At 58.4% G+C, this 54683-nt stretch carries 65 protein-coding genes (1 of these 65 cut by a window edge); 48 read left to right on the plus strand and 17 right to left on the minus strand.

The window, feature by feature from the left end; genetic code table 11:
- The 7 genes from ABDX87_RS19740 to ispD form a co-directional block, all read left to right on the plus strand.
- Window positions 1-132, plus strand: the 3' end of a protein-coding gene (locus tag ABDX87_RS19740) for an acetyl-CoA carboxylase carboxyltransferase subunit alpha (protein WP_346829389.1). Its footprint begins 816 nt before the window's first position; only the last 132 of its 948 coding nucleotides appear in the window; its start codon lies off the left edge, out of view; the stop codon is at window positions 130-132.
- Window positions 133-198: 66 nt separating this feature from the next.
- Complete coding sequence (gene tilS, locus ABDX87_RS19745; RefSeq protein ID WP_346829390.1) at window positions 199-1536, plus strand: tRNA lysidine(34) synthetase TilS; 1338 nt, start codon at window positions 199-201, stop codon at window positions 1534-1536.
- A gap of 268 nt (window positions 1537-1804) precedes the next feature.
- Window positions 1805-3436, plus strand: a complete 1632-nt coding sequence (locus ABDX87_RS19750; RefSeq protein WP_346829391.1) for a CTP synthase — start codon at window positions 1805-1807, stop codon at window positions 3434-3436.
- A 16-nt stretch (window positions 3437-3452) separates the two neighbouring features.
- Window positions 3453-4298, plus strand: a complete 846-nt coding sequence (gene kdsA / locus ABDX87_RS19755) for a 3-deoxy-8-phosphooctulonate synthase (protein ID WP_346829392.1) — start codon at window positions 3453-3455, stop codon at window positions 4296-4298.
- Window positions 4299-4470: 172 nt separating this feature from the next.
- Window positions 4471-5757, plus strand: a complete 1287-nt coding sequence (gene eno / locus ABDX87_RS19760) for a phosphopyruvate hydratase (RefSeq protein WP_346829393.1) — start codon at window positions 4471-4473, stop codon at window positions 5755-5757.
- Window positions 5758-5914: 157 nt separating this feature from the next.
- Window positions 5915-6193, plus strand: coding sequence for a cell division protein FtsB (ftsB, locus tag ABDX87_RS19765; protein WP_074752716.1), 279 nt, complete (start codon window positions 5915-5917; stop codon window positions 6191-6193).
- 10 nt (window positions 6194-6203) lie between these two features.
- Window positions 6204-6914 carry a 2-C-methyl-D-erythritol 4-phosphate cytidylyltransferase gene (gene ispD / locus ABDX87_RS19770; protein ID WP_346829394.1) on the plus strand — a complete coding sequence of 237 codons (711 nt, stop codon included), beginning with the start codon at window positions 6204-6206 and terminating at the stop codon, window positions 6912-6914.
- Between the two features lie 203 nt (window positions 6915-7117).
- Here ispD and ABDX87_RS19775 read toward each other — a convergent pair whose 3' ends face one another.
- A complete protein-coding gene (locus tag ABDX87_RS19775; RefSeq protein WP_346829395.1) occupies window positions 7118-8011 on the minus strand; it encodes a LysR substrate-binding domain-containing protein in 894 nt (297 codons plus the stop codon).
- Window positions 8012-8114: 103 nt separating this feature from the next.
- Between ABDX87_RS19775 and ABDX87_RS19780 the strand changes: the two genes are divergently transcribed.
- The 8 genes from ABDX87_RS19780 to rpoS all read left to right on the plus strand — a co-directional run bounded on the left by ABDX87_RS19780 (window position 8115) and on the right by rpoS (window position 15439).
- On the plus strand, window positions 8115-9227 hold the full coding sequence (locus tag ABDX87_RS19780; RefSeq protein ID WP_074752713.1) for an S-(hydroxymethyl)glutathione dehydrogenase/class III alcohol dehydrogenase: 1113 nt from the start codon (window positions 8115-8117) through the stop codon (window positions 9225-9227).
- Window positions 9228-9320: 93 nt separating this feature from the next.
- A complete protein-coding gene (fghA, locus tag ABDX87_RS19785) occupies window positions 9321-10166 on the plus strand; it encodes an S-formylglutathione hydrolase (protein WP_346829396.1) in 846 nt (281 codons plus the stop codon).
- A gap of 109 nt (window positions 10167-10275) precedes the next feature.
- Window positions 10276-10749, plus strand: coding sequence for a 2-C-methyl-D-erythritol 2,4-cyclodiphosphate synthase (gene ispF, locus ABDX87_RS19790; RefSeq protein ID WP_346829397.1), 474 nt, complete (start codon window positions 10276-10278; stop codon window positions 10747-10749).
- Window positions 10746-11804 carry a tRNA pseudouridine(13) synthase TruD gene (gene truD, locus ABDX87_RS19795; RefSeq protein WP_346829398.1) on the plus strand — a complete coding sequence of 353 codons (1059 nt, stop codon included), beginning with the start codon at window positions 10746-10748 and terminating at the stop codon, window positions 11802-11804. The genes ispF and truD overlap by 4 nt, the downstream gene beginning before the upstream one ends.
- Complete coding sequence (gene surE, locus ABDX87_RS19800; RefSeq protein WP_346829399.1) at window positions 11792-12541, plus strand: 5'/3'-nucleotidase SurE; 750 nt, start codon at window positions 11792-11794, stop codon at window positions 12539-12541. The genes truD and surE overlap by 13 nt, the downstream gene beginning before the upstream one ends.
- A 41-nt stretch (window positions 12542-12582) precedes the next feature.
- Window positions 12583-13218, plus strand: a complete 636-nt coding sequence (locus ABDX87_RS19805) for a protein-L-isoaspartate(D-aspartate) O-methyltransferase (RefSeq protein ID WP_177182139.1) — start codon at window positions 12583-12585, stop codon at window positions 13216-13218.
- A 191-nt stretch (window positions 13219-13409) separates the two neighbouring features.
- Entirely contained in the window at window positions 13410-14330 is a 921-nt protein-coding gene (locus ABDX87_RS19810) for a peptidoglycan DD-metalloendopeptidase family protein (protein WP_346829400.1), read from the plus strand.
- 104 nt (window positions 14331-14434) lie between these two features.
- Window positions 14435-15439 carry an RNA polymerase sigma factor RpoS gene (gene rpoS, locus ABDX87_RS19815; protein WP_346829401.1) on the plus strand — a complete coding sequence of 335 codons (1005 nt, stop codon included), beginning with the start codon at window positions 14435-14437 and terminating at the stop codon, window positions 15437-15439.
- Between the two features lie 584 nt (window positions 15440-16023).
- On the opposite strand, the gene fdxA is transcribed toward rpoS, so the two are convergent.
- Together fdxA and mutS are read right to left on the minus strand one after the other, a co-directional pair.
- Window positions 16024-16347, minus strand: coding sequence for a ferredoxin FdxA (gene fdxA, locus ABDX87_RS19820; protein WP_346829402.1), 324 nt, complete (start codon window positions 16345-16347; stop codon window positions 16024-16026).
- 228 nt (window positions 16348-16575) lie between these two features.
- Window positions 16576-19143: a DNA mismatch repair protein MutS gene (gene mutS, locus ABDX87_RS19825; protein WP_346833572.1), complete on the minus strand. Its 2568-nt coding sequence runs from the start codon at window positions 19141-19143 to the stop codon at window positions 16576-16578.
- Between the two features lie 371 nt (window positions 19144-19514).
- Here mutS and ABDX87_RS19830 point away from each other — a divergent pair, with 371 nt between their 5' ends.
- Window positions 19515-20297 (plus strand): tetratricopeptide repeat protein, encoded by a 783-nt coding sequence (locus tag ABDX87_RS19830; RefSeq protein WP_346829403.1) that lies wholly within the window; start codon window positions 19515-19517, stop codon window positions 20295-20297.
- 16 nt (window positions 20298-20313) lie between these two features.
- Complete coding sequence (locus tag ABDX87_RS19835) at window positions 20314-20724, plus strand: hypothetical protein (RefSeq protein ID WP_346829404.1); 411 nt, start codon at window positions 20314-20316, stop codon at window positions 20722-20724.
- A 40-nt stretch (window positions 20725-20764) separates the two neighbouring features.
- On the opposite strand, the gene ABDX87_RS19840 is transcribed toward ABDX87_RS19835, so the two are convergent.
- The 12 genes from ABDX87_RS19840 to ABDX87_RS19895 form a co-directional block, all read right to left on the minus strand.
- The gene (locus tag ABDX87_RS19840; RefSeq protein WP_346829405.1) at window positions 20765-22012 is read right to left on the minus strand and encodes a site-specific integrase; all 1248 of its coding nucleotides are present in this window, start codon (window positions 22010-22012) and stop codon (window positions 20765-20767) included.
- On the minus strand, window positions 21979-22176 hold the full coding sequence (locus ABDX87_RS19845) for an excisionase (RefSeq protein WP_346829406.1): 198 nt from the start codon (window positions 22174-22176) through the stop codon (window positions 21979-21981). The genes ABDX87_RS19840 and ABDX87_RS19845 overlap by 34 nt, the downstream gene beginning before the upstream one ends.
- Window positions 22173-23096 carry a DNA cytosine methyltransferase gene (locus ABDX87_RS19850; RefSeq protein WP_346829407.1) on the minus strand — a complete coding sequence of 308 codons (924 nt, stop codon included), beginning with the start codon at window positions 23094-23096 and terminating at the stop codon, window positions 22173-22175. Before ABDX87_RS19850 ends, ABDX87_RS19845 begins: the two co-directional genes overlap by 4 nt.
- Window positions 23093-24325: a phosphohydrolase gene (locus ABDX87_RS19855; RefSeq protein ID WP_346829408.1), complete on the minus strand. Its 1233-nt coding sequence runs from the start codon at window positions 24323-24325 to the stop codon at window positions 23093-23095. Before ABDX87_RS19855 ends, ABDX87_RS19850 begins: the two co-directional genes overlap by 4 nt.
- The gene (locus ABDX87_RS19860) at window positions 24322-24696 is read right to left on the minus strand and encodes a hypothetical protein (RefSeq protein WP_346829409.1); all 375 of its coding nucleotides are present in this window, start codon (window positions 24694-24696) and stop codon (window positions 24322-24324) included. The genes ABDX87_RS19855 and ABDX87_RS19860 overlap by 4 nt, the downstream gene beginning before the upstream one ends.
- A gap of 89 nt (window positions 24697-24785) precedes the next feature.
- On the minus strand, window positions 24786-24917 hold the full coding sequence (locus ABDX87_RS19865; protein WP_346833717.1) for a hypothetical protein: 132 nt from the start codon (window positions 24915-24917) through the stop codon (window positions 24786-24788).
- Window positions 24918-24950: 33 nt separating this feature from the next.
- The gene (locus tag ABDX87_RS19870) at window positions 24951-25190 is read right to left on the minus strand and encodes a pyocin activator PrtN family protein (protein WP_346829410.1); all 240 of its coding nucleotides are present in this window, start codon (window positions 25188-25190) and stop codon (window positions 24951-24953) included.
- Window positions 25187-25561 carry a hypothetical protein gene (locus ABDX87_RS19875; protein WP_346829411.1) on the minus strand — a complete coding sequence of 125 codons (375 nt, stop codon included), beginning with the start codon at window positions 25559-25561 and terminating at the stop codon, window positions 25187-25189. Before ABDX87_RS19875 ends, ABDX87_RS19870 begins: the two co-directional genes overlap by 4 nt.
- Window positions 25558-25839, minus strand: a complete 282-nt coding sequence (locus ABDX87_RS19880) for a phage antirepressor KilAC domain-containing protein (protein WP_346829412.1) — start codon at window positions 25837-25839, stop codon at window positions 25558-25560. The genes ABDX87_RS19875 and ABDX87_RS19880 overlap by 4 nt, the downstream gene beginning before the upstream one ends.
- 9 nt (window positions 25840-25848) lie before the next feature.
- Window positions 25849-26421 carry a deoxynucleotide monophosphate kinase gene (locus tag ABDX87_RS19885; protein ID WP_346829413.1) on the minus strand — a complete coding sequence of 191 codons (573 nt, stop codon included), beginning with the start codon at window positions 26419-26421 and terminating at the stop codon, window positions 25849-25851.
- A 272-nt stretch (window positions 26422-26693) separates the two neighbouring features.
- Complete coding sequence (locus tag ABDX87_RS19890) at window positions 26694-26945, minus strand: DUF1654 domain-containing protein (protein ID WP_346829414.1); 252 nt, start codon at window positions 26943-26945, stop codon at window positions 26694-26696.
- A gap of 139 nt (window positions 26946-27084) precedes the next feature.
- Complete coding sequence (locus ABDX87_RS19895; protein WP_346829415.1) at window positions 27085-27795, minus strand: LexA family transcriptional regulator; 711 nt, start codon at window positions 27793-27795, stop codon at window positions 27085-27087.
- Window positions 27796-27894: 99 nt separating this feature from the next.
- Between ABDX87_RS19895 and ABDX87_RS19900 the strand changes: the two genes are divergently transcribed.
- The 25 genes from ABDX87_RS19900 (at window position 27895) to ABDX87_RS20020 (ending at window position 50347) form a co-directional block, all read left to right on the plus strand.
- Window positions 27895-28122: a transcriptional regulator gene (locus ABDX87_RS19900; RefSeq protein WP_346829416.1), complete on the plus strand. Its 228-nt coding sequence runs from the start codon at window positions 27895-27897 to the stop codon at window positions 28120-28122.
- A gap of 226 nt (window positions 28123-28348) precedes the next feature.
- On the plus strand, window positions 28349-28837 hold the full coding sequence (locus ABDX87_RS19905; RefSeq protein ID WP_346829417.1) for a phage regulatory CII family protein: 489 nt from the start codon (window positions 28349-28351) through the stop codon (window positions 28835-28837).
- Entirely contained in the window at window positions 28830-29033 is a 204-nt protein-coding gene (locus ABDX87_RS19910) for a TraR/DksA C4-type zinc finger protein (protein WP_346829418.1), read from the plus strand. Before ABDX87_RS19905 ends, ABDX87_RS19910 begins: the two co-directional genes overlap by 8 nt.
- Window positions 29030-31708: a DUF5906 domain-containing protein gene (locus ABDX87_RS19915; RefSeq protein WP_346829419.1), complete on the plus strand. Its 2679-nt coding sequence runs from the start codon at window positions 29030-29032 to the stop codon at window positions 31706-31708. Before ABDX87_RS19910 ends, ABDX87_RS19915 begins: the two co-directional genes overlap by 4 nt.
- A 328-nt stretch (window positions 31709-32036) precedes the next feature.
- On the plus strand, window positions 32037-32510 hold the full coding sequence (locus tag ABDX87_RS19920) for a hypothetical protein (RefSeq protein WP_346829420.1): 474 nt from the start codon (window positions 32037-32039) through the stop codon (window positions 32508-32510).
- A 262-nt stretch (window positions 32511-32772) separates the two neighbouring features.
- Window positions 32773-33138: a putative holin gene (locus ABDX87_RS19925; protein WP_346829421.1), complete on the plus strand. Its 366-nt coding sequence runs from the start codon at window positions 32773-32775 to the stop codon at window positions 33136-33138.
- On the plus strand, window positions 33131-33421 hold the full coding sequence (locus tag ABDX87_RS19930; protein ID WP_346829422.1) for a phage holin family protein: 291 nt from the start codon (window positions 33131-33133) through the stop codon (window positions 33419-33421). The genes ABDX87_RS19925 and ABDX87_RS19930 overlap by 8 nt, the downstream gene beginning before the upstream one ends.
- 364 nt (window positions 33422-33785) lie before the next feature.
- Complete coding sequence (locus ABDX87_RS19935; protein ID WP_346829423.1) at window positions 33786-33986, plus strand: hypothetical protein; 201 nt, start codon at window positions 33786-33788, stop codon at window positions 33984-33986.
- Window positions 33987-34065: 79 nt separating this feature from the next.
- Window positions 34066-34647 (plus strand): phage terminase small subunit P27 family, encoded by a 582-nt coding sequence (locus tag ABDX87_RS19940; RefSeq protein WP_346829424.1) that lies wholly within the window; start codon window positions 34066-34068, stop codon window positions 34645-34647.
- Window positions 34610-36442, plus strand: a complete 1833-nt coding sequence (locus tag ABDX87_RS19945) for a terminase large subunit (protein ID WP_346829425.1) — start codon at window positions 34610-34612, stop codon at window positions 36440-36442. Before ABDX87_RS19940 ends, ABDX87_RS19945 begins: the two co-directional genes overlap by 38 nt.
- A complete protein-coding gene (locus ABDX87_RS19950; RefSeq protein ID WP_346829426.1) occupies window positions 36439-36624 on the plus strand; it encodes a hypothetical protein in 186 nt (61 codons plus the stop codon). Before ABDX87_RS19945 ends, ABDX87_RS19950 begins: the two co-directional genes overlap by 4 nt.
- Window positions 36624-37898, plus strand: a complete 1275-nt coding sequence (locus ABDX87_RS19955; RefSeq protein ID WP_346829428.1) for a phage portal protein — start codon at window positions 36624-36626, stop codon at window positions 37896-37898. The genes ABDX87_RS19950 and ABDX87_RS19955 overlap by 1 nt, the downstream gene beginning before the upstream one ends.
- On the plus strand, window positions 37895-38845 hold the full coding sequence (locus ABDX87_RS19960; protein ID WP_346829429.1) for a S49 family peptidase: 951 nt from the start codon (window positions 37895-37897) through the stop codon (window positions 38843-38845). The genes ABDX87_RS19955 and ABDX87_RS19960 overlap by 4 nt, the downstream gene beginning before the upstream one ends.
- A gap of 62 nt (window positions 38846-38907) precedes the next feature.
- The gene (locus ABDX87_RS19965) at window positions 38908-40221 is read left to right on the plus strand and encodes a phage major capsid protein (protein ID WP_346829430.1); all 1314 of its coding nucleotides are present in this window, start codon (window positions 38908-38910) and stop codon (window positions 40219-40221) included.
- Window positions 40222-40283: 62 nt separating this feature from the next.
- Window positions 40284-40712: a hypothetical protein gene (locus tag ABDX87_RS19970; protein ID WP_346829431.1), complete on the plus strand. Its 429-nt coding sequence runs from the start codon at window positions 40284-40286 to the stop codon at window positions 40710-40712.
- Between the two features lie 2 nt (window positions 40713-40714).
- Window positions 40715-41266, plus strand: coding sequence for a hypothetical protein (locus tag ABDX87_RS19975; RefSeq protein ID WP_346829432.1), 552 nt, complete (start codon window positions 40715-40717; stop codon window positions 41264-41266).
- A gap of 1 nt (window position 41267) precedes the next feature.
- A complete protein-coding gene (locus ABDX87_RS19980) occupies window positions 41268-41588 on the plus strand; it encodes a phage head closure protein (RefSeq protein ID WP_346829433.1) in 321 nt (106 codons plus the stop codon).
- Window positions 41589-41603: 15 nt separating this feature from the next.
- Window positions 41604-41771 (plus strand): hypothetical protein, encoded by a 168-nt coding sequence (locus ABDX87_RS19985; RefSeq protein WP_346829434.1) that lies wholly within the window; start codon window positions 41604-41606, stop codon window positions 41769-41771.
- A 2-nt stretch (window positions 41772-41773) separates the two neighbouring features.
- Complete coding sequence (locus ABDX87_RS19990) at window positions 41774-42274, plus strand: HK97-gp10 family putative phage morphogenesis protein (protein ID WP_346829435.1); 501 nt, start codon at window positions 41774-41776, stop codon at window positions 42272-42274.
- Window positions 42267-42650 carry a DUF3168 domain-containing protein gene (locus ABDX87_RS19995; RefSeq protein WP_346829436.1) on the plus strand — a complete coding sequence of 128 codons (384 nt, stop codon included), beginning with the start codon at window positions 42267-42269 and terminating at the stop codon, window positions 42648-42650. The genes ABDX87_RS19990 and ABDX87_RS19995 overlap by 8 nt, the downstream gene beginning before the upstream one ends.
- A 53-nt stretch (window positions 42651-42703) precedes the next feature.
- A complete protein-coding gene (locus ABDX87_RS20000; RefSeq protein ID WP_346829437.1) occupies window positions 42704-43174 on the plus strand; it encodes a phage tail tube protein in 471 nt (156 codons plus the stop codon).
- 66 nt (window positions 43175-43240) lie between these two features.
- A complete protein-coding gene (locus ABDX87_RS20005; RefSeq protein ID WP_346829438.1) occupies window positions 43241-43591 on the plus strand; it encodes a hypothetical protein in 351 nt (116 codons plus the stop codon).
- Between the two features lie 23 nt (window positions 43592-43614).
- Window positions 43615-43842, plus strand: a complete 228-nt coding sequence (locus ABDX87_RS20010) for a hypothetical protein (RefSeq protein ID WP_346829439.1) — start codon at window positions 43615-43617, stop codon at window positions 43840-43842.
- 53 nt (window positions 43843-43895) lie between these two features.
- The gene (locus ABDX87_RS20015) at window positions 43896-49442 is read left to right on the plus strand and encodes a DUF4214 domain-containing protein (RefSeq protein WP_346829440.1); all 5547 of its coding nucleotides are present in this window, start codon (window positions 43896-43898) and stop codon (window positions 49440-49442) included.
- The gene (locus tag ABDX87_RS20020; RefSeq protein ID WP_346829441.1) at window positions 49439-50347 is read left to right on the plus strand and encodes a hypothetical protein; all 909 of its coding nucleotides are present in this window, start codon (window positions 49439-49441) and stop codon (window positions 50345-50347) included. Before ABDX87_RS20015 ends, ABDX87_RS20020 begins: the two co-directional genes overlap by 4 nt.
- A gap of 106 nt (window positions 50348-50453) precedes the next feature.
- Here the strand turns inward: ABDX87_RS20020 and ABDX87_RS20025 are convergent, their stop codons facing one another.
- Entirely contained in the window at window positions 50454-50744 is a 291-nt protein-coding gene (locus ABDX87_RS20025) for a hypothetical protein (protein ID WP_346829442.1), read from the minus strand.
- Window positions 50745-50790: 46 nt separating this feature from the next.
- Here ABDX87_RS20025 and ABDX87_RS20030 point away from each other — a divergent pair, with 46 nt between their 5' ends.
- The 4 genes from ABDX87_RS20030 to ABDX87_RS20045 are packed head-to-tail and all read left to right on the plus strand — an operon-like array spanning window position 50791 to window position 53065.
- Window positions 50791-51528 carry a hypothetical protein gene (locus tag ABDX87_RS20030; protein ID WP_346829443.1) on the plus strand — a complete coding sequence of 246 codons (738 nt, stop codon included), beginning with the start codon at window positions 50791-50793 and terminating at the stop codon, window positions 51526-51528.
- Window positions 51525-52178, plus strand: coding sequence for a hypothetical protein (locus ABDX87_RS20035; RefSeq protein WP_346829444.1), 654 nt, complete (start codon window positions 51525-51527; stop codon window positions 52176-52178). The genes ABDX87_RS20030 and ABDX87_RS20035 overlap by 4 nt, the downstream gene beginning before the upstream one ends.
- Before the next feature lie 9 nt (window positions 52179-52187).
- On the plus strand, window positions 52188-52700 hold the full coding sequence (locus ABDX87_RS20040; protein WP_346829445.1) for a hypothetical protein: 513 nt from the start codon (window positions 52188-52190) through the stop codon (window positions 52698-52700).
- Window positions 52697-53065, plus strand: coding sequence for a DUF1353 domain-containing protein (locus tag ABDX87_RS20045; RefSeq protein ID WP_346829446.1), 369 nt, complete (start codon window positions 52697-52699; stop codon window positions 53063-53065). Before ABDX87_RS20040 ends, ABDX87_RS20045 begins: the two co-directional genes overlap by 4 nt.
- Window positions 53066-53074: 9 nt before the next feature.
- Here the strand turns inward: ABDX87_RS20045 and ABDX87_RS20050 are convergent, their stop codons facing one another.
- Window positions 53075-53623, minus strand: coding sequence for a hypothetical protein (locus tag ABDX87_RS20050; RefSeq protein WP_346829447.1), 549 nt, complete (start codon window positions 53621-53623; stop codon window positions 53075-53077).
- A gap of 108 nt (window positions 53624-53731) precedes the next feature.
- Between ABDX87_RS20050 and ABDX87_RS20055 the strand changes: the two genes are divergently transcribed.
- Window positions 53732-54157 carry a cell wall hydrolase gene (locus tag ABDX87_RS20055; protein WP_346829448.1) on the plus strand — a complete coding sequence of 142 codons (426 nt, stop codon included), beginning with the start codon at window positions 53732-53734 and terminating at the stop codon, window positions 54155-54157.
- Window positions 54154-54681, plus strand: coding sequence for a DUF2514 domain-containing protein (locus tag ABDX87_RS20060; protein ID WP_346829449.1), 528 nt, complete (start codon window positions 54154-54156; stop codon window positions 54679-54681). Before ABDX87_RS20055 ends, ABDX87_RS20060 begins: the two co-directional genes overlap by 4 nt.
- Window positions 54682-54683 lie beyond the last annotated feature (2 nt).

The raw sequence follows: 54683 nt of genomic DNA on the forward strand, positions 1-54683 counted from the left end.
CACCGTGATCCAGCGGCCGCTGCCGCATCGATCCGCGCAGAATTGAGCAGCCAGTTGGCGATGCTCAAGAAGTTCAACAACGACGAACTGCTGGCTCGCCGTTACGAGCGCTTGATGAGCTACGGCGTTTAATCGAAGCGGGCCTCTCATCAAGGCCTGCATCGAGATCCGGCCAGCGTAACGCAGGGTTAAACCAGCATGACCAGGCCGGACACCATCAGGAAAGAGTTATCCAAACGACTGCTGTCACGCCTTTCCACCTGGCGTGACGCAGCCGGTTGGCGCATTGCCTTCTCGGGTGGGCTCGATTCCACCGTTCTGTTGCACCTGCTGGCCGACCTGGCCCGGTACCATCGTCTTCCTCCTCTGAGCGCCATTCATGTTCATCACGGCTTGCAACCCGTTGCCGCGTCGTGGCCGGGGCATTGCCGCCAGATGTGTCAGATTCTGGGGGTGCCGTTTGAGGTCATCGAGGTTCAGGTGCGTCCGGGCGCAAGCCTTGAGCAGGCGGCGCGCGACGCCCGTTATGCCGCGTTCGATGAGGTGCTTCTCCCCGGTGAGGTGCTGCTGGCTGCACAGCACCGTGATGATCAAGCCGAAACCCTGATGTTCCGACTGCTGCGGGGCGCGGGCGTCAAAGGACTGGCCGCCATGCCTGCCCAACGGGTATTGGGCAGGGGCCATCTGTTTCGGCCGCTGCTGGATGAGCCGCGTGCGCTTCTTGAAGGCTATGCCAGGGAGCAAGGGCTGAGTTGGATCGAAGACCCCAGCAACAAAGACACTCGGTTTTCACGCAACTACTTGCGCAACGATGTGCTGCCGATGCTGACGGCACGCTGGCCGCAGGCGATCGCAAGCATCAATCGCAGTGCTGCGCATCTGGCGGAAGCCCAAGGACTGCTGGATGAATTGGCGTTGCAGGACCTGGCGCAAGCAGACACACCGTGCCCGTGGCCGTGGCTGGATGTGCCTTCACTGGAGCTGGCGCCGCTGGAGACACTGTCCGGCGCACGGCAACGCAATGCGCTACGTCACTGGCTCGGGCCGCTGACCCGTTTGCCGGACAGCGATCACTGGGCCGGCTGGGACTCGTTGCGCGATGCCGGGCCGGACGGTCGTCCGATCTGGCGGCTTGCGGATGGGCAGTTGCACCGCGCCGAAGGGCGCATCTGGTGGTTGTCGGGCATTTGGCTCAAGGATGTTGCAGGTTCGCAGCATTGGTCCACGGCGTCTCAGCCCTTGCACCTGCCGGGGAACGGCATGCTGGAAATTCTCGGTGAAATCCCTCGGGGCGGCTTGCATGTCCACTACCGGCAAGGCGGCGAAATCGTCGATGTGCCCGATCGGGGACGAAGGGATCTCAAGCGGCTGCTCAACGAAAAGGGCGTTCCGGTCTTTCTGCGCGGCCGATTGCCGCTGTTGTACCGCGGCGAGCAGCTGCTGGCCGTTGCCAACCTGCCGGGACTGGAGGCCGACCCCCGTGGTGACTGGCGATTGCATTGGCAACCACCGACGAATGACCACAGTTTGAGATGAGAGCCCGTTTCCGGTAGACTACGCTCCCTTCTTGATACAGCTTCTGTCGATCCTTTCGGAACGACGCAAGTTGCCGATTACCAGCCAGTCTTTACTGGGCGATTCTCAAAATGTGGCGAGCAATGGACAGGTCCGATTTCGACCAGTCGTTTTCAGCGCGGCAATTTCAGAACTGCATCGTGAGATTTGCAGGTCATCGGGGGCTTCGGCCTTCCTTCGCTTTCCCCGGCGGCTCTGACCGCTTTAACGCAGACTTCTAGGGTTTTTCATGACGCGCTACATCTTCGTCACGGGCGGTGTTGTTTCTTCATTGGGGAAAGGCATTGCCTCGGCTTCATTGGCGGCCATCCTGGAGGCGAGGGGACTTAAGGTCACCATGCTCAAGCTGGACCCCTACATCAACGTCGACCCCGGCACCATGAGCCCGTTCCAGCACGGTGAGGTGTTCGTCACGCACGACGGCGCCGAGACCGACCTGGACCTGGGTCACTACGAGCGTTTCATTCGCACCACCATGACCCAGAACAACAACTTCACCACCGGACGTGTGTACGAACACGTCCTGCGCAAAGAGCGCCGTGGTGATTATCTGGGCGCCACCATTCAGGTGATTCCGCACATCACCGACGAAATCAAGCGTCGCATCATCAAGGGTGCCGGCGATGCCGACGTTGCCCTGGTGGAAATCGGCGGCACGGTGGGTGACATCGAGTCGCAACCGTTCCTGGAAGCCATCCGCCAGCTGCGTTTCGAAGTGGGCGCCAAGCGCGCCATGCTGATGCACCTCACGCTGGTGCCGTACATCGCAACGGCCGGTGAAACCAAGACCAAGCCGACTCAGCACTCGGTCAAGGAACTGCGCTCCATCGGCCTGCAGCCTGACGTGCTGATCTGCCGTTCCGATCACGCGATCGACGTATCGTCGCGCCGCAAGATCGCTCAGTTCACCAACGTGGAAGAGCGCGCGGTCATTGCGCTGGAAGACGCAGACACCATCTACAAGATCCCGGGCATCCTGCACTCCCAGGGGCTGGATGATTTCGTCGTGGAGCGCTTCGGTCTGCAATGCGCAGGCGCCGATCTGTCCGAGTGGGACAAGGTCGTGGACGCCAAGCTCAACCCTGAGCATGAAGTCACCATCGCCATGGTCGGTAAATACATGGAGTTGCTGGACGCCTACAAGTCGCTGATCGAAGCGATGAGTCACGCTGGCATCACCAACCGCACCAAGGTCAACCTGCGTTATATCGACTCCGAAGACATCGAGAATCAGGGCACCGGCCTGCTGGAAGGCGTGGACGCGATTCTGGTACCTGGCGGCTTCGGTCTGCGTGGCGTGGAAGGCAAGATCACGGCCGTCCAGTTCGCCCGCGAAAACAAGGTGCCTTACCTGGGTATCTGCCTGGGCATGCAGGTGGCTGTCATCGAGTTCGCACGTAACGTGCTGGGCTGGAAAGACGCCAACTCCACCGAATTCGACCGCACCAGCCCGCACCCTGTGGTCGGTCTGATCACCGAGTGGGAAGACGCGACCGGCGCCGTTGAAACCCGTACCGAAACGTCCGATCTGGGCGGCACCATGCGTCTGGGTGCTCAGGAGTGCCAGCTGGAACCGGGTTCTCTGGTGCACGACTGCTACGCCAACGATGTGATCGTCGAGCGTCACCGTCATCGTTACGAAGTGAACAACAAGCTGCTGCCGCAGTTGATCGAAGCCGGTCTGAAGGTGTCGGGTCGTTCCGGTGACGGCGCACTGGTCGAAGTGGTCGAGTCCCAGGACCATCCGTGGTTCGTGGCCTGCCAGTTCCACCCTGAGTTCACCTCGACGCCGCGCGACGGTCACCCGCTGTTCAGCGGCTTCGTCAAGGCTGCGCTTGCCCAACACCAGAAGAACAGCTGATAGGGAATCCCATTACATGGCACAGAAAATCATCCGCGTCGGTTCCATCGACATTGCCAACGACAAGCCGATGGTCTTGTTCGGTGGCATGAATGTCCTGGAATCACGGGACATGGCCATGCAGGTCTGTGAAGAATACGTACGGGTGACCGAGAAACTCGGCATTCCTTACGTGTTCAAGGCCAGCTTCGACAAAGCCAACCGTTCTTCCGTGACCTCCTATCGCGGCCCGGGCCTGGAAGCGGGCATGCGCATCTTCGAAGAGATCAAGCGCACCTTCAACGTGCCTGTGATCACTGACGTGCACGAGCCGCATCAGGCTGCTGCCGTTGCCGAAATCTGCGACATCATCCAGCTGCCGGCTTTCCTGTCACGTCAGACCGATCTGGTCGTTGCGATGGCGAAAACCGGTGCCGTGATCAACATCAAGAAAGCCCAGTTCCTCGCGCCCCAGGAAATGAAACACATCCTGAACAAGTGCGAAGAAGCCGGTAACGACCAATTGATCCTCTGCGAACGTGGTTCAAGCTTCGGCTACAACAACCTCGTGGTGGACATGCTCGGTTTCGGCATCATGAAAGCGTTCGAATACCCGGTGTTCTTCGACGTGACCCATGCGCTGCAGATGCCTGGCGGCCGTTCCGACTCTGCGGGCGGTCGTCGTGCCCAGGTAACCGACCTGGCCAAGGCCGGCATCAGCCAGGGCCTGGCGGGCCTGTTCCTTGAGGCGCATCCGGATCCGGATAACGCCAAATGCGACGGTCCTTGCGCGCTGCGCCTGAACAAGCTGGAACCGTTCCTGACCCAGCTCAAGGCGCTCGACGATCTGGTCAAGGCTTTCCCGACGATCGAAACGGCTTAAAAACCTGCTTCACCGGCATCGAGCCCTCCGGTAGAGTGCCGTTCGTTCCATTCCCGACCAATGGGTCGGGAATTTTGTCGTTTCAGGGCCTGCCCGTTGTCCTAGAGCCCTGAGACGCCGAATCGTTTTTCCCAGCTGCGTCGTTTTCGTCAATCTTGGAGTGTTAACAACAATGGCAAAAATCGTCGACATCAAAGGTCGTGAAGTTCTCGACTCCCGTGGCAATCCCACCGTGGAAGCAGATGTGCTCCTCGACAACGGCATCATCGGCAGTGCAAGCGCGCCGTCCGGTGCTTCCACCGGCTCGCGTGAAGCACTTGAGCTGCGTGATGGCGACAAGAGCCGTTACATGGGCAAGGGCGTTCTGAAAGCTGTGGCCAATATCAATGGCCCGATCCGCGATCTGCTGCTGGGCAAGGACCCGGTTGACCAGAAAGCGCTGGATCACGCGATGATCAAGCTCGATGGCACCGAAAACAAAGCAAGCCTGGGTGCGAACGCCATCCTCGCCGTGTCCCTGGCCGCTGCCAAGGCTGCTGCACAGGACCAAGACCTGCCGTTGTACGCGCACATCGCCAACCTGAACGGCACGCCAGGTGTTTACTCGATGCCGGTCCCGATGATGAACATCATCAACGGTGGCGAGCACGCCGATAACAACATCGACATCCAGGAATTCATGATTCAGCCAGTCGGCGCCAAGACCTTCTCCGAAGGCCTGCGCTGGGGCACCGAGATTTTCCATCACCTGAAAGCGGTTCTGAAGGCTCGTGGCCTGAACACTGCCGTGGGTGACGAGGGCGGTTTCGCACCGAACCTGAACTCCAACGCCGACGCGCTCGACGCGATCGCTGAAGCAGTGGCCAACGCCGGTTACAAGCTGGGCACCGACGTGACCCTGGCGCTAGACTGCGCGGCCAGCGAGTTCTACAAGAACGGCAAATACACCCTGAGCGAAGAAGGCGAGTATGACTCCGCCGGTTTCGCCGACTACCTGGCTGATCTGGTCAGCAAGCACCCGATCATCTCCATCGAAGACGGCCTCGACGAGTCCGACTGGGATGGCTGGAAAGTCCTGACCGACAAGATCGGCGACAAGATCCAGCTGGTGGGCGACGACCTGTTCGTGACCAACACCAAGATCCTGAAAGAAGGCATCGAGAAGAAAATCGGTAACTCGATCCTGATCAAGTTCAACCAGATCGGCACCCTGACCGAAACCCTTGAAGCCATCCAGATGGCCAAGGCGGCTGGCTACACCGCAGTGATTTCCCACCGTTCCGGTGAAACCGAGGATTCGACCATTGCTGACCTGGCAGTGGGCACGGCCGCCGGTCAGATCAAGACCGGTTCTCTGAGCCGTTCCGACCGTATCGCCAAGTACAACCAATTGCTGCGTATTGAAGAGCAATTGGGTGCCAAAGCGGTTTACCGTGGTCGCGGTGAGTTTCGCGGCTGATTGCAAGATGGTAAAAAGGCAGCAGGCGCGGTAGGGCATTTCGTTAAATGCGATTGATCCTGACGCCCTGATCCATGAGCCCGGTGACCACCGGGCTCTTGGTCATTTGAAATGGTCGGTTTTGCTGTCTTTCTCCACCGGGTAACAGATATTCACAATGCGCAGTCCTAACTGGTTGTTCCTCGTTCTGCTCTTGCTGCTCGCTGGCTTGCAATACCGCCTATGGGTGGGCAATGGCAGCCTTGCGCAGGTGGCCAGTCTGACCCAGCAAATCGCCGATCAACACGCCGAAAACGACGCCTTGCTCGAGCGTAACCGGGTCCTTGACGCGGAGGTGCTGGAGCTGAAGAAAGGTCTGGAAACCGTCGAAGAGCGAGCCCGTCATGAGCTGGGCATGGTCAAGGACGGCGAGACCCTTTATCAGTTGGCACAGTGACGTTGGCGTAATGACTCAATCCCTTCCTGCCTTCTGGGCAGTGATTCCCGCAGCGGGTGTAGGTGCCCGTATGGCGGCAGACCGTCCCAAGCAATACCTGCAACTGGGCGGACTCACCATTCTTGAACACAGCCTGCTTTGTTTTCTCGATCATCCCCGACTCAAGGGATTGGTGATCAGTCTGGCTGTGGACGATCCTTATTGGCCGACCTTGCCCTGTGCCCTGGATTCGCGAATCCAGCAGGTCGCGGGCGGCAAGGAACGTGCTGATTCGGTCCTCAACGCGTTGCTTCATTTGCATGCCAACGGCGCGGACGACAATGACTGGGTGCTGGTGCACGATGCCGCGCGGCCGAATCTTGCGCGCTCGGACCTGGACAACCTGCTCAGTGAGCTGAAGGACGATCCCGTTGGCGGCTTGCTGGCAGTGCCTGCCAAAGACACCCTGAAACGCGCGGACGCCAATGGCCGGGTCACGGAAACCGTGGATCGCAGTCTGATCTGGCAAGCCTACACGCCACAGATGTTTCGTCTTGGCGCGCTGCACCGGGCGCTGGCGGACAGTCTGGTGTCCAATGTCTCGATCACCGACGAAGCGTCGGCCATCGAATGGGCGGGGCAGTCGCCACGCTTGATCGAGGGGCGGGCGGATAACATCAAGGTCACACGGCCGGAAGACCTTGAGTGGCTGCGGCAGCGGCGTGGCGAGTTCGTACGCTGATCAGACCTGCTGCTACGGGTTGTACGCGCAGACTCCTGTAGGAGCGTGGCTTGTCCCGCGATTGGCTGCGAAGCAGTCGTGAAACCAGGCGCATTGGCCGTACCAGATACACCGCGCGTACAGGGTTTACGACGACTTCGGTCGGGCGCCACCCCGGCGCGATCGCGGGACAAGCCACGCTCCTACAGGGTACGCGTAGCGCTTCATCGGTATTCCGGCCGCAACGCCAACCCCGCTTTCAGATAATCCACCAGCTTCCTGACCTTGGGCGACAAGTGCCTTTGCTGCGGGTACAGCGCCCACACCGCGGTATTCGGCGGCTGCTGGGCATCGAGCAGCGATACCAAAGCCCCGCTTTTAAGGTGCTCAAGCACGTAATAGTCCGGCAACTGACACAAGCCCACGCCGAGTAGCGCCGCATCCAGCACCGCCTGTCCGCTGTTACAGCGCCAGTTTCCGTGGACGCGTTGCGAAAATTCCTTGCCGTTCTGTTGCAGCAACCAGCTGTCGGAGCTGCCGATCAGACAGTTATGGCGGCTCAACTCCGACACGCTGTGCGGTCGGCCATAGCGTTCCAGGTAAGAAGGCGATGCGCACAGGTACATGCGGCGGGGTGCCAGGCGCGCGGCGACCAGTCTGGATTCCTGCAAGCGACCTAGGCGGATCGCCAGATCCATGCCTTCATGCACCAGATCCAGCGTGTTGTTGGTCAATTCGATGTCGACCCGCAGTTGTGGGTATTCATCCATGAAGCGCGACACCAGTGGCGCAATGAACCGCTCCCCATAGGCGACCGCGCAGGTCATGCGCAGCAGGCCCTTGGGCTCACTGGTCAGATCACCCACGGCCCTTAACGCCTCTTCACGCCCATCCTGCAAACGCTGGCAATGATGCAAGAACGTTTGACCGGCTTCGGTCAGGGCGACCTTGCGCGTGCTTCGGTAGAGCAAGCGTGTCTGCAAACGTTCTTCCAAACGCGCGATCTGCCGACTGATGTGCGACGAAGAGACGCCCAGCCGCTCGGCGGCGGCGGTGAATTGACCGCACTCCGCCACAGCGACGAACTCATCCAGACCTTCCCAGCGATTGGCGTACATCGATTATCCCTGCACAGCATTAATGTTTTGCTTTTGCATGGATTATTAATCAAACGACACTGCTTTACACTCCGGACTCGTTTTTACTTCGCTGGAGATCATGATGATCAAGTCACGTGCTGCCGTTGCTTTCGCGCCCAACCAACCGCTGCAAATCGTCGAAGTGGACGTTGAGGCGCCGAAAGCGGGTGAAGTGCTCATCCGCACCGTTGCTTCAGGGGTCTGCCACACCGATGCCTACACCCTGTCCGGTGCCGACTCCGAAGGTGTATTCCCCTGCATTCTCGGTCATGAAGGTGGTGGTATCGTCGAAGCCATCGGCGAAGGCGTGACCTCGCTCGCGGTCGGCGACCACGTGATCCCGCTGTACACCGCCGAATGTCGCGAATGCAAATTCTGCAAATCCGGCAAGACCAACCTCTGCCAGAAAGTCCGCGCCACTCAGGGCAAAGGCCTGATGCCAGACGGCACCACCCGCTTCAGCTATAACGGCGAGCCGGTCTATCACTACATGGGCTGCTCGACGTTCTCCGAGTACACCGTGGTCCCGGAAATTTCTCTGGCCAAGATCCCCAAAGAAGCGCCACTGGAGAAGGTCTGCCTGCTGGGCTGCGGTGTGACCACCGGCATCGGTGCGGTGTTGAACACGGCCAAGGTGGAAGAGGGCGCCACGGTCGCGATCTTCGGCCTGGGCGGCATCGGTCTGGCGGCGATCATCGGCGCGAAGATGGCCAAGGCTTCACGCATCATCGCAATTGACATCAACCCCGCCAAATTCGATGTCGCCCGTGAATTGGGCGCGACCGACTTCATCAACCCGAAGGAGCACACCAAGCCTATTCAGGACGTCATTGTCGAATTGACCGATGGCGGTGTCGATTACAGCTTCGAATGCATCGGCAACGTGCAGCTGATGCGCGCAGCTTTGGAGTGCTGCCACAAGGGCTGGGGCGAGTCGGTCATCATCGGCGTTGCGCCATCGGGTCAGGAAATCGCCACCCGTCCGTTCCAGCTGGTGACCGGTCGCGTCTGGCGCGGGTCGGCGTTCGGCGGCGTAAAAGGCCGTACCGAGCTGCCAAGCTATGTCGAGAAGTCGCAGACGGGTGAAATCCCGCTGGACACCTTCATCACCCACACCATGGGCCTGGACAAGATCAACGAAGCGTTCGACTTGATGCATGAAGGCAAGAGCATCCGTTCGGTCATTCACTTCTAAAAGCAGCCCCAAGCTGCAAGCCGTCAGCTGCAAGCAAGAGCGCCGCGTTCTCTTGCAGCTTGAGGCTTGGAGCTTACAGCTGGGAGTTCGACTTTGAGCCTGGAAAATCTTTCATGCCAGAAAAGCTTCGGCGGCTGGCATAAGCGCTACAAACATCACTCCGACGTACTGGGTTGCGACATGGTGTTCGCCGTTTATCTGCCGCCTCAGGCAGAGCAGGGCGGCAAGCTTCCCGTGGTTTACTGGCTCTCGGGCCTGACCTGTACCGACGAAAACTTCATGCAGAAGGCCGGCGCGCAACGCATTGCGGCCGAGCTGGGGCTGATCATCGTTGCGCCGGACACCAGTCCGCGTGGCGCCGATGTGCCGGGCGATCCGGACAACGCCTATGACTTCGGTCTTGGCGCAGGCTTCTACCTCAATGCCACGCAGCAACCGTGGGCGCGCCACTACCGCATGTACGATTACGTGGTCAGCGAGCTTCCGGCGCTGATCGAAGCGCATTTCCCCGCGTCGGACAAGCGCAGCGTCAGCGGCCATTCGATGGGTGGGCATGGCGCGCTGGTCTGTGCATTGCGCAACCCTGGGCGCTACCAGTCGGTGTCTGCGTTTTCGCCGATCAGCAACCCTATGGATTGCCCGTGGGGCCAGAAAGCGTTCTCGCGTTATCTGGGCGAAGACCGCTCGCGCTGGCGCGAGTGGGATGCCAGCGTGCTGATCGCTGAAGCGCAGGAGCGTTTGCCGTTGCTGGTGGATCAGGGGGATCGTGACGACTTCCTCGCCAATCAACTCAAGCCCCAATCACTGGTTCAAGCGGCGAAAGCCGTGGGTCATCCGCTGGAGTTGCGCATGCAGCCCGGTTACGACCACAGCTATTACTTCATCGCCAGCTTCATCGAAGATCACCTGCGCTATCACGCAGCGGCATTGGCGGGCTGACGCCATGGCATTCAATCGCAATCCGGCAACGTGCAATTGAGTGCCATCAGGCCCTAATGTCCGACAAAGTAGGTAGAATCACGCCCTGACTTTTTCAGGGCGTTTTTTTATGCGTATTGGCCACGGCTACGATGTGCACCGTTTCGCTGAGGGCGACTTCATTACCTTGGGTGGGGTGCGTATCGCGCACAAGTTTGGGCTGCTCGCTCATTCCGATGGCGATGTCCTGCTGCACGCCTTGAGCGACGCCTTGCTGGGCGCGGCGGCGCTCGGTGACATCGGCAAGCATTTTCCTGACACCGACCCGCAATTCAAGGGCGCGGACAGTCGCGTCTTGCTGCGCCATGTTCTGAAACAGGTGCAGGCCAAAGGCTGGAAGGTTGGCAACGTCGACGCCACCATCGTAGCCCAGGCCCCTAAAATGGCGCCCCACATCGACACCATGCGCGCGTTGATTGCCGAAGACCTGCAAGTCGACCTCGATCAGGTCAACGTCAAAGCCACCACCACCGAGAAGCTGGGGTTTACCGGCCGTGAAGAAGGCATCGCGGTTCATGCCGTCGCGCTGTTGATTGCCGCATGACCGAGTTCGAACTTCTGGGCCCCAGAGCCTATGGCGATGCGTTGGGCACCGCAGTGCTTAAAGCGACGGCCGAAGATTTCCAGGTGGATGAGGTGCTGGACATTCCGCTGTCTGGTGACGGCGAGCATCTGTGGTTGTGGGTTGAAAAACGTGGTTTGAACACCGAAGAAGCGGCGCGACGTCTGGCCAAGGCGGCTGGCGTTCCGTTGCGCACGGTCAGTTATGCCGGTTTGAAGGACCGTCAGGCGCTGACTCGGCAGTGGTTCAGCATTCAACTGCCGGGCAAGGCCGATCCGCAGATGGCGGCGGCCGAGAACGATAGCCTCAAGATTCTCGACAGCAAGCGGCACAAGCGCAAACTGCAGCGCGGCGCCCATGCTGCCAACGGCTTTACGTTGCGTCTGACGCAGTTGCAGGCTGAGAAGGCTGAACTGGATGCGCGCCTTGAAGCGATCAAGCTCGGCGGGATTCCCAATTATTTCGGCGCTCAGCGGTTCGGTCATGAGGGCGGGAACGTCGGTGAGGCGCGGCATTACGCTGAGCGTCAGGCCCTGCCGGAACAGCGTAATGTGCGGTCGCGCCTGCTTTCCACGGCGCGCAGCTACCTGTTCAATCGAGTGCTGGCCGAGCGCGTTGCCAATGGCACCTGGAACAAGGCGCAAGTAGGCGATTTGCTGGCATTTACCGACAGTCGCAGCTTTTTCCCGGCGGGAGAGGCCGAGTGCACGGACCCGCGTCTGGCGATTCTCGATCTGCACCCGACCGGGCCGCAGTGGGGCGAGGGCGATTCGCCTGCGGGCGGTGCCACGGCAGCGCTCGAAAACACGGTCGCCCAAAGCGAGTCGTCGCTCTGTAACTGGTTGATAAAAGCGGGAATGGAACACGAACGTCGCATCCTGCGACTGCCCATCGGGCGGTTGACGTGGCATTATCCCGAGCCTGACATTCTGCAACTGGAATTCGTCCTGCCGGCCGGATGCTTCGCCACCGCACTGGTGCGCGAACTCGTCGATCTGGCGCCCGCGGGACAGACGGACAGCTCATGCGTATTCTGATTTCAAATGATGATGGGGTCTCGGCACCCGGACTGGCTGCGCTCTACGGAGCGCTGGCGGGATATGCCGAGTGCGCGGTCATCGCTCCTGATCAAGACAAGAGTGGCGCCAGCAGTTCCTTGACGCTTGACCGGCCCTTGCACCCCCATCTGCTCGACAACGGCTTTATCAGCCTCAACGGCACGCCCACCGATTGCGTCCACCTGGGGCTGAACGGCCTGCTGGAGCAAGAGCCCGATATGGTGGTGTCCGGTATCAATCTGGGCGCCAATCTGGGCGATGACGTGCTGTATTCAGGCACCGTCGCAGCGGCACTGGAGGGACGGTTCCTGCAACGCCCGTCGTTTGCTTTTTCATTTTTGTCCCGCCAGGTCGATAACCTGGCAACGGCCGCGCATTTCGCCCGGCTCCTGGTCGAGGCGCACGAGCAACTCGATCTTCCACCGCGTACCGTATTGAATGTGAATATCCCGAATCTGCCGCTGGAACACGTACGCGGTATCCAGCTGACCCGCCTTGGACACCGGACGCGCGCTGCGGCGCCGGTTCGCGTGGTCGATCCGCGTGGCAAGGCCGGCTACTGGATTGCCGCTGCCGGCGATGCCGAAGACGGTGGACCGGGCACGGATTTCCACGCCGTGATGCAGGGGTATGTGTCGATTACGCCGTTACAGCTGGATCGGACCTATCAGGACGGTTTCAACAGCCTGAACGCATGGCTGGAGGGAATGGCCTGATGTCGCGTGAGCAAGATGATCTGTTACGTCGTGGCGTGGGGATGACCTCCCAGCGCACGCGTGAGCGGTTGATTCAGCGGTTGTACGAGGAAGGCATCAGCAATACGCAAGTGCTGGATGTCATTCGCAAGACGCCTCGGCACCTGTTTGTCGACGAGGCACTGGCCCATCGTGCATACGAAGACACCGCGTTGCCGATCGGCAACAACCAGACCATTTCCCAGCCTTACATGGTGGCTCGCATGAGCGAGCTGTTGTTGGCGGCCGGCCCGCTGGACAAAGTGCTGGAGATCGGCACCGGGTCGGGTTATCAGACGGCCGTGCTGGCGCAACTGGTGGAGCGGGTGTTCTCCGTCGAGCGGATCAAGGTGCTCCAGGATCGGGCCAAGGAACGCCTGGTGGAGCTCAACCTGCGCAACATGGTTTTTCGCTGGGGAGACGGCTGGGAGGGTTGGCCCGCGCTGGCCCCTTACAACGGCATCATTGTCACGGCGGTCGCGACTGACGTGCCGCAGGCGCTGCTTGATCAGTTGGCCCCAGGTGGGCGTCTGGTGATTCCGGTCGGCTCGGGTGAAGTGCAGCAGTTGATGCTGATCATTCGGGAGGAGCACGGCTTCTCGCGCCACGTGCTCGGCGCAGTGCGGTTCGTGCCTTTGCTCAATGGACCGCTGGCGTAACCACTGTTTTGCAGCTGCAATGAATTCCGTGAGGCGCCGCCTGTCTACAGGCTGGCGATTTGCGATGAGGGTATTACCCGCCCGCTGAATGTCGTTATGAACACTTTTGTAACCAGTTTTTTCATGGCTGTCCGTCATCATCTCGACACAATGGGCAGCTTTAATTCAGTCACCAGTAAAGGGAGTGGCGGGTGAGTCTCACAGTCATTCGGCAGCGTACGTCTTCAACAAGCTTTCCACGTCTGGTGATTGGCATTGCCCTGAGTGTCCTTCTGGTTGGCTGCTCCAGCGCACCTTCGGGCGGCGTGCGCGTTGTTGATCGCAACAACGGCAAGCCGGCAGCACCGACCCGTCAACCGGTTACCACCGGCCAGTACGTCGTTAAACGTGGCGACACTCTTTTCTCGATCGCATTCCGTTACGGCTGGGACTGGAAGGCGCTGGCTGCCCGTAACAATATCCCGGAGCCCTACACGATCCACGTCGGTCAGGCGATTCGCTTCGACGGGCGTTCAAATTCAACATCCACTGCCGTCGCGGATGCACCTGTGGTTGTCCCTCAAGCGGCGACCGGTGGCGCTACGAGTAGCACGACAACCAATTCCAGTTCACCTTCCGGCTCGTTGAAGACCACCGTTATTACACGGCCTGTGGGTGCAACTTCAGGTAGTGCGGCAACCCCTGGCACTGCCCCGATAACTACGCCGGTCAACACGCCTGTCGTGACAGGAGCGCGTTCAGCCAGTGGTTGGGGATGGCCAACGAGCGGTGTTTTGATCAGTAAATTTTCTTCAAACGGTAGTTTGAATAAAGGAATTGATATCGCCGGAGATTTGGGACAGCCTGTTTTGGCCGCGTCTGATGGTTCAGTGGTCTACGCCGGGAGTGGTTTAAGGGGCTACGGCGAGTTAGTAATCATCAAACACAGCGATACCTACGTCAGTGCTTACGGTCACAACCGTAGGCTGCTGGTTCGGGAGGGGCAACAGGTCAAGGCAGGGCAGACAATTGCCGAGATGGGTTCCACGGGGACTGACCGGGTGAAACTGCATTTTGAGATTCGCCGTCAGGGTAAGCCTGTTGATCCGCTGGAATTTTTGCCACGTCGTTGATCAGTTACCAGCCTGTTCCTGCCGTAGAGGGGACAGGCTCAAGTGTGGCCAAGGAAGAAGGCGCCACTGGAGCTTGAGGTCGAACTCACCAAAGGACTATAACAATGGCTCTCAACAAAGAAGTGCCGGAGTTTGACATAGACGACGAAGTTCTCCTTATGGAGCACGGGATCGTCCTGGATTCTGCAACGGATGAGAAGCCAGCTACACCTTCTGTTCGTGCGAAGACCAAAAACTCCACAGCACTCAAGCAGCACAAGTACATCGACTACACGCGGGCACTGGATGCCACGCAGCTGTATCTCAACGAAATCGGTTTTTCTCCCTTGCTGTCCCCGGAAGAAGAGGTCCACTTTGCGCGTCTGTCGCAGAGCGGCGATCCTGCCGGGCGCAAACGCATGATTGAGAGCAATCTGCGCCTGGTGGTGAAAATCGCCCGACGCTACGTCAATCGTGGTCTGTCATTGCTGGACCTTATCGAGGAGGGCAACCTTGGCCTGATTCGAGCGGTCGAAAAATTCGATCCGGAGCGCGGTTTCCGGTTCTCTACCTACGCGACATGGTGGATTCGTCAGACCATTGAACGCGCGATCATGAATCAGACGCGGACCATCCGCCTGCCCATTCATGTGGTCAAGGAACTCAACGTCTACCTGCGCGCCGCACGTGAGTTGACTCAAAAGCTCGATCACGAGCCCTCCCCTGAAGAGATCGCCAACCTGCTCGAGAAGCCGGTCGGTGAGGTCAAGCGCATGCTGGGCCTCAACGAGCGGGTGTCCTCGGTGGACGTCTCCCTGGGACCTGATTCCGACAAGACCCTTCTCGACACGCTGACGGACGATCGCCCGACGGACCCTTGTGAACTGCTGCAGGACGACGACCTGTCCCAGAGCATCGATCAGTGGCTTTCGGAGCTCACCGACAAGCAACGTGAGGTGGTTGTTCGGCGCTTCGGCCTGCGTGGGCACGAGAGCAGCACGCTGGAGGATGTAGGGCTGGAGATCGGTTTGACGCGCGAGCGAGTCAGGCAGATTCAGGTCGAAGGCCTCAAGCGTCTGCGGGAGATCCTCGAGAAGAACGGTCTTTCAAGTGAGTCATTATTCCAATAATAACTCTCTTTACCTGCTCTCTTAGGTAGCACATTAGCATCAACTAAAAACCCCGACATGTCGGGGTTTTTTAATGTGACCGGTTCAAGTATTCGTCATGAATAAACGATGAACTTCACCTTCGATATGTCGTACCTAACAAGAGTGATGCCTGTCGGGTGATATTACTTTCGTTGTAAGAACTTTCGTACACGAGTTGTCAGTTATTTCGCCAAATAGCGGCGGCAGAACTCTCTGGTGCGTGAGTGAATTGAAACATGCCACTGATTTTACTGGAGTTTATTTTTTTAGCCTGAACAGCGCTGTAGTGTTTTGACAACTCAGGGGTGTTGCTCTGGCTGCTCAAATCACTAAGATCAGAACTGTGCCGAGGGAATGGCACAGGCGGTCAAGGATGACAGCCGCAAGGACATCGCAGGATGCGATTCATCAGGATGATGAAAAGGATTAAAGGGATTACGGAAAAAATGTGGGCGGGTCAAACCGCCCCTTTTTTTGCCTGCTGAAAAGCAGGCGGATCGTGGTAGAGGTCCCGACCATGCAACAAGGCCCCGAGGGGCCTTTTGCAGATGTCCGGCTTGAGCTTAGCGCTCCAGGTCGGCGATCTTGCCCTTCTTGCCGTCCCACTCTTCAGCATCCGGCAGCGCGTCTTTGCGCTCGGTGATGTTGGGCCAGACGTCTGCCAGCTCGGCATTCAGCTCAATGAAGTTTTCCATGCCAGCCGGGACCTCGTCTTCCGAGAAGATCGCGGTAGCCGGGCATTCAGGCTCGCACAGTGCGCAGTCGATGCACTCATCCGGGTGAATCACCAGGAAGTTCGGGCCTTCGTAGAAGCAGTCCACCGGACAGACTTCTACACAGTCGGTGTATTTGCACTTGATGCAGTTGTCGGTGACGACGAAGGTCATTTCTAATTCTCTCCTCAGGCGGCGGCAGCAGAGCCCTTCACGGCAGGGTTGCTCGGTTGGGAACGTTCCCGGGCCATTCAGAACGCAGTCAGCTCGGCTCATGCCGACAGGCGTGAGCGCGAAGCGTTGGTTCGCTGTGTTCGAACGCGGCTCGGATCTCTTGCGGCCCGGCTAGAGCCGGACCATTCCCAAACCGCGCGGGATTCTAACAGCTTGTTGCAAATACCGTTAGATCCGGTTTTGCAGTCCATATAACCATTCGATAGCTTGGCGCGGCGTCATATCGTCGATTTTCAGCTTCGACAGCTCTTCAAGCACGGGGTGCGGCAACGTGGCGAACAGGTCGGCCTGCTGCGGCGCTGGTGCTTTTCCGGGCTTTGGCTTGGGCTGTTCATGCGGCAGGCTGGTGGTTTCCAGACGCTGCAGATGTTCCTTGGCACGACTGATCACTTTGCCTGGAACCCCCGCCAGTTGGGCCACGGCCAAGCCGTAACTCTGACTGGCAGGGCCTGGCAGCACGCGGTGCAGGAACACGATGCGCTCGTTATGCTCCGTGGCGTTGAGGTGAACGTTGGCCACCAGCGGTTCGCTTTCCGGCAGCACCGTCAACTCGAAATAGTGCGTGGCAAACAGCGTGTAGGCGCGCAGTTGGGCGAGACATTCTGCCGCAGCCCAGGCCAGCGAAAGGCCGTCAAACGTGCTGGTGCCGCGGCCGACTTCATCCATCAGCACCAGGCTTTTGTCCGTGGCGTTGTGCAGGATGTTTGCGGTTTCGCTCATCTCGACCATGAACGTGGACCGTCCTCCCGCCAGATCGTCGCTGGAGCCGATACGGGTGAAGATGCGGTCGACCAGCGAAAGCTCGCAACTGGTCGCCGGAACAAAGCTGCCGATGTGGGCCAGCAAGACGATCAGCGCGGTCTGGCGCATGTAGGTGGATTTACCGCCCATGTTAGGACCGGTGATCACCAGCATGCGGGTGTTGTCGTTCAGGTCCAGATCGTTGGCCACGAAGGGCGAGGACAATACTTGCTCGACCACCGGGTGACGGCCTTGCTCGATGCGCATGCAAGGCTCGTCGGTGAAGCGCGGCCGATTCAGATCAAGGTTCAGCGCACGTTCAGCCAGGTTGCTCAGCACGTCCAGTTCGGCGAGCGCAGCAGCGGTGTCCTGCAGCGGTGCCAGATGACCGATCAGGTCTTCAAGCAACCTTTCGTAGAGCATTTTTTCGCGAGCCAGCGCGCGGCTCTTGGCCGACAGCGCCTTGTCCTCGAACTCCTTGAGCTCCGGGGTGATGAAGCGCTCGGCACCCTTGAGCGTCTGGCGACGGATATAGTCGGCAGGCGCCTGTTCGGCCTGCTTGCTCGGCAACTCGATGAAGTAGCCATGCACACGGTTGTAACCGACTTTGAGGTTGGCAAGTCCTGTGCGCGCTTTTTCACGTGCTTCCAGGTCGATCAGGAACTGGCCGGCGTTCTCGCTCAGTGACAGCAGTTCGTCGAGCTCGGCGTCATAGCCGGTTTTCAACACGCCGCCGTCGCGGATCACGGCGGGCGGATTGTCGATAATGGCCCGTTGCAGCAGGTCGGCCAGCTCCGGGTAAGTGCTGGCGGTCCGGGCGAGTTGCTGAATGTGCGGTGCTTCCAGTTCGGCCAGTGCCAATTGCAGCTCCGGCAGCGCACTGAGGGCGTCGCGCAGACGTGCGAGGTCCCGAGGACGCGCGTTACGCAAGCCGATACGCGCGAGAATCCGTTCGATATCGCCAATTTCTTTCAACTGCGGCTGCAGGTTCTCGAAGCGATAACGCTCAAGGAAGCAACCGATTGATTCCTGACGCGCCTGCAGCACCTTCAGGTCGCGCAATGGTCGATTCAGCCAGCGCGTCAGCAGGCGCGTGGCCATGGCGGTCTGGCAGCGGTCCATGACGGATTGCAGGGTGTTGTCGCGGCCGCCGGCCAGATTGGTATCCAGCTCCAGGTTGCGGCGGCTGGCACCGTCCAGAATGACCGTGTCGTCCATGCGTTCGTGACGCAGGCTGCGCAAGTGTGGCAACGCCGTGCGCTGGGTTTCCTTGGCATAACCCAGCAGACAACCCGCAGCGCCGATGGCGAGGGTCAGGGTTTCGCAGCCAAAGCCTTTGAGGTCCTGAGTCGAGAATTGCTGGCACAGACTCTTGTGCGCCGAGTCGCGCTCGAAATCCCAAGGGGCGCGGCGACGCGCGCCACGGCGCTTCTCGGCGGGCAAACCTTGTGGCCAGTCGTCGGGAATCAACAGCTCAACCGGGTTGATACGTTCAAGCTCTGCGAGCAGGTTTTCCCAGCCCTTTATTTCCTGAACGGTGAAGTTACCGCTGGTGATGTCCAGGACGGCAAGCCCGAACAGGCGCTCATCGCCCAGCACCGCAGCAATCAGGTTGTCGCGACGTTCGTCGAGTAACGCCTCGTCACTCACGGTGCCCGGGGTGATGATGCGCACGACCTGGCGTTCGACAGGACCTTTGCTGGTCGCCGGATCGCCGATCTGTTCGCAGATCACAACGGACTCGCCCAGCTTCACCAGCTTGGCCAGATAACCCTCTGCCGCGTGATACGGGATGCCGCACATGGGAATGCTTTGCCCGGCCGACTGCCCCCGGGCGGTCAGCGTGATGTCGAGCAGTTTCGCCGCCTTTTTGGCGTCTTCGTAGAAGATCTCGTAGAAGTCGCCCATGCGATAGAACATCAACTGGTCTGGATGCTGATTTTTCAGCTTCCAATACTGTTGCATCATTGGGGTGTGCGAAGAAAGATCTGAAATAGCTTTATTCATCAATGGCTTACGAATTTTTTTAAAAGGTCGTGGGGCAAAATTGGGGCATCTCGTGGATGAAATCTTTATTTTTGAGAAGCCAGCCACTGCTCAATCGCTAATCGATTTGATACTCTGGCGCCCGGTCAGCCTAACACGAAGCCCTGTGGTGCTTCAGGTCACTACGATGCAGTTGCTATCACTGCCTTGTAACTGATTGAAAATCAAACATAATTCCAAGCCAGCAAGCGCAGAACTCCAAGATTTTTTTCCTAGGCGGCTCGGTGCGCCTCCTAGGAAAGAAATTTTTCGCATCACGCGGGCTCTGATGTCTATAGTCAACGCAGTGATGGGCATGGAAAGCCGTATCAGGAGAAAAAATGTCTGTTCCCAAGACAAAATCGTCGGAAATCACAGAGAAAATCAACCTGCTGTCTCAGCAGGCTGAAGTCTCTCCGTTCGAGGTCAAATCGCTCCAGCGAGATATTGATCGCCTGAAGCAGAGTGATGCGAGCGAGTCCTACATGCTCGGTGGCATGCTGCGGTCAATCCTGAACGACTACCCCGGAAGCAAAGAGCTTCACGAAAAATCTCTCAAGCTTTCGTACTCCTTGGTCGAGATAGTTAATTATGCTGTCTCGATGAAGCGGCTCGGACGGTCGCTTGAAGCGCTGCCGCTCTATTGCAAAGCTGCGGAGATGGATCCTGCAAACCCGGACCACGTTAGCAACGTACTTCAGCTGATGACATTCATTGGTGATTTCGAAAAGTACGATGCCGTCCTGGGGCGTTTTCAGAGAGCGAATCCAGACTTTGATATTACGGAGCTGACGTACGTGAATACGATAGAATCCATCCGGACTCATCTTGACGTCGTAGGTGTTCCTGAGTCCCAGTTCAAAATCGCTGGCGCACTAGTCGAAAAAGCTTTGACTGAGTTTGGCTTCAATTCTCGTCATATGCTTGAGCGGCTCAGTAATTTCGATGGTGTGAGTCATGTGTATGTCGAATTGGCAGTTGACGCCAAAAGTGCCTCTGAGCTTGTTCAAGTCAATGATAGAGTTGTCCAGTTAATTCTTGAGTGTGATGAGTTAACTTGCTGGGATCGACTTGTATACAATGTCGTAAGCTTCCACCCGCCCGTCACTGTAGATGCGGCATGATATAGGGATTTAAGTAATGCCGGTTACTTATAGTGATTTTTGCACGGATGCTCTGGAGCTTCTCCACGCGTTACCAACGACTGAGAGCAGGCTTCGGAACTCGGTATCCCGCGCATACTACGGCGTCTATCATGGTGCGTTGGCATACGCTGATAAGGTCAACGTTCCACCAGTCTCGGACCGTGCTGGTCCTAGTCATGAAAAGCTGCGCGCTTTTTACCAGGATGATATGTCGCTGGATATGGATGTGCGGATGAAACGTAAGCGTGTTGGATATATGTTGAAGGTGCTTGTCGGTAATCGCCGTAAGGCTGATTACGACCTTGGCAAGACTATCACTCATATTGACGCTGACGCTCACTATCAGCGCTGCATGCAATGCGTCCAGGTCGTTCAGGAACTGGAAGCTCTCGTCAAGGCCGCTTAACTTTCTGTCGGGTGAAATAGCGGCTTAGGTCGCTATTGACTTACCGATTGCGGGCTGTGCATATACCGTTCCAAATATGTTTTAGCTCTGCTTCTGATTCATCGTCCATCCATTTTGCGTATACCTCAACCAGCATTGTGAAATCCTTGTGGCCCATTTGCTTCGCAATGAACGCGAGGTTGCCACGAGCGCTCAGGCACCAGCAGGCATAGGTGTGCCTAGTCTGATAAGGACGTCGGTGACGAATGCCCGCCCTGCGCTGTACGTTTCCCCACTTGGTGTTCCATGCCGTCGGCGTGAACCATTCGTTGATGACTTCTTTGCGAGCTTGAGTGCCTGGCGATAAAAGGGGGGTTACCTCGTCGATCCTGCTTTCGTGTCGGTTCAGGAATACCTGCACCTTTAAAGGCTTCAGATCTGCTACGAGCGCAATCAGCTGTCTGCAGGCTTCTAACGCTGGAGGCATCAGCAGAACTGTACGGCTTCTTTCCGTCTTTGGCACTTTGAAGTCGCCATCCGCGGTAATGGCGCGGGTCACCTTGATGGCGCCCGCGTCAAGATCAATATCCTCAACGCCGAGGGCGCATAGTTCCCCTGGGCGAAGCCCGGTGAATACCGCCAGCGTAATCGCAGCGCTGTCCTGGATGTGCAGGCATCCTTTGCTCAGCAATCGATCAAACTCATCCCGTGTAAGCGGGTCAGGATCCTTGGCCGCCATCGCGAATCGGTTGCACGTTGCCGCCAGTCCGGCCCGAGCGTAGCCGTTGTTCTCGCACCAATATAAAAAGCCCGCAAAGGTCGCCAAGTAGTGGTTGGTCGTCGAGGGTGCCCGATCTGTGATTAGTTGAGTGCGCAGTAGTTGTATGTCCTCTGGCAGCAAGATGCTGGCGAATCGATCAGCGCCGACCAGTTCAACGCAAATATCCAGGGCGACCTCATACTTGCTTTCCGTCATCGGGGTTATATCAACTGCCTTCAGCGGCTTGTAGCGTTTGATCAGTTGCTTTAACGACTCGTCCTTGCGCGAGGTTTTGTTTTTGCTATTGACCGAGTCCGGGAAATGCCGAGCGTAATCGAATGTGCCGGTCTTAATCTCATGAAGAATCGCCGCCCTTAATTGGGCGGCGTGCTTGATATTGGCTTTTGTAGAAGGCAGTCCGAGCGACTGGCGATGGCGCTTGCGGCGCCACATGAAAACGATGCGCAGGTAGCCGCCGTGAAGTTCAATGCCTTTGTGTTTTGCAAGCTCAGTTTCTAGGCTGCTTCCTGCGGTGCGCTCTCGGCCCACTTGTCGTACTCCGTCATGTTGATGGTGATGCGCCCGTCGGGCGCCTTGCGCCAAATCCGGCCTTGCGCCCATGTGCCGTTCTTCACCTTGTGGCGAATGGCGTCTTCGCTGTAGCCGGTAAGTTCGGATGCTCGATTAATCAGTACCCAGCGTGGCGTGGTCATGCGGCCTCCAAAAACGCTTCAATCACACGGCGTCCGGCAAGCGGCGGTACTGCGTTGCCTGCCATGTGCATCGTCAGTTTGTGATTGTTAGGCCGCAGGGTGTTCGCCCCAAACGATTGAGCTGCAAGCGCTTCATTGGCGCTAACCATGCGCATTTCATCTCCTCTTACTAGTGCCCAACGATCCCGCGTGGTGATGGTTCCGATTGGCCGGTTGATGTCGCGCCCGGTCAGCCCTGAGCCAGCGCCGTAGTACGGCATGATGAATTGATCACCGAAGCGTTTGCGGGCGTTTCGAACCCGTTCAATCGTGGCAACGGCTCGGCCTGGTCTTACTATTGGCGACCATTTGCCCGCGTTGAAGTCCAAGAAGCTGGCCGCAGGGACATGCTGATATCGATGCAGTTGCAGCATTAATGGCGCTCGGCTGCGGGTCAGAACAAGGAATAGCCGTACCCGGTGTTGCGGTACTCCAAGGTCTGCACAGTCGACGACGTGCGGGGCTACCTGATAGCCCAGCGCTTCGACCGCAGCGACCCAGGCGGGGTAAAGTGCCCACTGGGTGAACTCGGGTACGTTTTCCAGTACACCGCCGTCTGGTCTGTGGAATTCAAGTGCCGACACCACGGCCCATGCGGTTGAGCGTGATGAGTCATGTTGTGGGTTGCCGTTCCCTTTGCCGCGAGCGCGGGAGTGGCCTTGGCAGCACGGGGAGGCCAGCAATAAATCATGGCTCGGCACCAACTCCCAGCGCGCCTGGTGAAGATCTTGACAGACGTGCTGTGTCTGCGGGTGATTGGCCTCGTGCCACTTGACCGCTTCAGGCCAGTGGTTTGCGGCCCACAGGACCTCGACGCCTGCATCGCGGGCGCCAGTGGACCAGCCCCCGAGTCCTGCGAACATATCGACGGCGGTCGTCATGATGCCTCTCCCTTGAAAAGAGGGTCGGCGTAGAAAACCTCTTTCGGTGCATCCGGCCATTCGTCGCGGATAGCCTGGAAGTTGCCGTCATTCCAGCAACGTAGGAACTCCAGTGGCTCTTGTGTGCGGCCATCGCCGAGCATGTAGCTCACCACGGCTGACCAGCATTCGTCGGCGCGTTTAAGTTCGGCGAGTTCGGAGTTGAGTCGGTCTGCCAGGTGCCAGGGTGTCCAGTAGCCGTCATCCATTGGAACTGAGAGAGGCAGCGTTGGGCCGTTCCAGCGTAGCCCGTAACGTGGCAGACCTTGACCACCAGGAGGGAAAGGCGGTCCGCCAGGTATTAGCCACGCCAAGTTGGTCGACAGCGCAAGAGGATGATCAAGTGCGACTTTGAATCCGGCCGCGTTGCGATGTCCGCCGCCACCGTACTGAGTTGCAACCTGCGATACGTCCTCGCCTTCGTCTGTGCTGCGCAGGCTAAATTGACGGGCGTCTGATGTGTCCCAATAGCAAGCTGCGAACGGAGAGCCCTTGGCCAGCAAGCTGCCTGCATCGCTCGCCATCGTTGGCGGTAGGTTTGCGACTGGCACTGTATGACCGCCAATCAACATCTCGCGGCGTGTCGTCTCAACGAGGTGCTTGACGTCTTTCTGATGCTTGCGATCAATCGCGGAGCCCTCCAAGGCCAGCTCGCGAAGGTCAGTCTCGGCCAAATAATCCCAGACCTCAAAGTCATGCGGATAGCTAAAGATAGCGGCGGTGATAGCTTTTGTACCTGGTATTGAAAAGCGCCAGAGGTCGCGGTCTTCGATGTGGTTGATCAGCGCCGGGCGCGGCGCATCGGGAAAGAAGTAGTCCCATGCGATGCCTGCGCCTGAGCGGTTCATGTCGAACAAAGCGTGCAGTCGACCAATATCCTGTGGAGCGTCCAAGTGATTTATGCCAGCAGCAGGCACGGTGTCGAGCTGAGTTTGTGCGGATTTGTGGTGGTCCAGTACCAGCACGGACTCAGCCACTTGGCTCATCATCACAAGGGTTTGAAGCGGATAGGAGAAGTCCACTACGACCACGTCCTTGCCAGTGACGTCCGGTGCGGGTTCGCCGTAGGAGGCCGCGTGGAATTCGACGTCAGAACCCAGCGCCTTGCGCACGACCCAGGCTGCACCGAAGCCATCCGCGCAATTGGCGTGGTAGATACAGATGGTGGAGGTTGGATGAATCCCGGTCATGCTGCATTCTCCTGGTCTGCTGTACCGTTGGAGGCGGTGCCATCTTCGCCTTGGATGCGAATTGCGATCTTGTTCAGTGCGGCGAAGTGTTCAAGTACCCGCGTCCGATACCGCTCCGTGTGCGGGAGGATGCGCCATGTCTCATGGGCGACGTGCAGCGTTTTGGAGATCGCCAGCAGCGTGTCCAGATCGGATTGCTGTAAGGCATTGTGTTCGCTCACTCGCTCGGAGCGGCCTTCGATCCGGCCCGCAGCTCTGCCCTCTGCGAATTGGTAGCGGCGATCTCTTGCAATGGCTTTTGCGCTGATCCGGAACAGGCTGAAAGCCAGCACGGAGGCGAGTGCCAGAGCGATGAAATGGATGGGGTGCATGTGCTGTGCGTCCTATAGTGGGTGCCACCGCCGGTGGTGTCGCCATGGTGAGAGGCCGGCGGTGGGCTTATGACTGGTGGGCTCGTATGTTACTTGGCGAGCTTGAAGGTGCCGTTGTCCACGAAGCCTGCCGCAACTTCCGAAAGGGCATGGCCGATCTGATCGGCAAACACTCCCGCATTAAGTTCGCCGATAAACTCGGCGGTGTTTGTTGCTTTCATGTGCTGTGCCTTCTGTGTAGTTGTGGTGAGAATTCAGGCTGCGTTGCTGCGCTGCATGTCGAGGTAGTTAGCCAAGTCGTGCAAATACACCACTGGTTGCCCTTTGCTCGACCCGCCTAGCCGGGTCACTTTGAGCTGAATGGCCCCTGCGTTGATCTTGCGCAGCAGGTACCTGTCGCTTGCGATGTGCGAGAAATAGCGCTCTCTGACCGCGCCGAGTGTGGGGCAGGGAGTGGCAAACTCGCTGCGCAGTTGGGTTAAGGTTGCGCTCACGCTGCGTGCTCCCCCGGCCCCTCTGCTGAAGGCAGCAACTGCAGCCGGATCAATTCGGCGAGTCCTTTGGGCGACTTGCCTGTCGCGGTCGCAAGCAGCCTCCCGCGTTCGTCCGCGACGACGGCGCCGTAGGGACGCTCCGGACTGTTGGTTGGAGTGACGTAAGCCACCTGGCCCGCCCGCACGACCGCGTCGACCAGGCGAAACACCTCGGCGAGTTCGAGCGTAACGGGCGGCAACCCCTCCAGCATCGCCAGCGCTTCGGTGGTCGCGCCGATCAGCGTCGCCCGACTGATGACGGTGGGGTGGTTCAAGAACATCGGAACCAGCTTCAGGGCGCCGACGGCGTGTGTGATCGCGGTCTGATTCATGCTGCTGCATCCTTGTTGATCTTGGTAACGATGACCCCGAGCTTCTTTGCCAGCCATTCCACGCCCGGTTCTTTCACCATCACGACGGCGTAATGGCGGTAGTTGCCGAGCTTCGGGTTCCAGGTACTGCGGGTGTCCGAATACAGGTAGCCGCGTTCGCGATGATGGCTTGCCAGATCGCCATCCTTGGTCAGGATGTGCAGATCGCGCAGCTTGGCCCGGAAGGCTCGCGGTTTGATGCCCAGCACGGCAGCGGTCTCGTCGAGAGTTCTGTTCATGGCGGGTGCTCAGGCTGCTGACCGGGTGCGACGAGCGTGCAGTGCATGCAGCATTGATTCGACTTGGTGATGCAGGCTTGCCAGATCGCCATCGTTGACCAGCACCAGATCATCCTTGTGAAGCGAAACGCCTGCCTCACTGAGGTGAGGGTTAACTTTCGGTGCGTCAAAGCGCTGGAGATGGACGACCACGCCGCCACGCTTGCGAACAAAGTCCGCCTCATTCTCAAAGCGCAGGTCGCTGATCACGAAGCTTGGTGAGGGCCACGATGCGTTGGCGAGAGCATCAAGGTGCTGCTCGGCCAGGTCGACCCACAGATTCGCGCTGATCATGTGACGGCCCCACTCGGTGCCGAGCAGTTGCATTAGTTGTCGGGGGGAGCGACCCAGCCATGCGATGGGTTCCTCTTTTGCTGCGCCCTCGAAATCCTCTGGCGACAGTTGGAAGATCGCCATTAGTGCGTCGCGGAGCGGATCAGCGAAGGCGTAGCACTCGAAGCCGTGCTCGAGCGCGAGGTGATGCGCCGTGGTGCTCTTGCCCGTACGGGCAGGTCCGGTGAGGCCGATGAGGAGTTGGCTCATGCTGCGTCACCTCCCCACGGCGCCGAGTCCTCTGCCTGATTCAGCTGGGCATGACGTTGCTTCGGGGTGGTGATGATCAGGAGGCCTGTGCGGCGCTGAATGGCTTCAATTGACGCTTTTGAGGTTGCCGCTGCGGGGTGAAGGAACACCCTGCAGCGGTTAGCTTGCTGCGCTGTTTGCATTAGTTTTTACCTTGTGGTGAGAGGTGGACAAGGTAAAAATTAGCAATAGCTAAATAATTATGCAATAGCAATTGCTAAATTATTTGAGGGTCAATCTTTTTCCGGTACCACCCAAGCTAATCGAACGGAGTCATCCTCAAGCTGCGTCATGTGAACGCCGTCCGTTTCCGCAATAGCTTCTAGGATGCTTTCCCAGTCTTCTTGCCGCTCATCTGGAGATTTGCAAATGACTGCTGCACGCGCCTTCTGGGCTGCTGGCGAGTTGATAATTTTCTGTAGGCGCGCACCCAGCATTTGGAGTGAGGTCGGCAGGGGTGGGGACTTTGGTTGTTTTGATGCCATGGGGTTTCCTCCTTGGTTACTGTATGTGCATACAGTATCCGCGATGGGGTTTGCTCGCAACAAAAGAGTACTAATGTACTCCTGCGGTGTGTGAGCATAAAAAAACCCGCACAGAGCGGGTTTATTGGACTCATCAGGATCAAAGTTTTCTGGCGTTCCAGACCATCAGTACGCGTGCGTGGATGTGGATTTTCTCCAGGTCCACACCATCGATCATGATTGCCGGGTATACAGGGTTGTCAGAGATCATCCGTAGCGTTCCTCCAGTCATGCGCTGCAGTCGCTTGATGAACAGGTCTCCATCGAGCGTAAACGCATAGACAGCATCAGTTCGAACCGTCGTTATTCCCTTGTCCACCAGCAGCGCGTCGCCGTCCTTAAACGTAGGATCCATGCTGTCCCCGTCGCCCGTGATGATGGCGAGGTTTTCCAAAGCGGAATATGCCAGCCCTTGAGATTTGAGCCAGTCAGAATGGACTGTCAGATCTCGGATTACTTCGATCTGATGATTTGGGGCATGACCCGGACCCATTGACGCCGCCACGTTGAGATGCGGGATCGTGACGAATCCAAGCGCCTCCATGACCCGTTTTTTGGGGAGGGGATTGACTGACGGAACTGGCGTCAACGCCTGCGCTTCATCTGGTATCTGCGGGCTGACCAGTGAGCCCTTGGGAAGGCCGATCTTCTCTTCAAGGTTCGCCGCTGCCTTCTCGCCGAGCTTCCTGTGCCCATTCAAAAGTTGCGACAAATAGGAAGCATCCAGCCCGTGAAGGTCGGAAAAGTCTTTCTGGCTAAGGTTGCCCATCACCTGCCGCAGAGCGGCTCTTCGCTGTGTGCTGATATCCATTGCGCAATCATCCATGCGCGTTAGCAAACAGTAAATTACGGTTTGCTATTGCGCTGCCAATTAGCAATTGCTAATCTCGCTTCTCAATAGGAGGTGCATATGACTCTGCACGAATATTTAAAGGTTTTTGATAAGGCAGGCCTCGAGGACTTTGCGAGGCGCTGTGACACAACCGTCGGGCAGCTCAGGCAGGTGTCATACAACAACCGGCGCGCCGGTGCCGCACTGGCAGTCAGCATCGATCGAGAATCCAAAGGGTCGGTTACCTGTGATCAGCTAAGGCCAGATATTGACTGGGCTTATCTGAGGCAGTCATTAGCAGCTTAGAACTACCGGGCCGGGGATTCTCTCACCACAAGTATCACCCCGACCCAGACAAGCCAGCGCTTAGCGCTGGAGAACCGCCGACCAAGTCCTCTCACCACAAGAATCGCCTGGTCGGCTCGAACGATGAGCGTGCCGCACAGCACGTTTAGCACAGCACACCGGTCGTGGTCGTAGGATAGGGCGTGCCCGTTTCTATGGCTACACCGTAAAAGGGGATTTTACGGTTATGAGTCGCTCTGATCTTTTGCCGGACACTGGTCCGGTTCTTTCATTGCGCCAAGCGCTTTACCGCGCGGGGCGTGATTACAAGGGTGGTGTGACTGCCCTGGCCTTCGAAATGGTGATCGAGAACGACGCCCTCCAGAAGAAACTCAAACTGGATGAAGAGCGGCGCTGGCTGAATCCTGACGAGCTTGAAGAGGTCATTCGGTTGACAGCTGACCCTCGTCTCCTCGATGCGCTGGTTCGTCCGGCGGGCGCGGTTTGGTACCGCCCTGTACCGGTCGATGCGACAAAGGAAGCGCTGCTCGCCGTAGGCAAACTGCTGGGTGAGACGGGCGAATTCGTTGCCAAAATGCACGACGGCGCAGCAGATAACATCTGGGAGCTGCACGAGGTCATCGACCTTGAAAAGCACGGGGCAGATGTGATTCGCGAAGTGCTGGGCATCATGGCCGGCGCGCGTCAGGCGATGGAGGATCGCCAGAATGGCTGACGTCGCAGATATCGCTAACGATCAAGCCCAGTACTTGCTGGATGTCGCATTGCAGCGTCGGGCAACAGGCCCGGTGCGTGCCAGTGCTGAATTCTGCGAGGTCTGTGACGACCCGATCCCGCTGTTGCGGCAGCAGAAGGTGTTAGGTTGCCAAACCTGCGTCAGCTGCCAGGCGTTGCGGGAGCAGCGGAGATGACCGACCGCTCGAACCCAAGCAGTATCGCAACATGGGCTCGGCGTTACATCGAAACCTTCAACCTGGCTCTGGTATCCATCGAGCCGGGTGAGAAGGCGCCGAAAGGATTTGGCTGGAATAAGCCCGGCGGGTACATCACCGATCCTGACGCGGCTGAGAAATTCTGGACGTCGAACTCGAAGCACAACATGGGCGTCGTGCTGGGGCCAAGTCGTGTCTGCTCGCTGGATGTCGATGACGTCGAGTACACCCGACAGATATTTGCAGACCTGCTCGGCTTGGATCTGGACGCGCTGGCCGAAGTCTATCCGACAGTTGTCGGTAACCCGGCGCGCTTCCGCATTCTATTCGCTGTGCCTGATGGCCTCGACCTCACTCGCCATTCCCTCGCGTGGCCGAATCCGAATGATCCGGACGGCTCGAAGCACAAGTCGCTGATCATGAAAGCGAACACCGCCAAAGATGCCGGGGACACGGCGCGGGAGAAGCTTTACCGCGTCGAAGCACAGCAGTATGCGCGCATCACGGTGTTTGAGCTCCGCGCCGGCCTTGTGCAAGACGTGCTCCCGCCGTCGATCCATCCTGGCACTGGTAAGCCCTACACCTGGCGCACTCCGCCTTCTTCTGACGGTCTGCCGGTCCTGACTGCTGACCTGCTGAATATCTGGAATGGTTGGGACATCTTCAAGCGTGATGCCGAGGCCGCATGCCCTTGGGCGCCGAAGATCGAGCAGCCAAAGTCAAAGCAAAAACCCAAGCCTGTCTCTACTCACGGTAAGCAGCCGTCTGTAATCGACGAGTTCAACCGTTGCCATGATGTCGAAGAGCTGCTGAAAGCGCACGGGTATATCAAGCGCGGCCAGAAATGGTTGTACGCACAGAGCAGTACCGGCTTGCCTGGCATCACGATCACCGACGGCAAGGTGTATTCGCACCATGGCGCTGATCCACTTGCCAACGGCCATCAGAACGATGCGTTCGAGGTTTACTGCCTGCTCGAGCACGGCGGCGATCAGTTGCGGGCCGTGAAAGAAGCGGCACGCATGCTGGGTATGCAGGCTGCTCGCCCGCCGCAGCCAGATCTTCCCCCAGCCCCATCACCCGAAGAGGCCGACCTTGGGCCGTCAGAAGCTGCGGCTCCTGCCAACGACGGGGGGGCGGGGGACGGGTTGACGGTTGACCAGCTGCTGCGGCGTTTTGCTTTGGTGGAAGGCACCACGCAGGTATGGGACATCGATAAGACACGGGTAATGAAGAAGTCTGCGTTCGAGGCCTTGGTCGGAAAGTCTCTCGCGAAGGAGTGGATTGATAATCCCAAAAAGAAGCTGATCGCCGACGACCAGGTGCGCGAGTTCGAGCAGGTTCGCAAGATGGCCGGCAAGAAAGGCGGGGCGCTGGGTATGGCGCCTGTCGAGCGCTATGTTTACATCGACGGAACGAAGGACGTGTGGGATCGCGAGAAGAAACGACGCGTCCCCGAAGGCGCGGTGAAGATGGCTCTGGGCGATGCCTATGCGCTCTGGCTCAACAGTGCTGATCGCCGTGTCGTGGACGTCGACCACATTGTTTTCGACCCGACGATGACCAAGGATCCGGGCGTGTACATCAACACGTTTGAAGGGTTGCCGCTTGAGCCAGTTGATGACGACGAGGCCTGCGCGAATCTGCGGTGGCTCATTTCGTTTCTGTGCAACCACGACGACAGCGCGCATGAGTGGCTGACTCGCTGGCTGGCTTATCCGCTGCAGCACCTGGGCGCGAAGATGGACACGGCGGTGCTGATGCACTCCACCATGGAAGGCTCAGGCAAAAGTCTTTTATTTGCGGACACGTTTGGCGCGCTTTACGGCCAGTATGCCGCAACGGTGGGTCAGACCCAGTTGGAAAGCAACTTCAACGCCTGGCAAAGCCGCAAGCTTTGGGCGGTGTTCGAGGAGGTCGTGAGCCGTGACCAGCGTTACAACCAAGTGGGCAAAATCAAGCACCTGGTGACCGGTAAAACCGTGCGGATGGAATCGAAATTCATCAATGGTTGGGAAGAGTCCAATCACATGAACGCCGTGTTCCTGAGCAACGAGATCCTGCCTTGGCCCATCAGCGAGAGTGACCGTCGAATGTTGGTGATGTGGCCGAATGAAACGCTGCCTGTAGCCCGCCAGAAGGCGATTGGTCTTGAGTTGCAGAACGGCGGCGTGGCGGCACTGTATGGCTGGCTGTTGCGCGTCGACCTTGGCGACTTCGATCAGCGCACTCGGCCTCCAAGCACCTCGGCGCGTGAGCGTCTGGTCGCACTCAGTCGCGCAGGCTGGCAAACATTCCTTCAGCTGTGGAAATACGGCGAACTGGGCGCTGGCCTATGGGGGGTGTGCCTTTCAAGCGACCTGTACGCCCTGTTTATCGAGTGGTGCCATCGCAACAAAGAGCACGCGATGAGTCAGACCAAGTTCTCCCTCTTCTTGAGCTCGGAGGTCGAGAAAACACGATCCATCCCATGGACGGAACGTAACGACCGCAAGTTCGGGGCGTTCTTCTTTCCTGATGATCCAGATGCTTCCCTCGCCCCATCGCTGAAGGCAGCCGATCTGGGCAAGACAGTCGAGGCGTGGCGCGCCAAGGCGAAGCTGGCAGGCTGGAATGTCGAGGCGTGGGACCACGTTAAGGCGGTTGCCGCATGAGTACGTCCAAAAGTGTGTTGGGTGTGCTGACCGTGTGTTGGGCTTCGTTTGGCAACCCCACACATCACGCAGGCCCGAAAACCGGGGTTTCTAGAGGGGTGTGTTGGGTGTGTTGGGTTTACGCGCGCGGGCGCGCATGTGCGCAGAATATTTCACCGCTTTCAGTTGAGAGAATCTTTTCCCATGCGAACCCTGAAAAACCCAACAAACCCAACACACTCAACACAGCATTTATTAATCAATTGATTTGTATGGTTTTTTTGTGTGTTGGGTTTGTGTCGGCTAGCCCGTTTTTTGTGTTGGGTCTGATTGTTTGGGGGATTGGGGCATGATCAAGGAAATCGAGGAGCTGATGATTCATTGGGGTGAGCATCACCGTCGGTACGGCCTAGGCGGTGGGATCGGCAGCCAGATGGGATCGATCATGGAGTGGAAAGGCCTTGCGCCTCGGGGAACGCCTGGTTCGCGGATCATCACAGGCGCTGCGGGGATGGATCACGTCACCAGCGAGGTGGACGCCGCACTTGCTCAGCTTCGCCGCACCAGTGACAAGGGTTGTGCGTTGGCGAGTCTGGCGCAGTATCGGTATCTGGAGCAGATGTCTATACGGGAGCAGATGCGCGCGCTCTGCATCGCCGAAGGTGCGGATCGGACCTATCGGAATTGGGTAACCCGGCTTCATCAGCAGGTGCTATTGATCATGGCGGATCGCAACAGCGCAGCGCGCGGCGCAGGTGGGCAGATGCAGAAACATAGCCATAGCAGGCTGATGGTCGCCAAGCTGGGCAGGGATCACGTATGACCGTTCGTCCGGACACATTGTCGTGTTGTGGTCGTATTGTGGTCGCGTTCTGGTCAGATTTGGTTGTACCGAAAAACGCCTCTTTTCGGTCTTTCCGGAGCAGCGTAAAAAGTCACCACGATATGCGAGAACCGCTTAGGTAGATCGCCCATTGAGCACAGTGCTGTGCAGCTTCACCCGGCCATCCCCAGGCCGTCACCAAACCCCGCTCCGGCGGGGTTTTCTTTTCCCGCCCCTTGGGTGACTGCAATGGAGTACGAGCATGGGCGAGCCAGCGAGCACGACCGCATCAGTGGTGGTGGCCGGCGCTGCCGGTGCCGGATTCGCGGGGTTGATTGCCGGAGTCGATAGTTACGCGGCGGTTGGCGCGCTGGCCGGTGCAATCGTCTTCTTCATGACGACGGAGGAACTGCCGGTGTGGAAGCGCCTGGTGTTCTTCCTAGTGTCGGTGGTTATGGGTTACCTGTTTGCCCCCGCCATGGGGGATTTTGAGCTCTGGGGCGTTCGTCCCTTCAGGTATTCAGGGCCAGCAGCATTCGGTGCAGCGGTACTGGTCGTGACTGTCGCGCTCGCCGCCATCAAGCGGGGAGGCAAACTCACAGATCAGCCCGGAGGTCAGGATGGATAACCTACTGATTCCCGCAGTGCTCACGCAGGCAACATTCTGGCTGTGTCTTGTGCTGTTCATTCGACTGTTTACCTTTCGCCGCAATGGCGCGCGGTTCCGCCGGAGCATGAGTTGCCTCGCGTGGGCAGTGATGACAAGCGCAGGCGCGACGATGGTGTTCATCAGCAAGGGTTTGCTGGTGGTTCCGCCGTATGCCGGACCGCTGGTGTTGATCCTTGCGGTGTTCGTGGGGTCGGTGTGCAAGAGCGCAGGCAATCTCTCAAGCGTTTGGAAGGTCGGATGATGTCGAGTCCTGATCAAACCAGCAGCGCCGCCCGTGGTTATGGCTACCGGTGGCAAAAATCTCGCGATGCATTTCTTCGTGATTATCCGCTGTGTTGCATGTGTTCGACGGACCTTCGCCCTGTTGCGGCAATCATCGTTGACCACATTGTGGCGCCCAGGCTGAAAGACGCCAAGGCGAGTGAAGATCCTGACCGAATCAAATCGGCGTGGAAGTTGTTCTGGAATCAGAGCAACTGGCAGCCGCTCTGCAAGCTTTGCCACGACTCGACCAAGCAGCGCCTTGAGAAGTCCGGGCGCATGGTCGGCTGCACAGAGTCAGGTCGGCCCCTCGATCCCAATCACCATTGGAACCGGAGTCGCACATGAGCAAGGTCGGAAGCATCGCAGTAGAACTGCGCATGGCTTGGTGGTTGAAGTGCTACCTGCGCGGTGTGGTTGTAACGGCGTGGCTGACCGGATGTGAGCCGGATGCAGCGCGGATCGGATGGTGGATGTCGCTCGGTATCAAGGTCACCGTTCGTCAGGCCAAAAAAGACGAAGTCAGCACCGTGTTGGTGCGATAGGAAAACTCGATGGGTAGGGGGGGGTGAAAAAGTTTCCTCCTATCCAACACTAGACCGCCTCTCGCCCTCCGTCCGCAAAATGCGGGAAAAATGGGGAGGGGGGGTATCGAATTTTAGGAGGTTTGACATGGCGGGAAATGGAAATTCCGGGCGTCCAGGCAAGCCCGCATCATTGCACATTCTCCAGGGCAACCGCAGCAAGAAAAACTTCGACGAGCTGATTGAGGAAATCAAGTCACCAGCCGTGCCAGTGGCGGCTCCGCCGATGCCTGACGTGCTCAGCGACGATGCGGTGGCCGAATGGGAACGTTTAGTTCCAGACCTCACGGTGCTGGGGCTGATTTCCACTCTGGACCAGATGGCGCTGGCGACGTATTGCCAGGCTTATGCGGACTGGCTGCGTTATCAGCGGCTGATCGCAAAGCGCAACGCTGACTCCAAAGACGATCTCGGCGGGGATATACAGACCTTCAAAACTGGCGCGCAGCAAATGCACGTCCTGCGGCAGTTGGCGAATGACGCTGAAAAGCGCGCGAACGCCGCTGGTGCGCAGTTCGGGTTTTCGCCCATGGCCCGCCGCAATCTGAAAACGGCCCCGGCGCCACAAGGTGAGCTTTTCCCCAATGAGCAACGAGACGCCGCAGCTCGATACTTCAGTTGACCGGGTAGCGGCCTTCGCCCATGCCGTTCTGGCGGATGAAATCGTTGCCGGGCCGGATATCCGCAACGCTTGCGCCCGGCACTTGCGCGATATTGAGCACGGCCCGGAGCGTGGGTTGATCTGGGTTCAGGAAGCGGCTGATCGTGCGATCGGGTTTTTCGAGGAAGTGCTTTGCCTCAATGGCGGCGAGTATGAGGGGATGCCGTTTTTCCTTGCGCCGTGGCAAGCCTTCGTAGTCGGCAGTCTGTTCGGCTGGATGACAGAAGACGGCTACCGACGCTTTCGCCTGGCGTACATCGAGACGGGCAAGGGGTCCGGGAAAAGCCCGCTGGTGGCCGGCATCGGTCTGTACGGTCTGGCGGCAGACGATGAAAACCGCGCTGAAATTTACGCTGCTGCGACGAAGCACGATCAGGCCATGATCCTGTTTCGGGATGCGGTGAGCATGGTGAATATGTCGCCTCACATGGCGAGCCGCGTCGTGCAGTCGGGTCGGAACGAGAAGGTCTGGAACCTTTACTACCCGAACACGAAGTCGTTCTTCAAACCGATCAGCGCGGACGAAGGGCAGTCCGGCCCCCGGCCTCACATCGGCCTGCTGGATGAGCTCCACGAACACAAGAACGCGACCACCGTAAACATGATGCGCGCGGGCACGAAGAACCGGCGCAAGGCGATGGTGGTCATGATCACCAACAGCGGTTCGGACAAGAAGACGGTGTGCGGTCAGTACCACGAGCTGGGCGTTCGTATCTGCTCGGGTCAGGAACACGACGACAGTTTTTTTGCCTTCATCTGCTCGTTGGACGAAGGCGACGATCCGCTCAAGGATGAGCGTTGCTGGCCCAAGGTGAACCCATCGTTGGACTTCATCGCCGAAGGGCAAACAGACGGCATTCCTGGCCGCAAATACCTGCGTGAGCAGGTGCAGTCGGCACGTGGCCTGCCGGCGCAAGAATCGGTGATCCGGCGCCTGAACTTTTGTCAGTGGACGCAGGCGGAATCGCCGTGGATCTCGTGGGAGGTATGGAGCCAGGCAGAGGAAAAGGTTCGGATGCGCCTGCTCCGGGATCGGCCATGCGTTGCGGGCCTCGACTTGTCCAGCACCACCGACCTGACCTCGTTCGTGCTGTTGTTTTATCCCACAGCGGCGGACCCGCACTGGCGTCTGCTGCCGTATTTCTGGATCCCGGACCACGACCTCGCTGAGCGTGAAAAGCGCGACAAGGTGCCGTATGCGCTGTGGATCAAAAACGGCGATCTGGAAACCACGCCCGGGCGTGCGATCAGCAAGCTGCATGTGCTGCGCCGGTTGCAAACGATCTGCGCGTACTTCGACGTGCGCAAGATCGGATACGACCGTTGGCGGATCGAAGATCTCAAGCAACTGATGATCGAGCATGACTTTGAGTTGCCGGAGATGGTGCCGTTCGGTCAAGGCTTCAAGGAAATGGGGCCGGCCGTAGACGAGTTCGAGCGGCGGTTGCTGGGCCTTGCGCCGCAAGAAGATCACCCGGATCAAGGTGAGTTCACTGACCTGAGTCCTGATGATTTCGAGGTGGTCAGCGAGATTCCCGACATCGAAACGTTGCGTCATGACGGAAACCCGGTGATGACCTGGTGCGCTGGCAACGCGGTGATCGTCTGCGATCCGGCCAACAACCGCAAAGCCGACAAGGCCAAGGCCACCGGACGCATTGACGGCATCGTCGCTGCGCTGATGGCGACGGGCATCAGCGGAACGGCCATTGAAGGCAGCGGCAAATCAATCTACGACGAAGGTGCAGGCATATGAAATCTCTCGAACTGGTGGCCTGGGTCGCTGGCCTGCTGGGCTTCGGCCTGCTGGTGGCCGGAGTGGCAATGCTCAACGTGCCGGTGGCGTTCATCGTCGCGGGTGTCGGCCTTTTGCTGTGGGCCTATGTGGCGGACAAAGCGGCAGCCGCTCCGGCACCCATGCATGACGGGGGTGGCTGATGTTCTTCAGCAAGCAACGCGGATCGGCGCAGAGCGTCGTATCCAGTCCGGACGGAAACGTTTGGAAAGGCTTGATCGGGTCCGGGCGCAGCAGCTCGGGCGCTAGGGTTACGCCGGAGTCGGCGCTTGCCGTACCGATCATTCAGAACTGCGTCACGCTGCTGGCTGAGAGCATCGCGCAGTTGCCGCTTGAGCTGTACCGGCGCACCGGCAACGGCCAGCGGGATTCAGCAATCAACCACCCGCTGTACGACGTTCTGCGTTACCAGCCCAACGCTTTTCAGACGCCTTACGAGCATCGCGAAGGCAGTCAGATGGCAGCGGGGCTGCGCGGCAACAGCTACAGCTACATCGACCGACGTGACGACGGCAATGTCGTCGCGCTCTGGCCGATCCACAATGACAAGGTGATCGTGTGTAAGGGCAGCGACATGCTGCCGTATTACCAGGTCGGCACCTTGCAGGATCGGTTGCCGATGCGTCTGATACATCATGTGCGTTGGCAGTCCCACAATTTTTATGAGGGGCTGTCACCGATCCTGCTGCATGCCGAAGCCGTTGGCCTTGCCCAGGCGGTCAGGCAGTACACCGGTAAGTCGTTTGCCAATGGTGTGACGGTATCGGGTGTGATCGAGCGTCCGCGCGAGTCACCGGCGATCAAGGATCAGGGGTCGATTGATCGCGTTCTGGACCAGTGGGGCAACAAGTTCGGCGGCATGGATAACGCCAAGAAGGTCGCCATGCTGCAGGAGGGCATGACCTTCAAACCGGTCTCGATGACTAACGTCGACGCAGAAATCGTCGACATCCTCAAGCTGTCGGGTGTCGACTGCGCGCGGATCTACAAAATCCCGCTGCCGATGGTCAACGACCTCGATAAGGCCAACTACAACACCATCGAACAACTGCTGATTCAGTTCGTCGTGTTCGGCCTGCTGCCGTGGGTCAAACGGCATGAACAGTCGATGATGCGCGACTTCCTGCTGCCGCAGGATCGTCGTGATTACTTCATCGAATTCAATATGGCGGGCCTGCTGCGCGGCGACCAGAAAAGCCGGTATGAGTCCTACGCCATTGGCCGGCAGTGGGGGTGGCTATCGGTCAACGACATCCGCCGCTTGGAGAACATGCCGCCGGTAGAAGGCGGCGATGTTTATCTACAGCCGCTGAACATGGTTGGCGCAGGGAAGGGACAGCCTGATCTCAATGATCCAAAGGTGCGGGCGCAGCTGGAGCTGCAACAGCGCGATATCGAAAGGATGCTTGCACAATGAAACATCACCTCCGGGCATCCGGACTGCTCTTCAACCAACCGTTGCTGCTGACGCCTGACATGCTCGATCTGGGCGTGCGCTGGGCTAACCAGGCAATGAACCTCAACATCATCAATCTGGCGCCTGCCGGTGCGGCGAACCTCGGGTTCTATGACGACGAGTCAGAGGATCGGGCCAACATGCAGGCCGAACGGGAGCGCGCTGCACTTGAATCAACGGGCGTGCAAGTACTGCCCGTTCACGGCTTTCTGGTTAGCCGCGGTGCTCACGTCAACGTCTGCGAAACCATGACCAGCTACGAGGGCTTGCGGCAGCAGCTGCGTCAGGCGGTTACTGATCCTATGGTCGAGCGCATCGTGCTGGATATCGATACGCCGGGTGGTTCCGCCGTAGGCGCATTCGAACTGGCGGCAGACATCCGGGCCATGGCCCAGATCAAGCCCATCACCGGCATCGTCAACTTCATGGCCTACAGCGGCGGCTATCTCATCGGGGCGGCCTGCACTGAGCTGGTAGTCAGCCAGACCAGTGGCGTCGGTTCGGTCGGCGTAATTGCCAGCCACATGGAGCGCTCCAGGCAGCTTGAAACTTCGGGGGTGAAGGTCACGACGGTGTACGCCGGAGCCCACAAGAACGACCTTAATCCGAACGAGCCGCTAACGGATCAGTCGATTCGCGTCTTGAACGACTTGGTGCAAGAGAGCTACCAGCTGTTTACCAGTGCCGTCGCTGACTATCGCGGCATGAGCGTCGAGGCAGTGCGGGCGACCGAGGCCGGTCTGTATCGAGGCCAGTCCGGTATCAACGTTGGCTTTGCCGATCGCCTGCAAAGCCCGCAAGACGCTGTGGACGATCTGTCTCGCGCCGTGGCGCAGAGCCGGATGCAGCGGCAGGGAAGCCGGATTGGCCTTCGGGCGTCGGCCATGAACATTCAAGCAAGACTCTGACCGCGTTCGCGGCAGTTACCAACAACCCGCTTCGGCGGGTTTTTTTATGCCCAGGAGGCAACATGTCCCTTGTAACTCAATTGCGAAGCGAACGCGCCACGCTGAACGCCTCGATTCAGGCGCTGGCGAAGATCGAAACGGATGGCGGCGCGCTTACTGCCGAGCAGCTCACGCAGTTCGCTCAACTGGAAGCTCAGTTCACCGCGCTGACTGAAAAGATGGCTCGGGCAGAGACTGCCGAGCGCCTGGCAGCAGCATCGGCCAAGCCCTTGAACGAAGACCCTCAAAACATCAACAACCCGACGGGGCACATTTCCGGCCCGTTCAGCCAGACCACGCAGCCCGGCGTTGCCATGGCCCAGATGGTACGCCTGCTGGTTCAGGCTCAAGGCAACCAGCACGCTGCCGCCGAGATGGCCAAAACCGGCGGTTACGGTGCCGATGTTCATATGGCCCTGTCCACCGTGACACCCGCTTCTGGCGGCGTGCTGGTACCGGAGAATTTCAGTACCAGCGTGATCGAGTCCCTGCGACCCAAGTCCGTGGTCCGTAAGCGTGGCGCCGTGAGCCTGCCGTTGAACAACGGCAACCTGACCATGCCGCGTATCCTCGGCAATACGCAGGTGTCGTACATCGGCTCCGATACCGATGCGCCGGTTACCGACATGCAGTTCGGTGACTTGAAGCTCTCCTCGAAAAAGGCCGCTGCGCTGGTGCCGATCTCCAATGACCTGCTGGCGTATTCGGGTGTTAACCCGCGTATCGACAGTCAGGTCAGCAGCGACCTGGCGACCAGCATGGGCTTGTCCGAGGACTTGCACTTCATTCGCAGCGCAGGTAGCGCGATTCTGCCCAAGGGTCTGCGTTACTGGGCGCCTGCCTTCAACGTGGTGGTGGCGCCTGCGAGTACCGATCTGCAGGTTATCGAGATGTACCTGTCCGGGATCATGCTGAGACTGGAAGCCGCGAACGTTGATCTGGCCGGGTGCGGCTGGTTGATGGCGCCTCGCACCATCCGGTTCCTCGGTGCGCTGCGCGACGGTAACGGCAACAAGGCGTATCCGGAGATTGATCAGGGTCAGCTCAAGGGCTACCCGGTTTCCCTCACCACTCAGATCCCGGTCAACCTGGGCGCGAACGGCAACGAGTCGGAAATCTACTTCGTCAATTTTGCGGACTGCTACATCGGCGAGGACACCACCCTCGCGGTCGCGATCAGTACCGAGGCGTCCTACAAGGACACCAACGGCGAAACCGTCAGCGCCTTCCAGCGCGATCAGACACTGATTCGTGTGATCAGCAAGCACGACTTCGGCCCGCGTCACCCTGAGTCGGTCGCCGTCGGTATCGGCATCACGTGGGGCAAAGACATGTAAAGCCCCGTCGGCCCTGCCGCTTTGGTAGGGCCTTCATCAATGTTTGTACCGAGGTACTGATCATGAGCAAAAAAACAATCGTGCGATTCACCAAGGCCTGGCGCAGCTATTTCGTCGGCGATGTGGCCGGGTTCGACAAGGACACCGCCGAGGCATTGATCGGCGGTGGCGTGGCAACCTCCTACAGCAGCATGGACGCTGCTGCTGCGCAGGCCATCAAGGAACCACAGGGCGCTTCTCAGCCGAAGGCCGGCAAGGATAAGCAGGCCAGCAAGCGCGGAGGGTCGGCCAAGCCGGACTCTGTGACGCCATCTGGCAGCTCCCTGCTGCCCGAGCCATCGTCGACAGCGGCGACCGGTACCGGTTCTGGATCTGATGCTGATCAGGACGATACTGAAAACAGCCCGGCCGGCGCTGGCTCTTTCTCCGAAACCACTGCTGATGAAAACGGCGGCGCTGGCGATACCGATCCTGACGACGAGAAACCCTGACTATGGCCCGGCGCATCGCTTACATCGGTGAGCCGGTGCTGTCACTGGCGCAGGTGGCCTATCAGTGCCGCCTCGATCCAGAGGACACGGTGCCGGAGCTGATCGAGGGACTGATCATTCCCGGCGTCACCGCGCAGGCCGAAGAACGTACAGGTGCTGGCATCCAGCTTGCCGAATACGAGGAAGAGTGGCCCGCGCACTACGGCTCGGGTCATGCCCTTGACGTCGGCCAGGCCAACGCCGTGGTATCGATCAGCCAGATTCAGGGCGACGGTTCAGCTGTCGAGCTGACGGTTGCGCACAATCTGCGCAATCGGGGCCGGGAAAGCTTCTTGTATTTCCCGGACGGTCGACCAGATGGCGATCTGCTGATCCGTTATCAGGCGGGTACCGACCTCAACATTTACCCCTCGGTGCGCACCTGGTTGCTGATGCAGGCAGCCACTGCGCATGAAAACCGGGAGACGTTGGTGGTCGGCACCATTCTGGCCGAGTTGCCTTCGTCAATGCTCGACACTCTATTGGCCCCGATCACTGTTCCGCCGAGGTTCTGATATGCGAGTAGGTCCACTGGATCGTCGTTGTTCATTGCTGAAATCGGACAGAGAGAAGCGGCCAGGCGGCGGTGCGTCTGAAACCTGGACTGAAGTGGGCAAGGCTTGGGCCGAGATCACCATTCCTACCGGTCGGATCGCTGCTGTCGCCGACCAGATGACTGCGGTGGTCACTGCTGAGATCCGGGTCCGCTACCGCAAATCCATTGTGGCTGGGATGCGTGTTTCCTGCGCCAGTGATACCTACCTGATCGAGGCCGCGTTGCCGGACGCCGGGCGGGTCATGCTCAGATTGCTCTGTTCCAACGTTGTAAACCCGTAAGGAGAACACACCGCTATGAAACTACGTGCATTGGGCAATCTCTCAGGCCCAGATCTGAACGCCGAACAGGGGACGGAGTTCTCCGTTACAGCCGACAAGGCTCAAGAGCTGATTGACCGTAAGATCGCCGAGCAGGTTGAAGAAAAACCCTCGGCGAAGCGCAAGCCCGCTGAAGGTGAATAGTCGTGGCCCGTCGTTCACGGCTTTCGGGTGACTTCAAGTTGCGTCGGACGCTGCGCAACATTCACCAGAACATCGACAATGAGCTGCGCCCAGCGATGCAGAAAGCGGCCGATAAGGTGCTGGGGACGATGCAGCAGCTGATTCCCAAGGATACGGGGGAGGGTGCTGCCGCTTTGACGGCCTTTGTCTCCAAAAGCGGTCTGGACGCACAGATCGGCCTGCGAGGACGTAAGGCGAACAAGCGTTACTTCTACCTGCGGTTCATCGAGTACGGCACCAAGGCGTATACCGAAGGCAAGCGATCAGGCGGGCGGAACAAACGGGCAACAAACAAATCCGACGGATCGAATTTTTTCGGCAAATACCCGGACATTCCGGCCCGACCCGCGCACCCGTGGTTACGGCCTGCGTATGACGTTAACCGGGAAATCATCTTGGCAGACATTCGCGCAGCCGTGAGCAATACGCTCAGGCGCGCAAGCGAAGGGGTTACCGATGGCTGATCCCTCATTCGCTCTGCAGGTAGCGCTGTTCGCCAGGTTGGAATCGGAGCTTTCATGTCCGGTGTTCGACGGGGCACCCATGAATGAAGCCAAGCCGTACGTATCGATCGATTCTGAAATTTCCACCAACGCGGATACGTTAAGCAAGCGCCGCGATCTACGGTTCTTTTACCTGTCGGTGTGGAGCGATTTTAGGGGGCAGGAAGAGATCAAGCGCCTGATGTCTGAAATCGACACTGCCTTGCATGAGCGGCCATTGCCGCTTGATACCGGTCGCGTGATCTCAATCCGTGTCGATCGCAAACAGGCTCAGCGAGAGCCTGACGGTGAAACGTACCAAGGCAGCGTCACGCTGCGCATTCTCACCGAACACTAAGCCCACTACTCACGCCGCGCTGCGGCTTTTCACCTGTCCCAGGAGGACTACCTATGACTATTAACACGGGTGCCAGCACGCGAATCCACATCGGTCCGCGCCTGACCGCTGACCTTCCCAAGGATCGCACGGCGGCACTGACTCAGCTCAAAGGACTGACCTACGTCGAGATTGGCGAGGTTGAAAGCATTGGTGACTACGGCGACACGATCAATGATGTGACCTTCTCGTCACTGGCTTCTGGCCGTGCCCGGCATCTTAAGGGCCTTGCTGACGCGGGCACCTGCGAACTCAGCATTGGCTTCGATGCGGGCGATGCGGGCCAGTTGGCTGTCGTTGCAGCTTTCATGGATCGGTCCCGCTTCGATTATCCAATCAAAGTGGTGTACGTCGACGGTCAAACGGACTACTTCGCCGCGAAAGTGATGAGCAACAAGAAGACCGGCATCACCGTCGAGGGTGTCTTGAAGCGCACCGTTTCACTGGGGATCAACTCAGAAATCTACGAATCGCCTGCCGCTTAATTCCCTGAACAAGTTCGGCGCCCTGGCACACAGGGCGTTCTCATTTTCCACATTCCGAGATTAATCATGTCCAAAACCAACCACGGCACCACCGAGATCACCGCTGGCTCTGTCACCTACACGTTGAAGCCTTCCCTGCGCGCAGTGCGTGCGATCGAGGGGCGTTTTGGCGGATTGCTGCCCGCCCTGCAGGTCATTGGTTCGGCCAACCTGGGTGGCATTGCATTCGTCATCGCCGCAGGCTCCGGGATCGATACCACGAAGCGCAAGGAGCTTGAAGCGGTCGAAGAGGCTGTTTTCGAGGGCGGCGTTGACGAAGTCGGCTCGCAGGTAGTGCCTTTCGTGCGTGCGCTGCTCAATCCTGGCGGCAAATCCAAGGAAGAACTTGAGCAAGAGGCCGGCGTGGGAAACGAATAGTCCGCGAAGGCAACGGCAGCTACGTGGACGAGTTATTCAAAATCGCTACCGGTTGGCTGGGTTGGTCTCCATCGGAGACTTGGAGTGCGCCGGTCATCGAAATCCTGATGGCGTGGGATTCCAAGCGTCAATTCCTGATCGATACGAATCCCTTCGGGAAACCGCCCGAGAAGCCTGTGGCCGCCAACGTTGCCAAGGAGGTGAGGATGGGATTCCGCGTCGCGGCCATGAGTCGCAAGACCGCCACGTAAGCGCTATTACATGCACCCGCCTCGGCGGGTTTTTTACGCCTGGAGGATAGGAAATGGCTGATGCCGACGTTCAGGGGATGTTGGTCAGAATTGAGGCCACCACCGCTCAACTGCGCCAGGAAATTGCACGCGGCGAAGCGTCGGTAGCTCAGGCCGCAAACAAGATCGACTCCAGTTTGGGGCAGGTCGATAAGGCCTTTGACCGCACAGAGGCCAATGCCAGTGTTTTGCAGAAAGCGGTCAGCACGGCTTTTACCGGACTCGGTATCGCCGCAGCGGCTTCTGTTGCCGGTCTGGTCGCCATCACCGCCAAGACCACTGAGTACGCTCAGGAGGTCAAGAACTTAGCTGCGCTTTCGAACACCTCTGTATCAGACTTTCAGCGCTTGGCTGCCGGTGCCAAGACTGTAGGTATCGAACAGGAAAAGCTGTCTGACATCCTCAAGGACACTAATGACCGTGTGGGTGAATTCATCCAGCGTGGCGGCGGAGAGATGGCCGATTTCTTTAAGGAGATCGCGCCGCGAGTAGGGGTGACCGCGCAGCAGTTTGCGAACCTCTCAGGCCCGCAGGCACTGCAGCTCTACTACAACACGCTTGAAAAGGCCGGCCTGAGCCAGCAGCAAATGACCACCTATATGGAAGCCATGGCCGATGAGGCGACCGGGCTGATTCCTCTGCTGAAAAACAATGGTGAAGGCTTCAAGCAGTTTGGTGATCAGGCGGAAAAAACCGGACGGATTCTCAGCGACTTCCAAGTTGATCGTCTGGTGCAGGCAAACGTCGCCATCAAGAATTTGGAAGGATCCTTCGACGGGGCGACGCGCCAGTTGGTTGTGGGATTGCTGCCCAGCATCGAAAGCATCACCCATCGTCTGACCGACATGGCTGATAACGGTGCGCTTGAAACCATCGGTTCCGCTGTGGGCTTTCTGGTGGAGCATTTCAACGTGCTCGCGGTGGTAATGGGCGGAAAGGTTGCTGCCTCATTTGCCGGATATCTGGCTGGCCTCGCCAGCAGCACTGTGGCGAGCATGTCGGCCAGGACGGCAAACATCGCACAGGCCGCCAGCGCAGTTGAAGTTTCGTTGGCTAACCAGCAGGCGGCACAGACTGCGGTCATTCGGGCGGAAAAAGAAGCTGTGGCCGCGCGCGGCACCGCTGTTCAAACCCAGCTGTCGCTGCAACTGGCCGAAGCGAGGATGGCTGAACGCGCGGCAACCGCACAGGTCGCCGTTGCACAGGCTGGGCTGAAGGCCGCTTCGGGAGGCGTGCTGGCCCTGCTGGGCGGTCCAGCCGGCCTCGCAGCGCTGGCTGTCGGTGCCGGCATTGCTTTTCTCACCATGGGTGGCAATGCCAAAGACGCGGGAGCCAGCCTTGAGGACCTCAAGCGACCGATTGCAGAGCTGCGCAAAGAATTTCAGGCGCTGACCAAGGACCAGCAGCAGGCCAGCATCGTTACCGCAGTGCGTCAGCAGGAGCAAGCTGCATCCGAAGCAGGGGATGCTTTCACTGACTTCCTGCGAACGACCCGCCAGGTGCTGGGCAGCACGGTGGGCACGCGGATTGCCGGCGAATTTGAAACAGCGCGCAATTCTGGCAAAGGCTTCTCGGACACGCTCGACGATATTCAGAAACGGTTCCATGTTCCCGAGGAGGGAATGCGGACGCTGCGCGAAGCTGCTGGTCAGGTCAGCACGCTTGACGTCAAAACAGGTCAGCTGTCGGATCGTGTGTCGGCCTACCGGCAGGAGATGAGCGGGACGGTAAAGCCCACTCAGGATAAAACTGAAGCGGACCGCGTTGCCAACGAGGCAGCAAACAAATACCTCGGCACGCTGGATCAGCAGCTCACGAAGCTCAAGGACAAAACGGCTGTTGAGCAAGCCAACACCTTTATCACCGAGAACAAAATCCCGGCTGAAAGCTTGCTCGCTGCCAAGATTCTGGAGCGTGCCAAAGCGATCGATGCGCAAAAGGACGCTGATAAGGCGGCGACTGAAGCCACCAATGCTGCAACCGCTGCAACAAAAAAAGCAGCCTCTGAAGATGAGAGCCGCCGCAAGGCGCTCGCGGACCTCAAGGCGCAGGCCGACATCGCCATCAGCTCGGCTACAGGATTGGCCGCTGCGTACCTTTCGGGGGCTGACAAGACGCGCGAGTTCGCCGAACAGCAGAAGGTCGAAGAGGCGCTGCTTAAAACCGGGGCTAGTGCTCGCGACGAGGTGGTGTCGAAGATCAAGGCGCAAATGGACGCGCAAGATCGCCTTGCAGTCAGTAAGGCCGCGTACGACCTGGGCACGGAGACGGCGAATTTGCTCGCCCAGGCGCAGGCCACGTTGCGAGGCACCGCAGCACTTGAGCAGTACAACGTTCAGAAGGCTATGCAGGTCGCGCTCGCGGGTAAGAATATTGAGATTGGCAGCCAGGAATATCAGCAATTGCTGGCAGCAACCAAAGCTCAGCAGGACGCAATAAAAGTCGCTCAGCAGGCGTCGGATGCTGGCAGCATCATTGACCGTCTGTATCCCTCAAGCAAATTACTGCGCGAATACACGGAAGAGCAGGCGGCGCTTTCTAAAGCAATGGAGCTTTACCCGGAGCGCGCGGATGCATACCGCGATGCGTTGCAAAGGCTGGGTCAGGAGTACCAACAAAACCAGCAGTCGGCCACCGCGTGGGGCAAGTTTACGGAAGGCGCCGTTGACCGTATTGATGAAGCCTTTGCGGACATGTGGAAGTCGATTCTGAGCAAGTCCGGGAGCTTCATGGACACGCTCAAAGACAGCTTCCGTCAGTTCCTTGCTGAAATGCTGCATATGGCGATCACCAAGCCAATCATCGTGCAGTTTGCGAGTGCGCTCGGGATCGGCGGTGCCGCTGCTCAGTCTTCTGGATTCTTTGGCGATATTGGCTCCGGCAGCGGTGGGGGGATTACCTCTCTGCTGAACAACGCCGGCTCTGTCATCTCGGTTGCTGGCAGCAAATTCGGCCAGGCTGTTATGGCAGGCTGGAACGGCAGCAACGGTATCTTGGGCGGTATCCAAGGTGCGTTTAGCAACGGAGCCAGCTACATCAGTTCCGCTATTACCGGCGCGTTCACTGCTGGGTCTGCAACGGCCAGCAGTGCTGCAGCAAGCTTGGCCGCTGGCTCAACTCAGGCCGGGTACACCGGCGCAGCGATGCAAAGCTGGGTCGGCGCGGCTAACGCTTCGTCCACCCTGGCATCTCTCAGCAGTGCAGTCAGCTACATCGGCGCGGCCTACTCGGTTATCAGTTCGTTCCAGAACTACGGTATTAAGGGCGGTGCGACTACCGCTGGTTTCGCAACAGGCGGCGCTATCGTGGGCTCCTTTGTCGGCCCTTTGGGCGCCGCTGCAGGTGCTGCAATCGGTGCGGCTATCGGATCGTTCGTATCCGGCAAACTTTTCGGCAGCGGCGAGAAATACGCAGATCTCAGCACATCGGGGCAGGGCACGTACTCGAACGGTGTGTACCGGTCGGGCGGTATCGTCCAAGGCTGGCAGACGAAGGCACCGAAATACGGCAGCAGCGTCGATGCACAGATGGATGCGACGGTAGCCAAGTTCAGCAGCACGCTGGGCATGATTTACGACGTGCTGGGCAACGGCGCGGACGTCTATGCCTACGACATGATGCAGGTGCGCAAAACCTCAGGTAAGTATTCGACTACGTTCGGCGCGACGCTTGATGACGGTACAGGTGTCGGGCTGGACATTCATCAGCAGTTCAACGCCGCTGACGCCGCCGAGGCGTTACAACACAACTACGACGACGTCATGGGCACCTTCCTCGCGAAGGCTATCGTCAGTTCGAAGTCGTTGCCGGATTACTTCAAAGCTCAGTTCACCGACTTCGCTGGCAGTTGGGACACGACAGCCGATGAGGTGATCAAGGCGATCGAGGGCGTGTTCACTCGCTTCAACGGGGTGAACGATGCGTTGTCGCTGATCAACGTTAACGGTCTGAAACTCGACAACACGGGGCTGATGGCTTCTGACGCGATCCTCGATATGGTCGGCGCGATGTCCAACCTTGACACGGCGACTGCCTCGGCCAAGGACAAGGTCGACGCACTGAACAAAGCAGTGGGCACCTATTACCAGGCGTTCTTCACTGCCGATGAGCAGTTTGCCGATCTGACCAAAAGCCTCAAAGACGCATTCGCCGGTTTCGGCCTGCAGCTGCCCGACACGCGCTCTGCGTATCGGGACATGGTCGAAGACATCGACGTCACGACGGCCGCCGGCCAAGCGATGTTTGCCACGCTGGTAGGTCTGGCCCAGAACGCCGACTCGTACTACTCGACGCTCGATCAGAAAGCCAAAGCCGCTCAGCAAGCGGCTGAGGAAGCGGCTCAGGCCGCGAGCCAGGCATCCGCAGATGCGGCGCAGGCAGCCGCAGACGCCGCGAAGAAGATTGCCGATGCGCTGATGAAAGGGGCATCAGACGGGTACAGCGCGTTGCAACGTGCAATCAGCTCCCAGCAGAAAGCGACAACCGACGCGTACAACGCTCGCACCGCCTCGCTGAACGACATGCTCAGCACGGTGAACACCAACATCACCGATTTGACCGGCGTCAGCAATGACCTCGGCACGGCGCTGAAAGCGTTGCGCGGCAACTCGGACGATGCGGTAAAGATGCTGCGCAGCCAGGCTCAGGCCACGTTGCGTTCGGCTTTGGCGATTGCCCAGGCCGGAGGCTCGTTGGCTGGTTTCAGCGGCTTGAGCGATGCACTGGATACTGTCAGCAGCAACAGCACCGACCTGTATTCGTCGCTTGAGGACTTCAATCGCGATCAGGGCCGCACCGCGAACGTTGTCAGCCAGTTGGAAGCGCTCAACGGCAAACAACTGACGAATGCCGAGAAGTCAGCGAAGGCGTTGCAGGATCAGCTTGACCAAGCGAAGAAAGCCTATGACGCCCAGATGGCCCAGTACGAAACACAGCTGGCCATCGGGCAGGCCCAGATCGACGCGCTCAACGGCGTTGATACCTCCGTGCTTTCAGTAGCGGATGCGGTGAACCGGATGAACGCGGCGGTAGTGGCAGCTTTGGCGACGTTGCCTTCAACCGGTACCGGCAGCGCATCCGGCAACACCTGGGAAAACAATGCCAGCTTGGTCCACACCGCTTATCAGACGGCCTTTGGTCGCGATGCAGATGAGGGCGGTCTGAGGTTCTGGACCGATGCCTTACAGAACGGAACCCTCACCTATGACCGGTTACTGGCCGACCTGATCAAGGCCGGCAGGAAGAACGGGGAATCGATCAAGATTCCGGGTTACGCCTCCGGAGGTGACTTTGGCGGCGGTCTCCGCCTCGTCGGTGAGAACGGTCCTGAACTGGAGGTGACAGGTCCGAGCCGCATCTATAGCGCTTCTCAGACTGCCGCGATGTTGCAGGGTAGGGGCGATAACGGCGCTGTCCTGGCGGAGCTGCGCGCGCTGCGTTTGGAACTGGAAAGTATCAAGGCCAACACTCAATCCAGCGCTGTCAGTGCAAGCAAGCTCGGAAGAGTCGTGGACCGGGTAACAGACGGCGGCAACGCCATGCTCACGAAGGAACTCGCATGAAGGTCATCAAGCCACACGTCATCACTGACCTGATGATGCTCAGTACATCGGTTGCGGAGAATGACTATCCGGCTTGGGCGTCTGGGGTCACCTATGCAATTGGTGCCAGGGTGATAAGAACCAAGGTCCACAGGGTATATGAGCGGTTGGTTGCAGGGGCGGGAACCGTTGCTCCAGAAGTCGATACCAGCAGCCCGCCAGTCTGGATGGACGTTGGGCCTACCAATCGATGGGCGCCGTTCGACGATGTCGTTGGGACGCTGGCAACTGGCACGTCGCCTCTCAGCTACGTGCTCAGCGTTGGCTTTACCGACAGTTTGGCCCTGTTTGAAATGAGGGGCCGGTATGTTGACTTGGTGATGAAGGACGGTTCGGGAGGCGCCGTCGTCTATCAAAAGAGGATCGATCTCGAGGTAACAGACATCGAGACGGTGTTTGATTGGTTCTTCGGCGACCTCGACTTACGCAGCGATATCGTCGTGACGGATCTGCCTGGTCAATACGCCAGCGCGGAACTGTCCATTACGGTCACATCAACAAGCGGCCCGGCCTCGATTGGAGTCATCAAGCCAGGCCTGATCAGCGATCTAGGAGAAACCCAATACGGCGCCCGGGTCGGGATTGACGACTACAGCCGAAAAGAACGTGATGCCTTTGGCAACACCGTGATCACTCAGCGAGCCTACAGCAAGCGGGGCAGCTTCACGATGATGACCACCCTCGGCACCTTCAATCGCATTTACCGGACGCTGGCGGCGCTTCGGGCAACGCCTTGCGTGTACATCGGGACGGAAGAGCCCGGCTATGAGCCGCTGCTGATCTACGGCTTTTTCTCCAGCTTCAACATCGACATCTCCTACCCGGATTACCACCTCTGCTCGCTTGATATCGAGGGCCTTATCTAATGGCAGTCACCCCACTTCCGTTTCTGGATCGGACGGCGGCAACGTTTAAAACAGATACTGATACTTTTTTCGCGCAACTACTCCCTCAATTCTCGGTGGAAGTAAATCAGGTCGCGTCTGCAGCGGACAGCAGTGCATCTGCGGCGAACTCCTCGAAGAACGCCGCCGCGACGAGTGCCGGCAACGCTGCGACGAGCGCGAGCAACGCGGCGAACTCGGCCTCTGCCGCGAACACCTCGAAAACGAACGCAGCGACAAGCGAAACTAACGCGGCAAATTCGGCAACTGCGGCCAACAGTTCCAAAAACGCTGCTGCTGGTAGTGCTTCGGCGGCGGCCACCAGCGCCACGAACTCCGAGGCCTCGGCCGTGCGCGCGAAAGCCGCAGCGGACAGCATCGCAAGCGGTCCGGTTACAAGCGTCAACGGAAAGACTGGCGCGCCGGTGCTGAACAAAGCGGATATTGGTCTCAATTTGGTCGATAACGTATCGGTCGTCGCTCACGGCATCAAAGACGCTGGATTGATGTCGGACACTCCCAGCATTGATAGTCTTTTGCTGGGGAATGGTTGGTTTTCGTTTGGACCCAATACGACGGGCACGAAACCGCCCGGCGCCGATAGAGGTGTGTTTCTAAACTCCGGCCGGGCCTACCAAGCTGATGCTCGTATTACTCAAATGTGGTTCGAGGAAGCCGCAAACAAGATCCATACCCGGCGCAACGTCGGTGGTACCTGGACCGATTGGCTAGAATTAACCCTGCCTTCAGTGACAGGGCTTTCCCGTAAACCTTTGACCACTGGGGAATCCAATTCAACTCAGCGCGAGTGGTCCGATACGCTGAGTATTCCAAAGTACCTTGATAAATCGATAACAGCTTCCGCGTCCGCTGCTCAAGCGTTGGATCTCTCCCTGTACTCAATCTTTGACTATGGGCTAACCGTTAATACGACATTTTCAATATCAAATATTCCGAGCTTGGCTGGCGAGACAATTACCATTGTTGTTCGAATCAGGCAGGGGAGCACCCCTCGGACCATAACATGGTTCGGCGGTATTACCTGGCTCACGCCTGGTGGTATCGCCCCGCAAACTCCCGCAGCGAATCAGGTGGTCGAGTATATTTTTAGTACAGTCGGCTCACCTGCGAACTGGTACGGCAGAGTTGGAGCATCCACATGAGGCTAGGTCGTGCGGCTCTGATGTCCAGAGGATCTTTACCGTCGATTGCAGGCACTCCCTTCGGCGGCGGCTATTACGTTGGTCGGCTGATCGGTGATGACGGGGTCAAGTACGCCCTGATTGTCGCACCGAAGGCCACTGGCGAATGGCCGAACAGGCTTTCTTACAAGTTGTCTTCCACATCTAGCGCTGCTGCGGGTAGCGCTTGGGATGGCGCGGCGAACAGCGCTGCCCTTGTAGCCGCTGGAGTTGATGTTCATCCGATCGCAGATTTCATGATGCAAGTGAATAACGGTGGCGGCATCAATGGCTACACAGACTGGTTTATTCCGGCACGTTATCAGTTGGAAATGGTTTACCGTAATCTAAAGACGAGCACTGCCGCTAACGCCACGAACAGCTTGGGCATTACGAGTAACCGCTTTGCAGACCCCAACACTCCTGAATACACGGCAACTAATCCAGCACAAACATCTGCTGTTCAATTTCAAACAGGCGGCAGCGAAGCTTTCGTGAATGACGGTTATTGGTCCTCAACTGAATATCCAACCACTGAGGGTTGGTACCAAGACATGAACGCGGGATACATGTCACATCTATCGAAAACGTCAGGGCTCAGGTGCCGTCTTGTCAGAGCGATCAAAATTTAAGGGGTTCACATGTTTGCCAATTTAGAGACGCTAAGTGTCATTGATGTGTATCAACTTCAGGGTGAATTTCCGGATACCAGCTTTCCGCCTGACCTGTCCTCTGAAACTCTTTCAGACTTCGGTTACGTCGTCTTGGAATACGATCCGGTCCCTCAATTAGGACTGGGTGAGCATGTCGAGGCAGGCGAGGTTCGGCGCGAGGGTGATCGTGTCATCCGCGGCTGGACCATCGTGCCTCCGTCCGAGTCCGAGCTGACGTCGCTATATGAGCAAGCAGTCCAGGCCAAACTGAATGGCGCGGCTCAGGACAGGGGGTACGACAGTATTTCCACCGCCATCAGTTACGCCGAGGAGCCTGCCGTCCCAAAATTCCAGAAAGATGGAAAGGCGTTCCGCGCCTGGCGCTCAATGGTTTGGGCGTACGCCTACGAGCAGTTGGCGGCTGTGAAAGCCGGTGAGCGGGAGCAACCATCCGTAGATGCGTTTCTTCAAGAGCTGCCGACGCTGGATCTGCCAGCATGAGCCGATTCACCACCACCCTGAAAACCGAACAGGTCGGCAAGTGGACGCACACGCTGCTCGATGACCTGGTGCTGGCCGATGAGGATCAGCGCTTTATTACCGTCCCTGCGGGATTCACCACCGACTTCGCCAGCATCAAGGTGCTGCACAACGCGTTCCTGTTCGTACTGTTCGCCTTGGTGTCAGGTTACGGCAACTACGCTGCCACCGTGCACGACTGGCTGTACACGACTGGTGCGGTCGGCCGAAAAGAAGCGGACGCCGTTCTCTACCGCGCGTTGCGCGCCGAGGGTGTTGCTCGGTGGCGTGCATGGCTCTTCTGGCTTGGCGTCAGGCTCGGAGGGTGTAAACGTTACACCGCTTAACCAAATACCCTAGTTGTGCATAGAGTCGAATGTCTTTTCCTCACCATATATAGATTTATACCGAAGAAAGATGTGCGCTCGAAGGCGTGCCTTGTTCTTGACCTGTTCAAGAATCTCTTTGCTCGCGCAAGTTATTGAGACAATCTCAATCGTTGTTCCAGGTGATATGAATGATCCAATTGCGACAGATTGATGTGAGAACTGATCATCTCGTATGCCTGCTAAGAGTTTTCTAACCGCATCTGGCAAAGTTTCATCGGTATCAATTTCTACGCCATCAATAGTTATTTTAGCCTCCACAAGGATGGCTGGGCCGACTCCATTATTAGTAATCGAATATTTATAAATGTATGAGTTCTCAAGCAGTGTTGTATGTGTCATAGAATCAAGGTGGGGAGTTACTGACAGTCGATTGTGTTTTTTTGTTGCGTTATTCTGGCTCCATGTAAACCATAGGGCGATGAATGCAGGCATCGCCGTTAACGCGAGCGTAACCCAATCCTTCCAGTCTTTCTCAGCTTGAACTCCATATATTACGTATTCGATCGTTTGGCTCATGATCAATACCCTGACAATCCTTGGTTACGAATTTCTGAATGTATTTGTAATCGTCAGTTTAAGCACAGCCCGCCGCGCGCGGGCTTTTTTTCGCCTGGAGAAAAGTGAATGTCTGTTACCGATAAAGATCGTGATGTGCTGGCGCGCACGCTGTGGGGTGAGGCCCGCGGGGAAGGGCTAGCCGGTATGGTGGCCGTGGCCTGGTCGATCCGGAACCGGGTCGAGGATGGCAAAGAGAAGTCGTGGTGGGGCGAAGGCTACGCCGGCGTTTGCCAGAAGCCGTACCAGTTCAGCTGCTGGAACAAGGGCGATCCGAATCAACCGTTCCTGACGGGCGCGAAGCAGATTCCGTTCCGTGAGCTGGCGCAGTGCCGGATCGCGGCCGACCAGGTGATTGACGGGAAGGTGGCGGACCCAACCAATGGGGCGACTCACTATTACGCGGCCAGCATGCCGTCGGCGCCGAAGTGGGCGAATGGTGCGAAAAAGACGCTCACCCTGGGCAATCACATTTTTTTCAAGGATGTGCCATGAGTCCTGCAGGTGCGCTTTACCTGAAAATCGGCAGTGCGTTGTCGGTACTGATCGCAATCTCCGTCGTCCTCTACGGCGCTTATAGCCATGGTGAGTCGGTTGCCGACACTCGCTGGGAAGCCAAGGCCGCCGACCAGCAGGCCTTGCAGGCAAAGGGCCTCGCAGCAGCGACAACAATCAATCGGAATGAAGAGCAACGCCGGCAAGCGGCGATTAACCAGGTGGGAAAAGATGCGCGAGAACAAACGAAGTCTGCAGTTGCTGATGATGCTGGGGCTGATGCTGCTGGTGACCGGGTGCGCAAGCAAGCTGGAGCCTTTGCTGTTGGAGCAAGCTGCGCCCCCGTCGATCCCGGAGCTGCCCGCCGAAGCGCATCAGCCACCCGCGCCGCAATGGTGCTCTCCGACATGTTCCAAAGGGCTGACGAACGAGCGGGAGAGCTGGCGAAAGCTTATGACGCAGCCCGAATAGCAGGTCTGGCCTGCGAGCGGTCGTATAGCTCTCTGCGGGCAAGGGAGCGGTAATT

Origin of the sequence: Pseudomonas abietaniphila, from assembly GCF_039697315.1 — a bacterium.
GTDB classification, from domain to species: Bacteria; Pseudomonadota; Gammaproteobacteria; order Pseudomonadales; family Pseudomonadaceae; genus Aquipseudomonas; species Aquipseudomonas abietaniphila_B.

Coding starts and splice junctions, on each gene's coding strand:
- ispF (WP_346829397.1), top strand. CDS start 10,276: ATGCGTATTGGCCACGGCTACGATGTGCACCGTTTCGCTGAGGGCGAC.
- ABDX87_RS19830 (WP_346829403.1), top strand. CDS start 19,515: ATGTCTGTTCCCAAGACAAAATCGTCGGAAATCACAGAGAAAATCAAC.
- ABDX87_RS19880 (WP_346829412.1), bottom strand. CDS start 25,839: ATGAACAGAACTCTCGACGAGACCGCTGCCGTGCTGGGCATCAAACCG.
- rpoS (WP_346829401.1), top strand. CDS start 14,435: ATGGCTCTCAACAAAGAAGTGCCGGAGTTTGACATAGACGACGAAGTT.
- ABDX87_RS19935 (WP_346829423.1), top strand. CDS start 33,786: ATGAGCAAGGTCGGAAGCATCGCAGTAGAACTGCGCATGGCTTGGTGG.
- ABDX87_RS19915 (WP_346829419.1), top strand. CDS start 29,030: ATGACCGACCGCTCGAACCCAAGCAGTATCGCAACATGGGCTCGGCGT.
- ABDX87_RS19805 (WP_177182139.1), top strand. CDS start 12,583: ATGACCTCCCAGCGCACGCGTGAGCGGTTGATTCAGCGGTTGTACGAG.
- ABDX87_RS19995 (WP_346829436.1), top strand. CDS start 42,267: ATGGCTGATCCCTCATTCGCTCTGCAGGTAGCGCTGTTCGCCAGGTTG.
- ABDX87_RS19860 (WP_346829409.1), bottom strand. CDS start 24,696: ATGCACCCCATCCATTTCATCGCTCTGGCACTCGCCTCCGTGCTGGCT.
- ABDX87_RS19875 (WP_346829411.1), bottom strand. CDS start 25,561: ATGAATCAGACCGCGATCACACACGCCGTCGGCGCCCTGAAGCTGGTT.
- ABDX87_RS19780 (WP_074752713.1), top strand. CDS start 8,115: ATGATCAAGTCACGTGCTGCCGTTGCTTTCGCGCCCAACCAACCGCTG.
- ABDX87_RS19940 (WP_346829424.1), top strand. CDS start 34,066: ATGCGGGAAAAATGGGGAGGGGGGGTATCGAATTTTAGGAGGTTTGAC.
- ABDX87_RS19975 (WP_346829432.1), top strand. CDS start 40,715: ATGGCCCGGCGCATCGCTTACATCGGTGAGCCGGTGCTGTCACTGGCG.
- ABDX87_RS19925 (WP_346829421.1), top strand. CDS start 32,773: ATGGGCGAGCCAGCGAGCACGACCGCATCAGTGGTGGTGGCCGGCGCT.
- ABDX87_RS20040 (WP_346829445.1), top strand. CDS start 52,188: ATGTTTGCCAATTTAGAGACGCTAAGTGTCATTGATGTGTATCAACTT.
- truD (WP_346829398.1), top strand. CDS start 10,746: ATGACCGAGTTCGAACTTCTGGGCCCCAGAGCCTATGGCGATGCGTTG.
- ABDX87_RS19885 (WP_346829413.1), bottom strand. CDS start 26,421: ATGAGCCAACTCCTCATCGGCCTCACCGGACCTGCCCGTACGGGCAAG.
- ABDX87_RS20020 (WP_346829441.1), top strand. CDS start 49,439: ATGAAGGTCATCAAGCCACACGTCATCACTGACCTGATGATGCTCAGT.
- kdsA (WP_346829392.1), top strand. CDS start 3,453: ATGGCACAGAAAATCATCCGCGTCGGTTCCATCGACATTGCCAACGAC.
- fdxA (WP_346829402.1), bottom strand. CDS start 16,347: ATGACCTTCGTCGTCACCGACAACTGCATCAAGTGCAAATACACCGAC.
- ABDX87_RS19900 (WP_346829416.1), top strand. CDS start 27,895: ATGACTCTGCACGAATATTTAAAGGTTTTTGATAAGGCAGGCCTCGAG.
- ABDX87_RS19845 (WP_346829406.1), bottom strand. CDS start 22,176: ATGACCACGCCACGCTGGGTACTGATTAATCGAGCATCCGAACTTACC.
- ABDX87_RS20055 (WP_346829448.1), top strand. CDS start 53,732: ATGTCTGTTACCGATAAAGATCGTGATGTGCTGGCGCGCACGCTGTGG.
- ABDX87_RS19920 (WP_346829420.1), top strand. CDS start 32,037: ATGATCAAGGAAATCGAGGAGCTGATGATTCATTGGGGTGAGCATCAC.
- ABDX87_RS19930 (WP_346829422.1), top strand. CDS start 33,131: ATGGATAACCTACTGATTCCCGCAGTGCTCACGCAGGCAACATTCTGG.
- ABDX87_RS20025 (WP_346829442.1), bottom strand. CDS start 50,744: ATGCTGTCCGCTGCGGCTTTCGCGCGCACGGCCGAGGCCTCGGAGTTC.
- tilS (WP_346829390.1), top strand. CDS start 199: ATGACCAGGCCGGACACCATCAGGAAAGAGTTATCCAAACGACTGCTG.
- ABDX87_RS19850 (WP_346829407.1), bottom strand. CDS start 23,096: ATGACGACCGCCGTCGATATGTTCGCAGGACTCGGGGGCTGGTCCACT.
- ABDX87_RS20000 (WP_346829437.1), top strand. CDS start 42,704: ATGACTATTAACACGGGTGCCAGCACGCGAATCCACATCGGTCCGCGC.
- ABDX87_RS19910 (WP_346829418.1), top strand. CDS start 28,830: ATGGCTGACGTCGCAGATATCGCTAACGATCAAGCCCAGTACTTGCTG.
- ABDX87_RS20035 (WP_346829444.1), top strand. CDS start 51,525: ATGAGGCTAGGTCGTGCGGCTCTGATGTCCAGAGGATCTTTACCGTCG.
- ABDX87_RS20005 (WP_346829438.1), top strand. CDS start 43,241: ATGTCCAAAACCAACCACGGCACCACCGAGATCACCGCTGGCTCTGTC.
- ABDX87_RS19775 (WP_346829395.1), bottom strand. CDS start 8,011: ATGTACGCCAATCGCTGGGAAGGTCTGGATGAGTTCGTCGCTGTGGCG.
- ABDX87_RS20060 (WP_346829449.1), top strand. CDS start 54,154: ATGAGTCCTGCAGGTGCGCTTTACCTGAAAATCGGCAGTGCGTTGTCG.
- ABDX87_RS19955 (WP_346829428.1), top strand. CDS start 36,624: ATGTTCTTCAGCAAGCAACGCGGATCGGCGCAGAGCGTCGTATCCAGT.
- ABDX87_RS19985 (WP_346829434.1), top strand. CDS start 41,604: ATGAAACTACGTGCATTGGGCAATCTCTCAGGCCCAGATCTGAACGCC.
- ABDX87_RS19855 (WP_346829408.1), bottom strand. CDS start 24,325: ATGACCGGGATTCATCCAACCTCCACCATCTGTATCTACCACGCCAAT.
- ABDX87_RS19890 (WP_346829414.1), bottom strand. CDS start 26,945: ATGGCATCAAAACAACCAAAGTCCCCACCCCTGCCGACCTCACTCCAA.
- ftsB (WP_074752716.1), top strand. CDS start 5,915: ATGCGCAGTCCTAACTGGTTGTTCCTCGTTCTGCTCTTGCTGCTCGCT.
- ABDX87_RS19835 (WP_346829404.1), top strand. CDS start 20,314: ATGCCGGTTACTTATAGTGATTTTTGCACGGATGCTCTGGAGCTTCTC.
- ABDX87_RS19945 (WP_346829425.1), top strand. CDS start 34,610: ATGAGCAACGAGACGCCGCAGCTCGATACTTCAGTTGACCGGGTAGCG.
- ispD (WP_346829394.1), top strand. CDS start 6,204: ATGACTCAATCCCTTCCTGCCTTCTGGGCAGTGATTCCCGCAGCGGGT.
- ABDX87_RS19965 (WP_346829430.1), top strand. CDS start 38,908: ATGTCCCTTGTAACTCAATTGCGAAGCGAACGCGCCACGCTGAACGCC.
- ABDX87_RS19865 (WP_346833717.1), bottom strand. CDS start 24,917: ATGAAAGCAACAAACACCGCCGAGTTTATCGGCGAACTTAATGCGGGA.
- ABDX87_RS20045 (WP_346829446.1), top strand. CDS start 52,697: ATGAGCCGATTCACCACCACCCTGAAAACCGAACAGGTCGGCAAGTGG.
- ABDX87_RS19905 (WP_346829417.1), top strand. CDS start 28,349: ATGAGTCGCTCTGATCTTTTGCCGGACACTGGTCCGGTTCTTTCATTG.
- ABDX87_RS19950 (WP_346829426.1), top strand. CDS start 36,439: ATGAAATCTCTCGAACTGGTGGCCTGGGTCGCTGGCCTGCTGGGCTTC.
- ABDX87_RS20050 (WP_346829447.1), bottom strand. CDS start 53,623: ATGAGCCAAACGATCGAATACGTAATATATGGAGTTCAAGCTGAGAAA.
- ABDX87_RS19750 (WP_346829391.1), top strand. CDS start 1,805: ATGACGCGCTACATCTTCGTCACGGGCGGTGTTGTTTCTTCATTGGGG.
- ABDX87_RS19980 (WP_346829433.1), top strand. CDS start 41,268: ATGCGAGTAGGTCCACTGGATCGTCGTTGTTCATTGCTGAAATCGGAC.
- eno (WP_346829393.1), top strand. CDS start 4,471: ATGGCAAAAATCGTCGACATCAAAGGTCGTGAAGTTCTCGACTCCCGT.
- ABDX87_RS19970 (WP_346829431.1), top strand. CDS start 40,284: ATGAGCAAAAAAACAATCGTGCGATTCACCAAGGCCTGGCGCAGCTAT.
- ABDX87_RS20015 (WP_346829440.1), top strand. CDS start 43,896: ATGGCTGATGCCGACGTTCAGGGGATGTTGGTCAGAATTGAGGCCACC.
- surE (WP_346829399.1), top strand. CDS start 11,792: ATGCGTATTCTGATTTCAAATGATGATGGGGTCTCGGCACCCGGACTG.
- ABDX87_RS19895 (WP_346829415.1), bottom strand. CDS start 27,795: ATGGATATCAGCACACAGCGAAGAGCCGCTCTGCGGCAGGTGATGGGC.
- ABDX87_RS19960 (WP_346829429.1), top strand. CDS start 37,895: ATGAAACATCACCTCCGGGCATCCGGACTGCTCTTCAACCAACCGTTG.